This window comes from Micromonospora sicca (genome assembly GCF_003172935.1).
GTDB lineage: Bacteria > Actinomycetota > Actinomycetes > Mycobacteriales > Micromonosporaceae > Micromonospora > Micromonospora sicca.
The window spans coordinates 1-54744 of the sequence record NZ_QGKS01000176.1 but is presented as its reverse complement, the minus strand read 5'-3'; the positions used below and the strand labels follow the sequence as shown (position 1 = coordinate 54744).

Here is a 54744-nt window from a genome sequence, read left to right as displayed (position 1 = left end):
GGCCCTCGTCGCGGATCTTCTTGCTGATCGACTTGGCCTTGTCCGTGTCGATGCCCTGGATGACCTTGGCGTCGATCTTGAAGACCTTGCCCGAGGCGCGGGGGTCGCCGGCGTCCAGCGACTTGAGCGAGATGTTCCGCTTGACCAGTTTCTCCTTGAAGACGTCGAGCGCCGCCCGGACCCGCTCCTCGGTCTCCGCCTGGAGGCTGATCGCCTCCTCGCCCGACCAGGAGATCTCGGCGCCGGTGCCGCGGAAGTCGAACCGCTGCGCGAGCTCCTTCTCCGCCTGACGGAGGGCGTTGTCGACCTCCTGGCGGTCGACCTTGCTCACGATGTCGAACGACGGGTTCGCTGCCATGCTCATGCTCCTGCTGGTTCGGCGGTCTGAAGGTCTTCCGTCGCCCGCTGACCAGCGGTACGACCCCCTGACGGTACCCGGTTGCGGCGGCCCCGGGGGCAACCGCTATCCTTGCTTCCGCTGCCGCGCACGGCGTGGTGGCGACGCCCTGGCGGGTTGCCCGAGCGGCCAATGGGAGCGGACTGTAAATCCGTCGCGAAAGCTACAGAGGTTCGAATCCTCTACCCGCCACCAGGTGCGAGAACGGCCCCTGACCAGCAGTAACGCGGTCGGGGGCCAATCTTGTCTGGTCTCGTTGAGTCCAACCACTACCCGCCATCGCTCACCGTCCGGGGGCGTATTGGGGGGAAGGGTCCGAACGCCTGGTTCCGGCGAGGAATCGGACAACACGATCGACCCGCTCAGCTTCGGGTACGCGTCGGGCACGTCGGCGGACTCGGTTCCTGGATCATTGAGGCATGGCTGCTGCGCTGCTTCGCGTCACCATGGGGTCCGGCGAGATCTGGGACGACCCCTCAGAGGATCTGCTGTTCGAGTTGCTGTCGGACATGGAGCGCGGCGAGGAACAGTTCCTCATCGTGGAACGTGTCGCCGACGTCACCGGTCAGACGTTCGCGCAGGTTGCCCGTACCGATGCCGGCGGATACCTGGTCGAGTACCGCGAGGGCGACGAAGACAAGCACTTTCAGGCACTCACCGAGGACAAGCGGCTCGTCCACTCCGTGATCACGTCCTGGGCCTTCGAACTGCCCGGTTGGCGGGAAGCACTGCCTTGGGCGCCCCTGCGGTTCACCAACTACAGGTAAGGCCCGCCCTTCATCGCTGGTCGGCTCGTAGTCACCCTCAGCAACCTGGGCAAAGGCCGCCGCCAGTGGTCGTCATTGGTGGGCATTGTTCGCCCGCTGACGGCCTGGCGACGGCCTGGCCCCCCTCTTCGTTAGCGAGGCTGCGCGGCGCGGCGGCACGACGGCAGACCGGCGACGAGGCCGGCCAGGCCGAGCAGGATGCCGACGATGCCGTAGACGGTCGCGCCTGGACCTTGGGCGCTGGTCGTCGACGTCGTTCCTAGTCCGAAGGCTTGTACTGCGCAACGGTGGCATCGTCATGCCGCTTCGTCCTCGGGTAGCGCGCCCCTTCAGGGTCGTCCACCTCAATCGACCGGACGTGAGCGATCAAGGCACGCGGGCCGAGCTTGTCCAGGAGATCAAGGTAGTCCAGCCAGCGGCAAATCCGCATCTGATCGACGGGACGCGTTGCGCCGTCGGACATCACGCTCGCCCGTCGCACAGCTGGACGTGCATATGTCGCGACACGCGCATGTGCAGCGGCCTCCGAGTCGGCAGCGGCAACCCACCAGCCATCGGCACGGTTCCGGGTGATGGTCTGGTGCTCGACGTAGGCCGCTAGCGCCTGCGCATGCTCGGGAGTACCGAACAACAGACCGGCGACGACCTCGGGCTCTGGCCCACAGATGTCCTCCACCGCGAGGTCACACGTCACCGCGGGTCCCGTCTCCAGGTCCACCACCACCGTTGCATCCGACAGCGCGAGCGTGTCCACCTCCCGCTTTCCGCGCGGAGAATGCCGACAGCAGCACAGGGAGTACCGGGGTCATCGAGGTCGCAGGTGTCGGCATGCGCCGCGGCTACCGCAGCGATACCGGCTGCCAAGCCGTCGGCAAGCGCGATGTCTGGAGACGCGACGAGTGCGGCGAGCGTGCGGATGCCGAGCTGCCGGGCGTACCACCTGACGCCGTGGCGGCAGCCGCCGGACGGGATGCCTGCCCCATCGACGACCACTGCCAGATCACTGGTGGCGACGACAAAGTCTTCATTCGGCCGGCCGGGGGCGGCATCCGTAGCGAGCACGAAAGACAAGGAGTTGCCTCTCCGAGCAGCGGGCAAGGCATTGATCAACTCTCCATCAGATTAGAACCAACCTGCCGGGCCAGACAACAGCATCCGGCGTACAGGTCGACTCGTCCGTCGCCCACCAGGCCAGCCGCTGTCACATGGCGGCTGGCCTGCTGTTTCTTCGGGCGCTGCTGGTCGTCGCCGGTCGTTGTTGGTCGACGTTTGACGGCCCTGTGACGGCCCAGACGGCCCAGCGACGGCCCAGAATGGCTACAGCACTCCTGCGCGCCTTCGGCCGGGCCGTTAGCCTTCCCAGGTGTCCTACCCGGTGTGGAACTACTACCCACGCAACGTTCGGCCGCCGGAGTGGGTCGAGGGCTTCCTCTCCGTCATCCATGACGCCGCCCCGCACATCTCAACGGCGGAGCCGCGTGTCGGCGTCACGAGCGACATGGTGCTACGCCACCTTGCTGCTGGACTCCAAGGTCTTGGCTTCGCGGTCGAAACGGGCAAGACGGCTGCCGGGAAGATCCGCCGGCCCGTCTTGTTTGGTGACAACGGGCGAGCCGAGGTGTCGTACGAGATCGACGCCTTCCACGACGGCCATGGCATCGTGGTGGAAGCCGAAGCAGGGCGCGGTGCTCGGGGCAACCCTGGCAACGGCGCTACTCACCCTCGCCCACTCAGGCTGGTGAGAAGACGACCTGCCAGGCTCCGGTGATGTGCTCGGGCACGATCTCGATGGTCACTGGGTCGCCGGGTTTCAGGTCGAGGCCGAACTCACGCTTCCACGCGCCTCTCCTGTCGCCGAACCTGCCGGAGCTGCTCATCGCGTAGTCCCACCACTCGCCGGTTATGATCTCCACGCCGTTGACGCGGACGTGGAGGAGCCCCGGCGTCTGGGAGAGCATGTCGACCGAGTCGATCGTCTTCCAGGTCAGGGTCCGCTGGACCGGACGCGTCGGGTCGGCCGGATCCGATCGGACGATGACGGCGTCCGGGCAGAGCCTCTCGGTGCAGCCAGCCATGAGCGTCTGGTGCAACGGGTCGAGTGGTCCTGATGGCCGGGGCGGCAGCGGGTACTGGTCGAACGGGATCCGCACACCGATCGCGAGCCCGAACGTGCCGCTGTCCGGGATCGCCACCGGGACCAAGTCCGTCCCGTCGAACCGCTTGGCTCCGGCGATCGTCATGACGAACGTGGCGGGCTTGCCGACCGCCACGTCGAGCCCGTCCCAGCTCATCTGCCGGCTGGAACCGCCGCAGCCGCCACCGAAGAGAAAGTGGCCGTTGACGCTCACCTTCTCATCGGGCTCGACGTTGTCTCCGGTGCCGGCGCAGCGGGTGAAGATGACGAGATCGAGCGTGGTGGGCACGATGGTCAGCTCGATCCGGCGCTCCGGCAGCGCGGCGGACTCCGCAGCCACGACACGCGCGCCCCAGGCGTACTCCGGGAACCCTTCGATGGTGCGTACCGGCGACGGGCTGTCCGCCGGGGTGGGGGTGACGTCCGCGCGGAGCCCGGGCACGACGGCGGCCGCGGCGATGCCGGCCAGGGCGACCACCGCGCAGGTGGCCCAGGTCGCGATCCGGCGCCGCCGCCGCGCGACCACCTTGGCGCGTACCCCATGCAGCCGCACGTGGTGCATGACGTGCTCCGCCGAGCCGCCGGAACGCTCGTCGAGCACCTGCTTGAGATCGGTCAGATTCATCCCAGCATCCCTTCCGGCGTCAGCGTCTCGTCGAGGCGGAGCTTGGCCATTGCCCGGCTGGCCTGGCTCTTGACCGTGCCGACCGAGCAGCCCAGGACCTCGGAGATCTCGACCTCCGAGAGGTCCTCGAAGTAGCGCAGCACGAGCACGGCGCGCTGCCGGCCGGGCAGGCGGCCCAACGCCCGCCAGAGGCGGTCCCGGTCATCGAGGCCGGCGTGCGGGTCAGCCTCGGCAGCCGCCTCGGGCAAGTCGGCCGTGGGTAGCTCACCCCACCACCTGCGCCGCCACGACGAGGCGTACGCGTTGACGATGATCCGACGCACGTACGGCTCCGGGTCACCGTCAATGCGCCGCCACGCCTCCCACGCCCGCGCCAGCGCGGTCTGCAGCAGGTCCTCGGCCAACGCCCAATCGCGGGTGAGCAGGAACGCGGTGCGCAACAACCGCGGTGACCGGGTCACGACGAAGTCGTCGAAGCCCTCCGGTGTGATCACGTGCTCGCCCTTCCGCCCAGTCGGTCACGAGGTAGTACCGGCTGTGACCCGAAAAGGTTGCATGACCAACCGCCGCTCGACTCAGCGGGGTGGAGCTGGGCGCCCACGAGGAGTACCAACGGCTCTCGCCGAGTTGCCCGGTCGAGACGGCGGGAAGTAGCCGGACGACAACCACTAGGCGAGGCGTCAAGCATCACCTGGGACGGACTCGACAAGCATGTGGTGGGACTAGGCAGGCCGGCAGCCGGCCGTCGAACGTGTGTTCGACGAGGGTTCTGGTGGTGGAGGTACGTGGTCGCTACTGGAACGGGGCATGGGGCCGCATGGGCCCGGCGCGACATCTGGCTGGTCTCCGACGGCCGGCTCTGGCGAGTCCGTGGCCGCCTCGGAGGTGACGGAGGACAAGAGGTCTCGTACGACTTCCCGGACGAAGCCTCCGCCCGCTCGATGGTCGATCGGATGATGAAGACCTCCGCCGGCACCTGGCGGGACACGGAGGCCGTCCGGCAGGAGTCCAACCGACGACAGACTCACTAGCTAGCTAGGGCGACGGGGCCTGCCAGACCATTGCGTGACGGCGGCGACCCTCTGGCGAGGCACTTCGTCACGGCGTCGGCACCTCGCCGACGCCGTGACGGAATGCCGACCTGGCGGATTCACCGCCGACGACACGGACCCACCTGGCGCGGGGCGGCTTCAGTCGTCGCGTCCGGCACCGCGATCGGGTGCGCTCATGTCCCCCGTCCCGGGCGTGCCATCGGCGAGCCCGTAGCGCAGGTACACGGTGCCCTTCGGATTGGCTACCGGCGGTTCGAGGAGTGTGACGTTCGTGGGCACCGCGCCACCGTCGAACACCTTCTTCCCGACGCCGAGCACGATCGGGTGCACCCAGAGGTCGAGACGGTCGAAGAGCTTCTCGCGCAGGAGGGTCTGCACCAGGTTCAGGCTCCCGACGACCTTCACGTGCTCGTGCCGGTCACGGATCTCGCGCACCGCGCCGACCAGATCCGGGCCGAGCTGCGTGGACCCGGCCCACGAGAGGTCGGGCCTGCCGCGGGAGGCCACGTACTTCGGGACGCTGTTGAAGAGCGTGGCGATCTCGTTGTCCTCGCCGCCCTCCTGGTACGGCCAGTAGGCGGCGAAGATGTCATACGTCCGCCGGCCGAGCAGGAGGGCGTCCGTGCCCTCGTACGCGGCACCGACCTGCGCCCCGGCGACCTCGTCCAGCAGGGGCGCCTGCCAGCCGCCGAACGCGAACCCCACCGGGTCCTCGTCGGGGCCGCCGGGCGACTGCCCGACGAGGTCGAGGGTTGCGAACAGCTCGATGTGGATGAGGCCCATGCCTTACTCCCGGTGATTTGGTTGTCTCGGTCGGGGGTAGACCTGTGGGCGCCGGCAGACTCATCGCTGCGACGGCACCCAGCTTCGTACTTGTCCACCGCCTCGCCCGGTGCATCGGTCACCACCCCGTCCCGCGGTCAGCGTCCTTGCGACGCCCGGCAGCAGGGCCCGGCAGGTGTGCCGTGTGTCTTGATCCAGGCCCGTATGTCCGATTCCTCGAACAGCACATGCCGACCGATCTTGAAGCGCGCAGCACGGTGCCCTGCTTACGCCACCAGGCCGGGACGCCGCACCGGCACTCCCCGCTCACGATAGATCACCGGGCGCGTGCAAACTGGCTGGCTGCCCTGCGTCCAGCGTCACGCAGGTCACCGGCGAGATCTAGGGCTGTGGTACTAGCCGCTCTCGGATCTGTCGAGCCGCTTCCGCGGGTGCGATCTCTGGGGTGTTGATGGACAGGTCTGCGCCGGGTAGCGGTGGCGTCTCGTCCCATGCCCGGAGTCGGTCGCTGGTGTCGCCGGTTGCGCGGGCTTCGTTGGCGAACATCGCTTCGGTTCGGCTGATTGAGGCTGGCCTCTACAACAGGCCGCGTCAACGTGTCCTTGTCGAGCATCGGCCAGCCCGTCTGCCGGGCTTGGACGGCGGGTACTCGTCCGACGAGCCGGTGTTCCGGGGGGACCCACGCTCGCCGATGTCGATGTAGTGTGCGAGAGGTCCGATGGGCGACGGGGGCCTACGAATCCCACGACACCCAGGCCCTGGGCTGATCCATCCCTTTCCGGCGTGAGGTCGGGTTGTGCTCCTTCTGTAGCGCGCGCCGGACGCCCGGTGAGCCTGAGGAGGGCCGCAGGGTCGGCGGCCGCCGTCGAACGGACGATTTCGCCCGCTACCCTGCTCGACCGAGGGTCTCTCCGCTTTTACGCGTGCTGCGGGTGTGGCACCATCGTGGAACCTCCATCATTTCTGACCCGCACGTGACAGGAGCGCACAATGTCTGCTCGAAGGTTGGGCCGGCTGCTCGGCACGCTACTCACGCTTGCCGCACTGGTCGCGCTCCCTGCTTCACTGATCACCACCGGGGCCCAGACAGCCGACTTCGACTGGCAGATGCCCGTCGTGCGGGTGCTCCTGCCGTAGGTGTGCCATCCGGCCGGATCGTCCATCCGGCCGTGATCTGACGCTGAGTCCGGAGGGGGCGAAGTGCCCGATCGCCAACCTCGCCCGCGTCGGTCGACCGAGAATGCCTGGCTGGTCGCGGGGCCGCTCGCCCTGTACGCCACGTGCTGCGCCACCCTGCTCGGGCTGCTCGTGCAGCCGGCGGTCGGGGACTGGTTGGCCACGTCGGCGATGTTCCTGGTCATGGTCGCCGCGGCCATGCCGACGATCAACATTGTGGTCCGGCGCCAGGCGCTGGGCGTGATGTTGACCGAAATTCCGCTCGTGGTGGCGCTGTATCTGCTGCCTCCGTTGTCCGTGGTTCTGGCGTACACGCTGGCCACGCTGGTGGTGCAGATCCGGCGGAATCTCGCTCCCGTCAAGTTCTGGTTCAACCTCATCCGTGCCGCGGCGGCCACGTCGACCGCCTGCCTCGTCCTCATGGCCCTGCCCGGTATGCGGGGGGTCGGGCCGGGTACCTGGGGGATCCTCTTCGTCGCGACGAGTGCCCACACCCTCGTCACGCTCGCGGCGGTGGTGGCGGTCATCGGGGTCGTGCAGGGTTGGCAGGCCGGCTGGGAACTGGCCCGTACCTCACCGCCGGCTCTCTTGGCGGCGGTGATCAACGTGGCGATCGGACTGCTGATCCTCATCACGCTGGTCACCACCACCTGGGGCTTCCTGCTCTTCATGGCGTTCGCCGCAGGACTCGTCCTGGTCTACCGCTCCTACACGCAGTTCCTCCGGCAGCACCGCACCCTCACGGACATGTACCAGCTCACGCGGGCGATGTCGGAGAGCGGGCAGGACGGCACGCTCATCGATGCCCTGCTCGGCCGGGTCAGGGCCCTGATGCAGGCGGAGTACGCCACGCTCTGGCTGCCCGGCCAGGGCCGCTATCCCGAGGTGCTGCTCACCGCCCGGGAGGACAACCGGGGTCTCCTCGACTTCGCCGTGACCCCCGCGCGGCTGCGGGAACGCGTGCTTGGGGAGTCCCGGATGGTTGCCTCCGGGGTCCGCCTGCCCGGCGACCCGGCGACCCGCGAACTGCTGCCGGGCGAGCGGATCAAGGACTTCATCATCCTTCCGCTCCGATCCGGCCAGGTGGTGATCGGCACGCTGGAGGTGGTGAACCGGTTGGGCGACACCAACCACTTCACACCGGTGGACATCCCCATCTTCGAAACGGTCGCCGCGCACGCGGCGGTCGCCTTGGAGAATTCCCGGCTGGTCGACCGGCTGCGCCACGACGCGTACCACGACGCGCTGACCAAGCTGCCCAACCGGCGGCGGATCACCGGCGCGCTGGACGAGGCGGTGAAGATCCGGGCGCCCGGCGAGGTGGTCGCGGTGCTGCTCTTCGACGTGGACGGGTTGCGCCAGGTCAACGAGTCGCTGGGGCACGCCGCGGGCGACAAGGTCCTTGTCGAGGTGGCCGATCGCCTCCGCGCCTGCGCCCCGTCGTCCGCCCTGGTGGGCCGGGCGGGCGGCGACGAGTTCCTGGTGACCCTGCGGCTGGAGAACGCCGAGGCGGCCCTGGAGCTGGCGGCCGAGCTGCGCGAGCAGATCCGCGACGAGATGGTCTTCGACTCGCTCACCCTCGACGTGGACACCGCCGTCGGGGTGGCCCTACACCCGGATCACGGCAGCGACGCCGCCACCCTGCTGCAACGGGTCGACCTGGCCGCGACGGCGGCCAAGGCGGTGCCCGGCAGCGTGCAGCTGTTCAACCTGGCGCTGGAGTCCCGGTCGCTGCGCCGCCTCGGCCTCGCCGGCGACCTGCGGCGCGCCCTCGACGAGGGTGAGCTGGAGGTCTACTTCCAGCCCAAGGTGACGTTGCGGGACCGGCGGCTGATCGGGGTCGAGTGCCTGGCCCGCTGGGAGCATCCGACGCACGGCACGGTCGCCCCGGAGGACTTCGTCGCGGTGGCCGAGCACACCGGCCAGCTCGGCCGGCTCACCGAGTTGGTGCTCCGGGAGGGGCTGCGGCGCAGCCGGGACTGGACCCACGCCGAGCAGCCGCTCGCCGTCGCGGTCAACCTCTCCGCGCGTACGCTCACCGACCCGCACTTCCCGGACCAGGTCCGCGAGCTGCTCGACGAGTACGGCGTGCCCCCGCAGCGGCTCACCTTCGAGATCCGCGAGGCCGGGGTGCTGGACGGCACCGACCGGCCGATACCGACCCTGCGCCGGCTGCGGGACCTCGGCGTGCGGCTGTCGGTGGACGACTTCGGGACGGGCTCCTCGTCCCTGGCCTACCTGCGCCGGCTGCCGGTGCACGAGGTGAAGGTGGACCGCTCGTTCGTGCAGGGCATGGCGACCGACCCGGGCGACCTGGCGATTGTCAACGCGGTGGTGACGCTGTCCCAGCAGTTCGGCCTGGCCGTGGTCGCCGAGGGCGTGGAGAGCGAACTCACCCTCGAACTGCTCCAGGACATCGGCTGCGAGATCGGCCAGGGCTTCCTGTTCAGCCGGCCGCTGCCGTACGAGCGGTTGGAGGCGTGGTTCGGCGCGCAGGTGGAGCCGGAGGCCGCCGCCGAGGCACCCCGGCTGCGGGTGGTCCCGGACCGCTCGGCGACCCTGCTCTGAGCTGGGACGACGGAGATCACCCCCGGTATGGGGGGATCCGATTTCACCTCGGGCGGCGGGGTCGTGTACTGTTTCTCCTGCGCGACGCCCTCCGGGGTGATCGGGTAGGCCCCCTTAGCTCAGTCGGCAGAGCGTCTCCATGGTAAGGAGAAGGTCTACGGTTCGATTCCGTAAGGGGGCTCACAGGGTCCGGCTGGACCCGCCACGGCGGTGTAGCTCAGATGGCAGAGCAAGCGGCTCATAATCGCTGTGTCGCCGGTTCAAGTCCGGCCACCGCTACTCTCCGTCCTCCGGGCTCCCCGGCGGTCGATGGGATGGGCGCCACAGGCGCCCACTTTGCATGTCCGCGCCATCAGTGCGTAGGCTGATGCGCCGTAGTTGTTATCCGTTAGCGAGGAAGGCACTCCGCCGTGGCGAAGGCGACCGATGTCCGGCCGAAGATCACTTTGGCGTGTGTGGAGTGCAAGGAGCGCAACTACATCACGCGCAAGAACCGCCGTAACGACCCGGACCGCATCGAGCTGAAGAAGTTCTGCCCCCGGGACGGCAGGCACACCATCCACCGCGAGACCCGCTGACCCGCGGCCGGCTCGGCCGGCCCGGTCCCACAGCAGTCCCGAACGCCGATCCGCAGGGACGACGGCCCCGAGCCGCCGCCCCGTACGGATCGGCGTTCGTGTTTTCCGTGTAGGTTCGCGGCATGTCCCTGGACCCGTCGTTCGTCGGCCGGACCTATCCGCCGACCGCCCCCTATCAGGTGGGCCGAGAAAAGATCCGCGAGTTCGCCGCGGCCATCGGTGCCACCGACCCGGCCCACCACGACCCGGAGGCGGCCCGCGCGCTCGGGCACCCCGACGTGGTCGCGCCGCCGACCTTCCCCGTGGTGGTCACGATGGCCGCCAGCCGGCAGATCATCGAGGATCCGGCCCTCGGCGTGGACTACAGCCGGGTGGTCCACGGCGACCAGCGGTTCGCGTACACCCGTCCGGTGGTGGCCGGTGACGAGCTGGTCTGCGTGAACACCATCGAGGAGATCAGCAACCGGGGCGGGCACGGCTTCCTGACCACCCGCACGGACGTGCGCAACGCCGCCGGCGAGCCGGTGGTCGCCGTCTGGTCCAAGATCGTCGTACGCGGGGAGGCCTGAGATGGAGCTGCCCACCCAGACCTTCCGGGTGACCCGCGCGGACCTGGTCCGCTACGCGGGCGCCTCCGGCGACTTCAACCCCATCCACTGGAGCGACCGGTTCGCCACCAAGGTCGGCCTGCCGGGCGTGATCGCCCACGGCATGTTCACCATGGCGCTGGTCGGCCGGGCGGTCACCGCGTGGGCCGGCGTACCGGACGCGGTGGTCGACTTCGGCGCCCGGTTCACCCGCCCGGTGGTGGTCCCGGACGACGACCAGGGCACCGAGATCGAGGTCGCCGCGGTGGTCAAGGAGGTCACCGAGGACGGCCTGACCAGGCTCGACGTGACCGCGACCTGCCTGGGGGAGAAGGTGCTCTCGCAGGCCCGGGCGACCATCCGGACGCCCCGCTGAGGGCGCTCCGACGCGCAGGTGGCAGACCGGTTGGGAAAGTCGTACGACTACCCGTACACTGGTCCGCCGTGGGGCAAGTGACCCCTGCCCGGCCGTGCATGGCTTGGTGGGGTGAGAGTTGCCGCACAGGGGTGTAGCTCAATTGGCAGAGCAGCGGTCTCCAAAACCGCAGGCTGCAGGTTCAAGTCCTGTCACCCCTGCGCCTCAGGCCTGACCGTTCCCGTGGGTCGCGCCGCCGAACGGCGGCGTCCGGCCCGTGGTGGTGGCACTGGCGGGGTGGTTCCGAGGCAATCGGGCCCTCCCGGTCGGTCCGCCGGCCGCGGCCCGTCGCGGGACGGTTTGGTCCGGCCGGCGTGACCAAACGCCGCGCACGCCCATCGGCGTGCGACCCGATACCCCGCACGGAGGGCGAAGTGGCCGAGAGCAAGCGGCGCGGCGAGGACGCCGGCGACGAGCGTCTGCGCGAAGATGCGGTCGTCGACGACGTGGCCGACGACGACGCCACCGACGCGGACGAGCCGGTATCCCGGGGTGGCACCGCGACCCGCGCGCGGGCCCGGGCCGAGTCGGCCGACGGTCGGAAGACCCGCAAGGACACCGACCGGGTGGGCCTCTTCGCCCGCATCGCGCGGTTCTTCCGCGAGGTCGTGGCCGAGCTGCGTAAGGTCATCTGGCCGACGCGCAAGGAGCTGCTGACCTACACCGCCGTGGTGGTCACCTTCGTCGCGGTGATGCTGACGATCGTGGGCCTGCTCGACTTCGGGTTTGCGAAGGGCGTGCTGTGGGTCTTCGGCAACCCCAGCTGACCGGCTGACTGTGCCGATAGTGACGGAAGTGAGCGAGCGTGCCTGAGTACGACGAGACCGCCGAGACCACGGACGAGCAGTCCACGGTGGCGACGGCGGCCAACGATGAGTCGGTCGAGGCCGCCAGCGAGCCGGAATTCCCGACCACCGAGCCCGCGGACGAGGAGTACGACCCGGTCGCCGAGCTGCGCCAGAAGCTGCGCTACGCGCCCGGCGACTGGTACGTGGTGCACTCCTACGCCGGCTACGAGAACAAGGTCAAGACCAACCTCGAGACCCGGATCACCTCCCTCGACATGGAGGACTTCATCTACCAGGTCGAGGTGCCGACCCGGGAAGAGGTCGAGGTCAAGAACGGCAAGCGGTCCCAGGTCCAGGCGAAGGTCTTCCCGGGCTACATCCTGGTCCGCATGGAGCTGACCGCCGAGTCGTACTCCTGCGTCCGGAACACCCCGGGGGTCACCGGCTTCGTGGGGGCCACCGACCGGGCCGACCGGCCGGCGCCGCTGAGCCTCGACGAGGTGCTGAAGTGGCTGGCCCCGGCGATCGAGACCGAGCAGAAGAAGGCCAAGCCCGAGGTCCGGGTCCTCGACTTCGAGGTCGGCGACTCGGTCACCGTCACCGACGGCGCCTTCGCCTCGCTGCCGGCCACGATCAGTGAGATCAACGCCGACCAGCAGAAGCTCAAGGTGCTGGTGTCGATCTTCGGCCGGGAGACGCCGGTCGAGCTGAACTTCAACCAGGTCGCCAAGATCTGACGTACGGTCGCACCGGCGGTGGGCTTCCGTCCCGCCGCCGGTGCGTCGTTTCGCCCGTCCGCCGGACCTCGGCGACGGGGGCGGCGCAGGTCTGCGCTACCCTAGAACGTCGGCTGTCGCATCGCGCTGACCGTGCGCGCCCGCTGCCGGCATCTTTCCCAGTTCCAAGCCCCAGGAAGAGACATGCCTCCGAAGAAGAAGCTCGTCAAGACGTTCACGCTTCAGCTGCCGGCGGGCCAGGCCACGCCGGCGCCGCCGGTCGGCCCCGCGCTCGGCCAGCACGGCGTGAACATCATGGAGTTCTGCAAGTCCTACAACGCGCAGACCGAGTCCCAGCGGGGCGACATCGTCCCCGCCGAGATCAGCGTGTACGAGGACCGGACCTTCACCTTCGTCCTGAAGACCCCGCCCGCGGCCCGGCTGCTGATCAAGGCCGCCGGTGTGCAGAAGGGCTCGGGCGTCCCGCACACGCAGAAGGTCGGCTCCGTGACCCGCGCCCAGCTGCGTGAGATCGCTGAGAAGAAGATGGCCGACCTCAACGCCAACGACATCGACCAGGCTGAGAAGATCATCGCCGGCACCGCCCGGTCGATGGGTCTGACCGTCGCCGACTGACGTCGGACACCACTCACCGGATCAGTTCGTGGGAGGGCGCGCGTCGACCGCGGGCCCGCCATAGACCACAGGAGTAACCAGAAATGCAGCGCAGCAAGAGCTACCGCAAGGCCGCCGACGTCATCGACCGGTCGAAGCTCTACACCCCCGCCGAGGCCGTCAAGCTGGCCAAGGACACCACCAACGTCAAGTTCGACGCCACGGTCGAGGTCGCGATGCGCCTCGGCGTCGACCCCCGCAAGGCGGACCAGATGGTCCGCGGCACGGTCAACCTGCCGCACGGCACCGGTAAGACCGCCCGCGTGATCGTCTTCGCCGCCGGCGCGAAGGCCGAGGAGGCTGCCGCGGCGGGTGCGGACGAGGTGGGCACGGACGAGCTGGTCGCCCGTATCCAGGGCGGTTGGCTGGACTTCGACGCGGCGATCGCCACCCCGGACCAGATGGCCAAGATCGGCCGGATCGCGCGGATCCTGGGCCCGCGCGGCCTGATGCCGAACCCGAAGACGGGCACGGTGACCATGGACGTCACCAAGGCCGTCCAGGACATCAAGGGCGGTAAGATCACCTTCCGGGTGGACAAGCACTCCAACCTGCACCTGATCATCGGCAAGGCGTCGTTCTCCGAGAACCAGCTGGTCGACAACTACGCCGCCGTCCTCGACGAGGTGCTCCGGGCCAAGCCGTCCGCGGCCAAGGGCACGTACCTCAAGAAGGTCACCCTCACCACCACCATGGGCCCGGGCGTTCCGGTCGACCCGAAGCTGGTGAAGAACCTGCAGGAGGGCTCGGCCGAGGCCTGAGCACGCCTGGAGTGAGGGGCCCCGCCACGACTCGTGGCGGGGCCCCCTTCGTCTGTCCGCTGTGGGAGGCTCGCGGCATGCGGCTGGAGGACGTCTGGGTGCGGTACCAGCGGCGCGGCCCGTGGGTGCTCCGGGAAATGGACGTGCGGATCGGCCCGGGTGAGGTCGCGGTCGTCCTCGGCCGCAACGGGGTGGGCAAGTCCACGCTGCTCCAGCTCGCCGCCGGGGTGCTCCGGCCGACCCGCGGCCGGGTGGTCGACCGGCCCGCCGCCGTCGGCTGGGTCCCGGAGCGGTTCCCGGCCGACCAGCCGTTCACCGTGGCGCACTACCTCGCCGCGATGGGCCGGGTGGCCGGGCTCGCGGGCTCGGTCGCCGACCGGGCGGTGGCGGATTGGGTGGAGCGGCTCGGCTTGGCGCCGTTCCGCGGGGCCCGGCTGCCCCAGCTGTCGAAGGGCACCGCCCAGAAGGTCGGCCTGGCCCAGGCGATGCTCCGTCCGCCCGGCCTGCTGGTCCTGGACGAGCCCTGGGAGGGGCTGGACGCCGCGGCCCGGGAACTGGTCCCCGAGCTGATCGACGAGGTACTGGCGGACGGGGGAGCGGTGCTGGTCAGCGACCACCGCGGCGAGACGGTCCGGCTGCCCGGCGCGCGGCACTGGACGGTCGCCGACGGCGCGGTCACCGAGGACGCCCCGTCCAGGGCGGAGGCGACGGCGGTGGTCGAGTTGGCGGTCCCGGCCGCGCGGGTCGCCGGCATCGTGGCGCGGCTGCGCGCCGACGGTCACCGGGTCCTCCGGGTACGTGCCGCCGACCCGCCGGCCGCGCCGGGCCGGGCCGAGGCCGGGTCGCCGCCGGTTCCGTCGATCACGGGTCCCGTCGGTGACGGCGCCGCGCCGGGCGAGCCGGGGGCGGCCGGTCCGGCCCGGGAGGCCGCCCGGTGACCGCGCTGGTCCGGCTGCGGCTGGCCGGCTTCCTGCGTACCGGACGGGCGCCGGTGCTGGCCGGCCTGCTCGCCCTCGGCGTCCTCTACGGCGGCGGCCGGGCCCAGCCGGCGGAGGCCTACGGCGCTGGTCGGCTACGCCTGGCGGCGCCGCTCCCGGGCCTGAGGTGACCGGGCGCACTCCCGGGGCGATTTGGCGGTACGCGGACCCGTCGCGTAGCCTGATCCGGTAGTTCCACCCAGAGACCGCTGGTCACCGTGCCCCGGCACGGTCGAAGGTCCCGCGATGACGGGCGACCCGCGCAGGGCGGCAAGCGAAAATCGGTTCTCCCCGTGGTCCGCCGACCATGGTGATCGGGCCGGCCCTCGCCCCGCGCGCCCTGCGCCGGGGCTTTTCTCGTTGTCGTGATGCCTCCGGCGCCGTCGCAGAGCTTCCGCTCGTCGACGGCGACCAGCCTCGAGCAACGAGAGAGGAGGGACATGGCGGACAAGCCGATCCGGGCCGACAAGGCCACGGCCGTCGCTGAGCTGACCGAGAGCTTCCGCAACGCGGGCGCCGCGGTGCTCACCGAGTACCGTGGTCTGACGGTTTCCCAGCTCACCCAGCTGCGGCGCTCGCTCGGCACGGAGACCACCTACACGGTCGCGAAGAACACGCTGGCCAAGCGTGCGGCGACCGAGGCGGGCATCTCCGGCCTCGACGAGCTGTTCACCGGTCCTACCGCGCTGACTTTCGTTTCGGGCGACGTCGTCGAGGCGGCGAAGGGGCTTCGCGACTTCGCGAAGGCCAACCCGAAGCTGGTCATCAAGGGCGGTGTCTTCGAGGGCAAGGCCATTTCCGCGGCCGAGGTCACGAAGCTCGCCGACCTGGAGTCCCGCGAGGTGCTGCTGGCCAAGCTGGCTGGCGCGATGAAGGGCAACCTGAGCAAGGCCGCGGCCCTGTTCCAGGCTCCGCTCTCCAAGACCGCCCGTCTGGCGGCCGCCCTGCAGGACAAGCGCGAGAAGGAGGGCGCCGAGGCGGCCTGAGGCCTCCCGGCGCACCCACGTTCTTAGTTTTCACCTTTAGAAAGGACGCCAGACATGGCGAAGCTCAGCACCGACGAGCTGCTCGACGCGTTCAAGGAGATGACGCTGATCGAGCTCTCCGAGTTCGTGAAGCAGTTCGAGGAGACCTTCGAGGTCACCGCCGCGGCCCCGGTCGCCATGGGCGTTGCCGCCCCGGGTGCCGCGCCGGCCGAGGCCGAGCCGGAGAAGGACGAGTTCGACGTCATCCTCGACGCCGACGGTGGCAAGAAGATCCAGGTCATCAAGGTCGTGCGTGAGCTGACCGGCCTGGGCCTCAAGGAGGCCAAGGACCTGGTCGAGGCCGCTCCGAAGGCCGTCCTGGAGAAGGCCAACAAGGAGACCGCCGAGAAGGCCAAGGCCAAGCTCGAGGGCGAGGGTGCCAAGGTCACCCTCAAGTGACCTTGCGTACGACCTGACGCGCGTCCGGCTCACGTGAGCCGGGGCACAACCGCGTCGCGGCGGGCGGTGATCCGGGAACGGATCGCCGCCCGCTGTGGTTGGTGGTTCCGGTGGCAGCGGCGTGAGCAGCGCGTCCGGCGTCCGGCGTACCCCCGCACAGCGGGTCCTGTCGGTAGTCCGTCGGTGGGAAAGACACCCCGACCGGTAACCGGCCCTTGACGCGACACCGGGCTGACAGGCACGCTGACACCAGCAAGAACTTCCGCGCTTGCAACGGCCACCTCTCGGGTAATGGCAACGGCAGCACCACCGCCCGCGGCACCCGAGCGGACCGGCAGGAACATCGCGTTCCGAGCGGCCCGGTAGACCCGGTTTTCCGAGGTCCCGAGGCGTGTTCCGCGATGACCTGCGGGGTGGGCTGGACAGCGGTTAGCCTCTCGGCTACACTGCTAGTTTGCGCTGCCTTCCGACTAGTCCCCTGCTCGGAAATGTCCGTTTGCGGATATTTCTGGTGGGGTCATTGGAGTGCACGCGTACCAGCCGTTCTGCAGCACCGGTCCTCGGAAGGACGCATCTTGGCAGCTTCCCGCCCTGCGAAGACCAGTCGTACGTCGAGCGCTTTCGCTCCCCGCCGAGTTTCATTCGGCAGGATCACCGAACACCTCGAGGTCCCCAACCTCCTCGCCATTCAGAACGAGTCCTTCGACTGGCTCGTCGGCAACGAGGCTTGGCAGGGCCGGTCGGCGGACGACCCGCACGCACGCTCGGGTCTCGCGGAGATCCTCGAAGAGATCAGTCCCATTGAGGACTTCTCCGGCACCATGTCGCTCTCCTTCTCGGCTCCGCGCTTCGACGAGGTCAAGGCCTCGATCGAGGAGTGCAAGGAGAAGGACCTGACCTACTGCGCGCCGCTGTTCGTGACCGCGGAGTTCACCAACAACACCACTGGCGAGATCAAGAGCCAGACGGTGTTCATGGGTGACTTCCCGATGATGACGCCGAAGGGCACCTTCATCATCAACGGCACCGAGCGCGTCGTGGTCAGCCAGCTCGTCCGGTCCCCGGGCGTGTACTTCGACAAGCAGCCGGACAAGACCTCCGACCGCGACCTCTCCAGCGTCAAGGTCATCCCGAGCCGGGGTGCCTGGCTGGAGTTCGACATCGACAAGCGCGACACGGTCGGCGTTCGCATCGACCGCAAGCGCCGGCAGGCCGTCACCGTCCTGCTCAAGGCCATCGGGTGGTCCGCGGAGCAGATCCGTGAGAAGTTCGGCTGGTCCGAGCTGATGATGACCACGCTCGAGAAGGACCACATCGCCGGCCAGGACGAGGCGCTGCTCGACATCTACCGGAAGCTCCGCCCTGGCGAGCCGCCGACCCGTGAGAACGCCCAGACCCTGCTCGACAACCTCTTCTTCAACCCGAAGCGGTACGACGTCGCCAAGGTCGGGCGCTACAAGTTCAACAAGAAGCTCGAAGTCGACGTGCCGATCACCACCGGCACGCTCACCGAGGACGACATCGTCGCCACCGTGGAGTACCTCTGCCGGCTGCACGCCGGCGAGGACGGCTACGAGGCCGACGACATCGACCACTTCGGCAACCGTCGCCTGCGTACCGTGGGCGAGCTGATCCAGAACCAGGTCCGGGTCGGTCTTTCCCGGATGGAGCGGGTCGTCCGCGAGCGGATGACCACCCAGGACGTCGAGGCGATCACGCCGCAGACCCTGATCAACATCCGCCCGGTGGTGGCGGCGATCAAGGAGTTCTTCGGCACGTCGCAGCTGTCCCAGTTCATGGACCAGACCAACCCGCTGGCGGGTCTGACCCACCGGCGCCGGCTGAGCGCGCTCGGCCCGGGTGGTCTGTCCCGGGAGCGGGCCGGCTTCGAGGTCCGTGACGTGCACCCGTCCCACTACGGCCGGATGTGCCCGATCGAGACGCCGGAAGGCCCGAACATCGGTCTGATCGGCGCCCTGTCCACCTTCGCCCGGGTCAACCCGTTCGGCTTCATCGAGACGCCGTACCGGAAGGTCGTCGAGGGTCGGGTCACCGACCAGATCGACTACCTGACCGCGGACGAGGAGGACCGGTTCGTCAAGGCGCAGGCCAACGCGCCGCTGAAGGCGGACGGCACGTTCGCCGAGGACCGCGTCCTGGTCCGCCGTAAGGGCGGCGAGACCGAGGACGTCGCGCCGGGCGCCGTGGACTACATGGACGTCTCGCCGCGGCAGATGGTCTCGGTCGCGACCGCGATGATCCCGTTCCTCGAGCACGACGACGCGAACCGCGCGCTGATGGGCGCGAACATGCAGCGCCAGGCGGTGCCGCTGGTCAAGGCCGAGGCTCCGCTGGTCGGCACCGGCATGGAGTACCGCGCCGCCGTCGACGCCGGTGACGTCGTCGTCGCCGAGGTCGGCGGTGTCATCGAGGACCTCTGCGCCGACTACATCACCGTCCACCAGGACGACGGCCACCGCCGGACGTACCTGCTGCACAAGTTCCGCCGCTCCAACGCCGGCTCCTGCGTCAACCAGAAGCCGGTCGTCTTCGAGGGCGACCGCGTCGAGGCCGGTCAGGTCATCGCCGACGGTCCGTGCACCGACGAGGGCGAGATGGCGCTCGGGCGCAACCTGCTCGTGGCGTTCATGTGCTGGGAGGGCCACAACTACGAGGACGCGATCATCCTGTCGCAGCGCCTCGTGCAGCAGGACGTGCTCACCTCGATCCACATCGAGGAGCACGAGGTCGACGCCCGGGACACCAAGCTCGGCCCGGAGGAGATCACCCGCGACATCCCGAACGTCAGCGAGGAGATGCTCGCCGACCTCGACGAGCGCGGGATCATCCGGATCGGCGCCGAGGTCGTCCCCGGCGACATCCTGGTCGGCAAGGTCACGCCGAAGGGCGAGACCGAGCTGACCCCGGAGGAGCGGCTGCTCCGCGCGATCTTCGGTGAGAAGGCGCGCGAGGTCCGGGACACCTCGCTGAAGGTGCCGCACGGCGAGACCGGCACGGTCATCGGGGTGCGTACCTTCTCCCGCGAGGACGGCGACGAGCTGCCGCCGGGCGTCAACGAGCTGGTCCGGGTGTACGTCGCCCAGAAGCGCAAGATCCAGGACGGTGACAAGCTCGCGGGCCGGCACGGCAACAAGGGCGTCATCTCCAAGATCCTGCCGATCGAGGACATGCCGTTCCTGGAGGACGGCACCCCGGTCGACATCGTGCTCAACCCGCTGGGTGTGCCCTCCCGGATGAACATCGGCCAGGTCCTGGAGACCCACCTCGGCTGGGTCGCCAAGACCGGCTGGAGCGTGGAGGGCGACGACGCGGCGTGGAAGAAGCAGCTGCGCTCGATCGACGCCCACGAGTCCGAGCCGGACACCAACGTGGCCACTCCGGTCTTCGACGGTGCCCGCGAGGAGGAGATCTCCGGTCTGCTCTCGTCGACCCTGCCCAACCGGGACGGCAAGCAGCTGATCGGCTCCTCCGGCAAGGCGCAGCTGTTCGACGGTCGCTCCGGCGAGCCGCTGCCGGACCCGATCGCGGTCGGCTACATCTACATCCTGAAGCTCAACCACCTGGTCGACGACAAGATCCACGCCCGGTCGACCGGCCCGTACTCGATGATCACGCAGCAGCCGCTGGGTGGTAAGGCGCAGTTCGGTGGCCAGCGCTTCGGTGAGATGGAGTGCTGGGCGATGCAGGCGTACGGCGCCGCCTACGCCCTGCAGGAACTGCTGACCATCAAGTCCGACGACGTCCTCGGCCGGGTCAAGGTCTACGAGGCGATCGTCAAGGGCGAGAACATCCCCGAGCCGGGCATCCCGGAGTCGTTCAAGGTGCTGCTCAAGGAGCTGCAGTCGCTGTGCCTCAACGTCGAGGTGCTCTCCAGCGACGGTGTGGCCCTGGAGATGCGCGAGACCGACGACGAGGTGTTCCGGGCCGCGGAGGAGCTGGGCATCGACCTGTCCCGGCGCGAGCCGAGCTCGGTCGAAGAGGTCTGAGGTGAGCGGTCGGGAGCCGGCTCGCCGGCTCCCGATCCGCCCACCCACTAGCTAAGCAGTACAGACGACGACATAGGGGACATAGTGCTCGACGTCAACTTCTTCGACGAGCTGCGCATCGGCCTCGCCACCGCCGACGACATCCGTCAGTGGTCGCACGGTGAGGTCAAGAAGCCTGAGACGATCAACTACCGCACGCTCAAGCCGGAAAAGGACGGGCTCTTCTGCGAGAAGATCTTCGGTCCGCAGCGGGACTGGGAGTGCTACTGCGGTAAGTACAAGCGGGTCCGCTTCAAGGGCATCATCTGCGAGCGCTGCGGCGTCGAGGTGACCCGTTCCAAGGTCCGTCGTGAGCGGATGGGGCACATCGAGCTGGCCGCTCCGGTGACCCACATCTGGTACTTCAAGGGCGTGCCGAGCCGGCTGGGCTACCTGCTGGACCTGGCCCCCAAGGACCTCGAGAAGATCATCTACTTCGCCTCGTACGTCGTGACGAGCGTGGACGCCGAGTCGCGTCACCGTGACCTCTCGACCATCGAGAACGAGATCCTGGCCGAGAAGCGGCAGGCCGAGAACAGCCGCGACTCGGAGATCGAGAAGCGGGCCGCCAAGCTCGAGGCCGACCTGGCCGAGCTGGAGGCCGAGGGTGCCAAGGCGGACGTCCGGCGCAAGGTCAAGGAGGGCGGAGAGCGCGAGATGCGCCAGATCCGCGACCGGGCCCAGCGCGAGATCGACCGCCTCGACGAGGTCCTCGACACCTTCCGCAAGCTCGAGCCGAAGCAGCTGGTCACCGACGAGCTGCTCTACCGCGAGCTGCGCGACCGCTTCGGCGAGTACTTCACCGGCGGCATGGGCGCCGAGGCCATCAAGGCCCTGGTCCAGAACATGGACCTGGATGCCGAGGCCGATAGCCTGCGCGAGACCATCCGCTCCGGCAAGGGCCAGCGGAAGATCCGGGCGCTCAAGCGGCTGAAGGTCGTCGCGGCGTTCCAGAACACCCGCAACTCGCCGCTCGGCATGGTGCTGGACTGCGTCCCGGTCATCCCGCCGGACCTGCGTCCGATGGTGCAGCTGGACGGTGGCCGCTTCGCGACCTCCGACCTGAACGACCTGTACCGCCGGGTGATCAACCGGAACAACCGCCTCAAGCGGCTGATCGACCTCGGCGCGCCCGAGATCATCGTCAACAACGAGAAGCGGATGCTCCAGGAGGCCGTCGACGCGCTGTTCGACAACGGCCGCCGTGGCCGGCCGGTCACCGGCCCGGGTAACCGCCCGCTGAAGTCGCTCTCCGACATGCTCAAGGGCAAGCAGGGCCGGTTCCGCCAGAACCTGCTGGGCAAGCGCGTCGACTACTCCGGCCGTTCGGTCATCGTGGTCGGCCCGAAGCTCAAGCTGCACCAGTGCGGCCTGCCCAAGCAGATGGCGCTGGAGCTGTTCAAGCCGTTCGTGATGAAGCGGCTGGTCGACCTCAACCACGCGCAGAACATCAAGTCCGCCAAGCGGATGGTCGAGCGGCAGCGGCCGGTCGTGTGGGACGTGCTGGAAGAGGTCATCGGCGAGCACCCGGTGCTGCTGAACCGCGCGCCGACCCTGCACCGGCTGGGCATCCAGGCCTTCGAGCCGCAGCTGGTCGAGGGCAAGGCCATCCAGATCCACCCGCTGGTCTGCACCGCGTTCAACGCCGACTTCGACGGTGACCAGATGGCGGTGCACGTGCCGCTGTCCGCCGAGGCCCAGGCCGAGGCGCGGATCCTGATGCTCTCGTCGAACAACATCCTGAAGCCGGCCGACGGCAAGCCGGTCACCATGCCCACCCAGGACATGGTCATCGGCCTGTACCACCTCACCCACCTCACCCCCGGTGAGAAGGGCGAGGGCCGGGCGTTCAGCTCGGACGCCGAGGCCCGGATGGCGTTCGACAACGGCGAGCTGCACCTGCAGGCTCCGGTCAAGATCCGGCTGCGCGGCGTCATCGGTGTCGACAACGGCGCCGGCGCCGAGCCGTGGACCGCGCCGGAGGGTTGGGTCGAGGGCGAGCCGCTGACGGTGGACACCACCCTCGGTCGGGTGCTGTTCAACGAGACGCTGCCGCAGGGCTACCGCTTCGTGAACTACGAGATCCGCAAGGGTCAGCTCTCCGCGATCGTCAACGACCTCGCCGAGCGCTTCCCGAAGGTTGCCCTCGCGGCCACCCTCGACGGGCTCAAGGAGGCCGGTTTCCACTGGGCCACCTGGTCCGGCGTGACGATCGGCATGGAGGACGTCATCGCTCCGCCGCGCAAGCGGGAGATCCTGGAGCGGTACGAGGCGGAGGCCGACCGGATCGACAAGCAGTACCAGCGTGGTCTGATGACCGCCGAGGAGCGTCGCGGCGAGCTCATCGAGATCTGGACCAAGGCGACCAACGAGGTCGCCAAGGAGATGGACACCGCGCTGCCGCAGGAGAACCCGCTGTGGAAGATGATCAACTCGGGTGCCCGCGGTAACCTGCTCCAGCTCCGGCAGATCGCGGCGATCCGTGGTCTGGTGGCCAACCCCAAGGGTGAGATCATCCCGCGGCCGATCAAGGCCTCGTACCGGGAGGGTCTGTCCGTGCTGGAGTACTTCATCTCCACGCACGGTGCCCGTAAGGGTCTCGCGGACACCGCCCTGCGTACCGCCGACTCGGGTTACCTGACCCGTCGTCTGGTGGACGTCTCGCAGGACGTCATCATCCGTGAGGAGGACTGCGGCACCGACCGCGCCATCCCGATGCAGATCGGCGAGCGGCTCGACGGCAAGCTGGTGGTCCACACCCACGCCGAGACCAGCGTGCACGCCCGGACCCTGGCCGACGACATCAAGGGGCCGGACGGCACCGTCGTCGCCGAGCGGGGTCAGGACCTCAACTCGATCCTGGTCGACAGGATCGTCGCGGCCGGGGTGGAGACGGTGCGGGTGCGCAGCGTGCTCACCTGCGAGTCGAAGCTGGGCGTCTGCGCGGCCTGCTACGGCCGTTCGCTGCCGACCGGCAAGTCGGTCGACATCGGCGAGGCGGTCGGCATCATCGCCGCCCAGTCCATCGGTGAGCCGGGTACCCAGCTGACGATGCGTACCTTCCACACCGGTGGTGTCGCGGGTGAGGACATCACCCAGGGTCTGCCGCGTGTCCAGGAGATCTTCGAGGCCCGGGTTCCGAAGGGTAAGGCGCCCATCGCCGACACCCCCGGCCGGATCCGGATCGAGGACGGCGAGCGGTCCCGGAAGATCATCGTGGTGCCGGACGACGGCAGCGACGAGATCGTCTACGACAAGATCTCCAAGCGGGTCAAGCTGCGGACCCACGACGGCGGTCACGTCGAGGTCGGCGAGAAGCTCACCGAGGGCACCATCGACCCGCACGAGCTGCTGCGCATCCTCGGCCCGCGCGCGGTCCAGGTCCACCTGACCCAGGAGGTCCAGGAGGTCTACCGCTCGCAGGGTGTGCTCATCCACGACAAGCACATCGAGATCATCATCCGCCAGATGCTCAAGCGGGTGACGGTCATCGACTCCGGCTCGACCGAGTTCCTGCCGGGCGTGCTGGTCGACCGGGCGCTCTTCGAGTCGGAGAACCGCCGGCTCGTCGGCGAGGGCGGCGAGCCCGCCGCCGGTCGCCCGGTGCTGATGGGTATCACCAAGGCCTCGCTGGCCACCGACTCCTGGCTCTCGGCGGCCTCCTTCCAGGAGACCACCCGGGTGCTGACCGACGCGGCGATCAACTCGCGCAGCGACTCGCTCGTCGGCCTCAAGGAGAACGTGATCATCGGTAAGCTCATCCCGGCCGGTACGGGCATCAGCAAGTACCGCAACGTCCGGGTCGAGCCGACCGAGGAGGCGAAGGCCAAGGTCTACTCGATGACCGGCTACCCGGAGACCGACTACGGGTTCGGGCCGGCCAGCGGCCAGGCGGTGCCGCTGGACGACTTCGACTTCGGGTCGTACCGCTAACCAGCAGTACACGACGAGGCCCCCGGCACCCGCCGGGGGCCTCGTCGTGTCCGTGGAGTTCATGCGACGCGTGGGGGAGCGGGCGGGCGGTCCGGGCCGCCGGCCGGGCCGGCGGGGCATGATGGGGACATGACGACGGCACCCGGGCCGGCACCGGTCGCCCAGCACGGTCCGCGCCACCCGCTCGACCCCGAGCCGACCCGGTCGACGAAGGCCCGCGCGGTCTTCGCCCTGGGCCTGATCGGGGCGTTGACCGGGCTCTTCGTCGGTGGCGTGGTGCCGTCGACGATCGCCCTCCAGCTCGCCCGGCAGGCGCGTCGGGAGGCGTACGCCTCCGGCGGCTTCCTGACTGGCGGGGAGCGGCTGCGGCGGGGGGAACGGCTGGCCTGGACGGGCCTGGTGCTGGCGGCCGTGGCGGTGGTGGCGGCGGTGGTGATCGGGGTCGTCCGGCTCGCCGACGCGCCTTTCGGGCACGACTACGCCCCGAACGTCGACTGACCGCCCGGGCGGAGGAGCCGTCCGTGCCCGGACCCGCCCGCAGGACCGGCGGTAGCCTGACCCGTGTCCGCCGCGCGGCGGGTGAGCCACTTCCACAGGAGGACCCCGTGACGGAACCGGCCCCATCGCCGGCAGGCGACCCCACCCGGTCCGTCGCCGGGTCGGACGCCGCCGGGTCGGACGCCGCCGGGCCGGATGCCGCCGGGTCGACGCCGGGCGGGGAGCCCACCAGCCCGTGGGCCGCGCCGGGGGCCGGGCTCGACGAGGGGCCGAGCGTGCCGCCGGAGGTCGCCACCGTGGGGTACGCGCCGCCGCCGGTCGCCCCGCCGTCCGCGCCGGCGGGCCCGTATCCGCCGGTCGGGCCGTCGGGTGCCGTGCCGGCCGGGCCACCGCCTCCCCCCGGCGCTCCGCCGCATTACGTCGGATACGCCCCACCCACCGGCCTCGGCACGTACCCCGGATCGCCGTCCGCCGCCGGCGGATGGGCGCCCCACGGGGCGTACTCCGGCAACCCGTCGGCCCCCGGCGGCTGGACGGCTCCGGGTGCCGGCTGGGGTCCGATGCCGCCGGCGGTGGGTCCCCGGCCCGGGCCGGTGCCGCCGCCCCCGCGCGAGCCGGCCCGCCCACCGAAGCGGGTCGATCCGGTCCCCGGCACGCCCTTCGGCGTGGTCCACCTGGACGTGCCGCCGGTGACCTCGGGGCTGGCCGTGGGGTCGCTGGTGACCGGGATCGCCGCCATCCTGGTCTCGTTCCTGGTGCTCTGCTTCGGGGTTGCCGGCCCCGACTACGGCGGCGCCTGGGCCGCCGGGGCGTTCACCGTGCTCGGTGGCCTGGCCGGGACGGCGGCGATCGTCGCCGGTCTGTTGGCGCGGCGGCAGATCCGGCGGCCGGCGCCGCCGCCCGCGGTCCGCTTCACCGGCAACGGGCTTGCCGTGGCCGGCCTGAGCTGTGGCGGGGTGGGGTTGCTGCTCAGCCTGCTCGGGCTCGGCCTGGCGCTGGTGGTCCAGCTGGTGTGACCGGATTCACCTTCGGTCCGGCGCGTCGATGACCTCATCGGGCGGGCGGGCCCGGCGGTCCGGCCCCCGGGCGGAACCGGGGCCGCCGGGCCGTCCCGCGGGGAAGCCGGTACACTTGTCACCGTAGGTGCCCATTGCGGGTGGGCGGGCATGACGGGTTCGGCCGGCGGGCTACGACGCAGTTCTTCCGGACCGCTCCGTTTTGACCTGCGCGGCTGTGGTAGGTACTCTTTCCCCTTGTGCCCGGGCCAGCCCGGGCAATGCGTGCGTGCGCTGGAACCGGTCCACCGGTGATCGCGCGGAGCACGATCAAAGCCAAAGATCCGGCGCTCGGTGATCTGTGTGCCGGTGACACACCCGGTACGACGCGCGAGCGCCGCGATCGGAACCGTGATCCGGGCGACACGCCCGACCGCGGGTGCTGGGGCCTCCGTCAGGTGGCCCTGGTTGGAATGTAAGAGAGCCGTCCATCAGGCCGGCTACGAGCAGACGGTGCGGCCGCGACAGCGGCCGAAGGGAGCGGAGAAACCCGGTGCCCACGATCCAGCAGTTGGTCCGAAAGGGCCGCCAGGCCAAGACGACCAAGACCAAGACCCCGGCGCTGAAGGGCAGTCCTCAGCGGCGCGGTGTGTGCACCCGCGTGTACACCACCACCCCCAAGAAGCCGAACTCGGCGCTCCGCAAGGTCGCTCGTGTCAAGCTCAGCAGCCAGATCGAGGTGACCGCCTACATCCCGGGCGTGGGTCACAACCTGCAGGAGCACTCGATCGTGCTCGTCCGCGGCGGCCGGGTGAAGGACCTCCCCGGCGTGCGTTACAAGATCGTCCGCGGTTCGCTGGACACCCAGGGTGTCCGCAACCGCAAGCAGGCGCGCAGCCGTTACGGCGCGAAGAAGGAGAAGAGCTGACATGCCGCGTAAGGGACCCGCTCCGCGGAAGCCGCTGGTCGCTGACCCGGTGTACAACTCGCCGCTGGTCACCCAGCTGGTCAACAAGATCCTGATGCGCGGCAAGCGTCAGCTCGCCGAGCGCATCGTGTACGCCGCCCTGGAGGGCTGCCGCGAGAAGAGCGGCACCGACCCGGTCGTCACCCTGAAGCGGGCGATGGACAACGTCAAGCCGACCCTCGAGGTGCGCAGCCGCCGTGTCGGTGGCGCCACCTACCAGGTTCCGGTCGAGGTCCGCCCGTCCCGGGCGACCACCCTCGGGCTGCGCTGGCTGGTGACGTACTCCAAGGCGCGTCGCGAGAAGACCATGGTCGAGCGGCTGATGAACGAGCTGCTGGACGCGAGCAACGGCCTCGGTGCCGCCGTCAAGCGGCGCGAGGACACGCACAAGATGGCCGAGTCCAACAAGGCCTTCGCGCACTACCGCTGGTAACACCTTGGTTCCGGTGCCCACGCGGCGCCGGAACCGCCACCAGTTGTGTCGAGACGACGATAAGTAGGGATTGAAGTGGCCGCCGCAGACGCGCTCGCCAACGTACGCAACATCGGCATCATGGCGCACATCGATGCCGGTAAGACCACGACCACCGAGCGGATCCTGTTCTACACCGGTATCACGTACAAGATCGGTGAGGTCCACGAGGGCGCTGCCGTCATGGACTGGATGGAGCAGGAGCAGGAGCGTGGTATCACCATCACCTCCGCTGCTACCAAGTGTGAGTGGAAGGGCCACACGATCCAGATCATCGACACGCCCGGTCACGTCGACTTCACGGTCGAGGTCGAGCGGTCGCTGCGGGTGCTGGACGGTGCGGTCGCGGTCTACGACGGTGTCGCCGGCGTGGAGCCGCAGACGGAGAACGTCTGGCGTCAGGCCGACAAGTACCACGTCCCGCGGATGTGCTTCGTCAACAAGCTCGACCGGACCGGTGCCGACTTCTTCCGCTGCGTCCAGATGATGATCGACCGGCTCAACGCCACCCCGCTGGTGCTCCAGATCCCGATCGGGCTCGAGGGTGACCACATCGGCGTCGTCGACCTGATCAACATGCGCGCCCTCACCTGGCGTGGGGAGACCCAGAAGGGTGAGGACTACGCCATCGAGGAGATCCCGGCCGAGCTGGCCGACTCCGCGGCGGAGTGGCGCGAGAAGCTGATGGAGACCCTGGCCGACGTCGACGACTCGGTGATGGAGAAGTACCTGGAGGGCGAGGAGATCTCCGTCGCGGAGATCAAGGCCGCCATCCGGCGGGCCACCATCGCCAGCAAGGCCAACCCGGTGCTCTGCGGCTCGGCGTTCAAGAACAAGGGCGTGCAGCCCATGCTCGACGCCGTGGTCGACTTCCTGCCGTCGCCGCTGGACGTCCCGGCCATCGAGGGCACCGCGACCGACGGCGAGACCCCGCTGCAGCGGAAGCCGTCGAAGTCCGAGCCGTTCTCCGGCCTGGCCTTCAAGATCCAGACCGACAAGCACCTCGGCAAGCTCACCTACGTCCGGGTCTACTCGGGTGTGGTCGAGACCGGTACCCAGGTGGTCAACTCCACCAAGGACCGCAAGGAGCGGATCGGCAAGATCTACCAGATGCACGCCAACAAGCGGGAAGAGCGCGGCTCGGCCCAGGCTGGCGACATCATCGCGGTGCAGGGTCTCAAGCAGACCACCACCGGTGACACCCTGTCCGATCCGGCGAACCCGGTCATCCTGGAGTCGATGACCTTCCCGGAGCCGGTCATCGAGGTCGCCATCGAGCCGAAGACCAAGGCCGACCAGGAGAAGCTCAGCACCGCCATCCAGCGGCTGGCCGAGGAGGACCCGACCTTCCGCGTCAAGCTGGACGAGGAGACGGGTCAGACCGTCATCTCCGGCATGGGCGAGCTGCACCTGGACATCCTGGTCGACCGGATGCGCCGCGAGTTCAACGTCGAGGCGAACATCGGTAAGCCGCAGGTGGCGTACCGCGAGACCATCCGCCGCAAGGTGGACAAGGTCGAGTACACCCACAAGAAGCAGACCGGTGGTTCCGGCCAGTACGCCCGCGTGATCGTGAGCATCGAGCCGCTGCCGCTGGACAACGACTCGCCGACCTACGAGTTCGCGAACGCCGTCACCGGTGGCCGCATCCCCCGGGAGTTCATCCCTTCGGTGGACGCGGGCGCCCAGGACGCCATGCAGTACGGCATCCTCGCCGGCTTCCCGCTGGTGGGTGTCAAGCTGACCCTGCTGGACGGCCAGTACCACGAGGTCGACTCGTCGGAAATGGCATTCAAGATCGCCGGCTCGATGGTGATGAAGGACGCGGCCCGCAAGGCCGACCCGGCGTTGCTCGAGCCGATGATGGCCGTTGAGGTCACCACTCCTGAGGAGAACATGGGTGACGTCATCGGCGACCTCAACTCCCGCCGCGGCATCATCCAGGCGATGGAGGAGCGCAGTGGCGCCCGCATCGTGAAGGCTCTGGTGCCGTTGTCGGAGATGTTCGGCTACGTCGGCGACCTGCGGTCGAAGACCCAGGGCCGGGCTAGCTACAGCATGCAGTTCGACTCCTACGCCGAGGTTCCGCAGAGCGTCGCGAAGGAGATCATCGCCAAGGCGACGGGTGAGTGACGCTCACCTGAGTTCGATCCGATGATCCGGGGCTGGTCGCGGGAGGGGTTCCCGCCCGTGACCACCTCGTCGGGTTGTGTGAGACCGGGCCTGTAGGCTTCATCGCCGCAGAACCCACAAAAGCTCTCCGGCCGTCAGGCCGGAAAGGCTGTCGACAGAGTCCTAAGCGCCGACCGGCGCGCCGGGGCGAACGAACCAAGAAGTCCACAGGAGGACACCAGTGGCGAAGGCGAAGTTCGAGCGGACTAAGCCGCACGTCAACATCGGCACCATTGGTCACATCGACCACGGTAAGACGACGCTGACGGCGGCCATCACCAAGGTCCTGCACGACAGGTATCCGGATGTCAACCCCTACACGCCTTTCGACGAGATCGACAAGGCGCCGGAGGAGAAGGCCCGCGGTATCACGATCTCGATCGCACACGTCGAGTACCAGACCGAGGCGCGGCACTACGCACACGTCGACTGCCCCGGTCACGCTGACTACATCAAGAACATGATCACCGGTGCCGCGCAGATGGACGGCGCGATCCTAGTGGTGGCGGCGACCGACGGCCCGATGCCGCAGACCCGCGAGCACGTGCTGCTGGCCCGCCAGGTCGGCGTGCCCTACATCGTCGTGGCGCTGAACAAGAGCGACATGGTCGACGACGAGGAGCTCCTGGAGCTCGTCGAGCTCGAGGTCCGCGAGCTGCTGTCGGCGCAGGAGTACCCGGGCGACGACCTGCCGGTTGTGCGCGTCTCGGCGCTGAAGGCGCTCGAGGGCGAGCCGGAGTGGACCGAGCGGCTCATGGAGCTGATGAACGCGGTTGACACTGCGATTCCGCAGCCCGAGCGGGAGACCGAGAAGCCGTTCCTCATGCCGATCGAGGACGTCTTCACGATCACCGGTCGTGGCACGGTCGTCACCGGTCGCGCGGAGCGTGGCATCCTCAAGCCGAACGAGGAGGTGGAGATCGTCGGCATCCGCGAGAAGTCGCAGAAGACGGTCTGCACCGGCATCGAGATGTTCCGCAAGCTGCTCGACGAGGCCCGCGCGGGCGAGAACGTCGGTCTGCTGCTGCGTGGCATCAAGCGCGAGGACGTCGAGCGCGGCATGGTGGTCGTCAAGCCCGGCACCAGCACCCCGCACACCGAGTTCGAGGCGACGGTCTACATCCTCTCCAAGGAGGAGGGCGGCCGGCACACCCCGTTCTTCCAGAACTACCGTCCGCAGTTCTACTTCCGGACCACGGACGTCACCGGCGTCGTCACGCTGCCCGAGGGCACCGAGATGGTCATGCCGGGCGACAACACCACGATGACCGTGAAGCTGATCCAGCCCATCGCGATGGAGGAAAACCTCAAGTTCGCGATCCGGGAGGGTGGCCGTACGGTCGGCGCGGGTCGCGTCACCAACATCATCAAGTGAGCTGGGTAACCCCGATTAGCGTCGCCGCCGGTCGTGCGGCATACTAGTCAGGTTGCGTAACGACGGTTAGTCGCCCGCGTCCGGTGGAAGCTGGACCTCCGGGAGACGAACAGTCGCGCGTAGGGTGGTTGATCGCCCCAGGCGGTCAACCACCCTCGCACGGCGTCCAGGTCGCGGGTTCGCGATCGGCGCCTTGACCCACCGCGTGGTCAGAGAATCGCTCCGGAGTCCCGGGGCGGAGCCTGGTCCGAGGGCGCGACACGCCCGACCGCGGGGGTCGGCGAAGTGGGCCTGTACCAGCCGGTACAGGTGCCCGCAACACAGCGGCATCGAGAGAAGGAACAGAAGCCACCATGGCGGGACAGAAGATCCGCATCCGGCTCAAGGCCTATGACCACGAGGTCGTCGACTCCTCGGCTCGGAAGATCGTCGAGACGGTGACGCGTACCGGGGCGCAGGTCGCTGGCCCGGTGCCGCTGCCCACGGAGATCAACCGTTTCTGCGTCATCCGCTCGCCGCACAAGTACAAGGACTCGCGCGAGCACTTCGAGATGCGCACGCACAAGCGTCTGATCGACATCATCGACCCGACCCCGAAGACGGTCGACTCGCTCATGCGCCTCGACCTGCCGGCTGGCGTCGACATCGAGATCAAGCTGTAGGGACCGGACAAATGGACAGGCAAGTCAAGGGGATCCTGGGCGCAAAGCTCGGCATGACCCAGGTCTGGGACAACAACCGAGTTGTCCCCGTGACCGTGGTTCAGGCTGGCCCGTGCGTCATCAGCCAGGTTCGTAGCGCCGAGAAGGACGGTTACTCCGCGGTCCAGCTGGCGTACGGCACGATCGACCCGCGCAAGGTCAAGAAGCCGATCAGCGGGCACTACGCGAAGGCGGACGTGGCGCCGCGCCGGCACATCGTCGAGCTGCGCACCGCGGACGCCGCGGACTACTCGCTGGGCCAGGAGGTCACGGTCGAGGAGTTCCCGGCGGGCGTCACCATCGACGTCACCGGCAAGACCAAGGGCAAGGGCTACGCCGGCCCGATGAAGCGGCATGGCTTCCACGGCCTGCGCGCCAGCCACGGTGTCGAGCGCAAGCACCGCTCGCCGGGCTCCATCGGCGCCTGCGCCACCCCGGGTCGCGTCTTCAAGGGCACCCGGATGGCGGGCCGGATGGGTGGCGTGCGCTACACCGTCCAGAACCTGACCGTCCAGGCGGTCGACACCGAGAACAACCTCCTGCTCGTCCGCGGTGCCATCCCCGGCCCCAAGGGCGCGCTGGTCCTGGTCCGTACCGCGGCCAAGACCAAGGTGAAGAAGGGCGGTGCGGCCAAGTGACCACCGTTGACGTCCGCAACGTCGAGGGCGCCAAGAGCGGCTCCGTCGAGCTGCCGGCCGACATCTTCGACGTCCAGGCCAACCTCGCGCTGATGCACCAGGTCGTGGTGGCCCAGCTCGCGGCGGCCCGGCAGGGCACGCACAAGGTCAAGACCCGCGGCGAGGTCGCCGGCGGCGGCAAGAAGCCGTACAAGCAGAAGGGCACCGGTCGTGCCCGCCAGGGCTCGATCCGCGCGCCGCAGTTCGCCGGCGGTGGCGTGGTCCACGGCCCGGTGCCGCGCGACTACAGCCAGCGGACCCCGAAGAAGATGAAGGCCGCCGCCCTGCGTGGCGCCCTCTCCGACCGGGCCCGCGCCGGGCAGGTGCACGTCGTCGAGGCGTTCGTCTCGGGCGAGAAGCCGTCGACCAAGGCCGCTCTGGCCACGCTGACCAAGCTGACCGAGGCCCGTCGGGTCCTGGTCGTGCTGAGCAGCACCGACGAGCTGAACTGGGTGTCGCTGCGCAACGAGCCGCGGGTGCACCTGATCGAGGCCGGCCAGCTCAACACGTACGACGTGCTGGTGGCCGACGACGTGGTCTTCACCAAGGACGCCCTGGACGAGTTCCTGGGTGTTCCCGCCGAGACCACCGAGGAGGGTGGCAAGTGAGCACGATCGCCGATCCGCGCGACATCATCGTCGCGCCGGTCGTCTCGGAGAAGAGCTACAGCGAGCTGAACCGCAACTGGTACACCTTCCTGGTGCACCCGGACGCCAACAAGACCGAGATCAAGATTGCTATCCAGCAGATCTTCAACGTCCGCGTCCTGACGGTCAACACGCTCAACCGCGAGGGCAAGCGCAAGCGCACCAAGACCGGCTTCGGTCAGCGCAAGTCCACCAAGCGGGCGATCGTGAAGCTGGCTGACGGTGACCGTATCGAGGCCTTCGGCGGCCCGGTCAGCTGAGGGGTGTAGACAATGGCTATCCGTAAGTACAAGCCGACGACGCCGGGCCGGCGTGGCTCGAGCGTCGCCGACTTCGCCGAGATCACCCGGTCGACGCCCGAGAAGTCGCTGCTGGCTCCGCTGCCGAAGAAGGGCGGACGCAACGCCCACGGCCGGATCACCACGCGGCACCACGGTGGCGGTCACAAGCGCCAGTACCGCCTGATCGACTTCAAGCGGGTCGACAAGGACGGCGTGCCGGCGAAGGTCGCCCACATCGAGTACGACCCGAACCGCACCGCGCGCATCGCGCTGCTGCACTACGCCGACGGCGAGAAGCGCTACATCATCGCGCCGAAGGACCTGAAGCAGGGCGACGCCGTCGAGTCCGGTCCGGGCGCCGACATCAAGCCGGGCAACAACCTGCCGCTGCGCAACATCCCGGTCGGTACCACCATCCACAACGTGGAGCTGCGTCCGGGCGGCGGCGCCAAGCTGGCCCGTTCGGCCGGCGTCGGCATCCAGCTGCTCGGCCGTGAGGGCGTCTACGCGACCCTCCGCATGCCGTCCGGTGAGATCCGGCGGGTGGACGTGCGCTGCCGCGCCAGCATCGGCGAGATCGGCAACGCCGACCAGTCGAACATCAACTGGGGCAAGGCCGGCCGGATGCGGTGGAAGGGCAAGCGCCCGACCGTCCGTGGTGTCGCGATGAACCCGGTCGACCACCCGCACGGTGGTGGTGAGGGTAAGACCTCCGGTGGTCGCCACCCGGTCAACCCGCAGGGTAAGCCCGAGGGCCGCACCCGTCGTAAGGGCCAGCCGAGTGACCGGCTGATCGTCCGCCGCCGCTACGCCACGCGTAAGCGCGGCTGAGGGAGATAAGACATGCCTCGCAGCCTGAAGAAGGGCCCGTTCGTCGACGACCACCTGCTCAAGAAGGTGGAGACGCAGAACGACAAGGGCTCGAAGAACGTCATCAAGACCTGGTCGCGGCGCTCGACGATCATCCCGGAGATGCTGGGTCACACGATCGCCGTGCACGACGGACGCAAGCACGTCCCGGTGTTCGTGACCGAGGCGATGGTCGGGCACAAGCTCGGCGAGTTCGCGCTGACCCGCACGTTCAAGGGTCACGAGAAGGACGACCGGAAGAGCCGTCGGCGCTGACGCCGCGGGCATACGGATAGAGGAACAAGGGGTTACAGCGATGCCAGGAAAGGGCGACGCTCCGGTGCTTCCGGGCGCGCGGGCGGTTGCGCGGCACGTGCGCATCTCGCCGATGAAGGCGCGCCGGGTGGTCAACCTCGTCCGCGGCCTGCCCGCGAAGGAGGCGCTCACGGTGCTGCAGTTCGCGCCGCAGGCTGCGAGCGAGCAGGTGTACAAGGTGCTCGCGAGTGCGATCGCCAACGCGGAGAACAACGAGCGGCTGGACCCCGACGCGCTGCTCGTCAGCGAGGCGTTCGTCGACGAGGGCCCGACCATGAAGCGGTTCCGGCCGCGGGCGCAGGGCCGGGCGTTCCGGATCCGCAAGCGCACCTGCCACATCACCGTGGCGGTCGAGGCGGTCGCGCCGGCCGCGCCGAAGAAGTCCGCGGCGAAGAAGGCCGCCCCGGCGCAGCAGGCCGAGGCCGCTGAGACGGAGAGCAAGACGGAGGGTGCCGAGTAATGGGTCAGAAGGTTCACCCCACTGGGTTCCGGCTCGGCATCTCGACCGACTGGAAGTCCCGCTGGTTCGCGGACAAGCTCTACAAGGACTACATCGGCGAGGATGTCAAGATCCGCCGGATGATGTCCAAGGGCCTCGAGCGTGCCGGCATCTCCAAGGTCGACATCGAGCGCACCCGGGACCGGGTCCGCGTCGACATCCACACCGCCCGGCCGGGCATCGTCATCGGCCGTAAGGGTGCGGAGGCCGATCGGATCCGCGGCGAGCTCGAGAAGCTCACCGGCAAGCAGGTGCAGCTGAACATCATCGAGGTGAAGAACCCCGAGTCGGACGCGCAGCTGGTCGCGCAGGGCGTGGCCGAGCAGCTGTCCAGCCGGGTCAGCTTCCGTCGGGCGATGCGCAAGGCGATGCAGTCGGCCATGAAGAACCCGGTCTGCAAGGGCATCCGGGTGCAGGTCTCGGGCCGTCTCGGCGGCGCCGAGATGAGCCGGACCGAGTTCTACCGCGAGGGTCGGGTTCCGCTGCACACGCTGCGGGCCAACATCGAGTACGGCTTCTTCGAGGCTCGTACCACCTTCGGCCGGATCGGCGTGAAGGTCTGGATCTACAAGGGCGACGCCGTCCCGGGCCGGGAGGCTCCGGCCGAGGCCGGTCCGTCCCGCCCGCGCCGCGACCGCGGCGACCGCCCCGAGCGGCCGCGCCGTGGCCGGTCGGGTTCGTCCGGCACGACCGCCGGTGGCACCGAGGCCGGCCGGGCTGCCGCGACCACCATCGCGCAGCAGGCCGAGACGCCGAGCGGCGAGCCGGTTGACGCCGGCGCTGTCGCCGCCGCGGCAGAAACTCAGCAGGAGGGCTGACAGATGCTGATGCCGCGCAAGCCCCCGAAGGGCTTCCGCAAGCCGCACCACCCGGACCGCCACGGCGCGTCCAAGGGTGGTAACCGGGTGGTGTTCGGCGAGTTCGGGATCCAGGCTCTCGAGCCGGCGTACGTGACCAACCGGCAGATCGAGTCGGCGCGTATCGCGATGACCCGTCACATCAAGCGTGGCGGCAAGGTCTGGATCACGATCTTCCCGGACCAGGCGCTGACCAAGAAGCCGGCCGAAACCCGGATGGGTTCCGGTAAGGGTTCGCCCGAGTGGTGGGTCGCCAACGTCAAGCCGGGGCGGGTTCTCTTCGAGATGTCCTTCCCCAACGAGCAGATCGCGCGAGAAGCGATGCGTCGCGCGATCCACAAGCTCCCGATGAAGTGCCGCATTGTTACGCGCGAAGTGGGTGAATCCTGATGGCAGCGGGCGTCAAGCCTTCCGAGCTGCGTGAGCTCTCCGAGGAGGAGCTGGTCACGAAGCTGCGTGAGGCCAAGGCGGAGCTGTTCAACCTCCGCGTGCAGGCCGCAACCGGGCAGCTGGACAACAACCGGCGGCTGCAGGTCATCCGTCGGGAGATCGCCCGGATCTACACGATCATGCGTGAGCGCGAGCTGGGTCTCTCGGCCGCGCCGACTGAGGTGACTTCGTGAGCGAGCGGAGCGAGGGTAAGGGGGCTCGAGCATGAGCGAGAACACCACGGCGAGCGCCCAGCGCTCGCGTCGCAAGGTTCGTGAGGGCCTCGTGGTCAGCGACAAGATGGAAAAGACCGTCGTGGTCGAGGTCGAGGACCGGGTCAAGCACGCGCTGTACGGCAAGATCATGCGCCGGACCAGCAAGCTGAAGGTGCACGACGAGCAGAACTCCGCCGGGATCGGCGACCGGGTCCTGATCATGGAGACCCGGCCGCTCTCCGCCACCAAGCGTTGGCGGCTCGTGGAGATCCTCGAGAAGGCCAAGTAGCGAAGGCTCGAGCTCGGCCGGCATGGTCGGGCGCAGGTTCCGCCAGGCTCCGGCCGCCTCCGGGCGGCCGGAGAACCGGCAGACATAGGAGATAGACGTGATTCAGCAGGAGTCGCGACTGCGCGTCGCCGACAACACGGGTGCCCGGGAGATCCTGTGCATCCGGGTTCTCGGTGGCTCCGGTCGGCGCTACGCGAGCATCGGCGACGTCATCGTGGCCACCGTCAAGGACGCGATCCCCGGTGCCGGTGTGAAGAAGGGCGACGTCGTCAAGGCCGTCGTCGTTCGCACCGCCAAGGAGAGGCGGCGGCCGGACGGGTCGTACATCCGCTTCGACGAGAACGCCGCCGTCATCATCAAGGACGGTGGGGACCCGCGCGGTACCCGTATCTTCGGCCCGGTGGGTCGCGAGCTGCGGGACAAGCGGTTCATGAAGATCATCTCTCTCGCGCCGGAGGTGTTGTGACCGTGAAGGTCAAGAAGGGCGACACGGTCGTCGTCATCGCCGGCAAGGACAAGGGTGCCAAGGGTAAGGTCATCGCGGCCTACCCGCGGCAGGACAAGGTCCTGGTCGAGGGCGTGAACCGGGTCAAGAAGCACACCCGCATCAGCACCACCCAGCGTGGCGCCAAGACCGGTGGCATCGTCACCCAGGAGGCCCCGATCCACGTCTCGAACGTGCAGGTCCTGGACTCCGACGGGAAGCCGACCCGGGTCGGTTACCGGATCGACGACAACGGCCAGAAGGTCCGCATCGCGCGTAGCACCGGTAAGGACCTGTGATGACCACGGCTACCGAAACCAAGACCATGCCGCGCCTCAAGGAGCGGTACCGCAACGAGATCGTGGCCGAGCTGCAGAAGCAGCACAACTACGGCAACCCCATGCAGGTGCCGCGGCTGGTCAAGATCGTCGTCAACATGGGTGTCGGCGAGGCCGCTCGGGACGCCAAGCTGATCGACGGCGCGGTCCGCGACCTCGCCACGATCACCGGCCAGAAGCCGCAGGTGCGGCGGGCGACCAAGTCCATCGCGCAGTTCAAGCTGCGTGAGGGCATGCCGATCGGCGCGAAGGTGACCCTGCGCGGCGACCGGATGTGGGAGTTCCTGGACCGGCTGCTGTCCATCGCGCTGCCGCGTATCCGCGACTTCCGCGGCCTGGACGGGCGCAAGCTCGACGGGCACGGCAACTACACGTTCGGTCTGACCGAGCAGTCGGTGTTCCACGAGATCGACCAGGACAAGATCGATCGCCAGCGGGGCATGGACATCACGGTGGTCACGACCGCCACGACCGACGACGAGGGCCGGGCGCTGCTCAAGCTCCTGGGCTTCCCGTTCAAGGAGAACTGAGATGGCCAAGAAGGCGCTGATCATCAAGGCGGCCGCGAAGCCGAAGTTCTCGGTTCGCGCGTACACCCGCTGCCAGCGGTGCGGGCGTCCGAAGGCGGTCTACCGCAAGTTCGGTCTCTGCCGGGTGTGCATCCGGGAGATGGCCCACCGCGGTGAGCTGCCCGGCGTGTCCAAGGCTTCCTGGTAATAGCTCGGCGCGCTCTGCGCGTTGGCTGAACTGTCTCTTCGCCGTAGGCCCCGGGCAATGCCCGGGGAACCCCGGCGAGAAAGGTTGACGAATTCATGACGATGACCGACCCGATCGCAGACATGCTCACGCGTCTGCGTAACGCCAACCAGGCGTACCACGACCAGGTGAAGATGCCCTACTCGAAGATCAAGGCGAACATCGCCGAGGTCCTCAAGGCCGAGGGTTACATCGCCACCTGGTCGGTCGAGGAGCCCGAAGAGGGCGCCGTCGGCAAGCGACTGGTCGTCGAGCTGAAGTACGGCCAGAACCGCGAGCGGAGCCTGGCCGGCATCAAGCGCGTGTCCAAGCCCGGTCTCCGGGTGTACGCCAAGTCGGACGGGCTCCCGCGGGTGCTCGGCGGGCTGGGCGTGGCGATCATTTCGACGTCCCAGGGGCTGCTCACCGACCGGCAGGCCCGCAAGCGGAGCGTTGGCGGGGAAGTCCTCGCCTTCGTCTGGTAACGGGAGACAGGTAGAAATGTCGCGTATTGGACGTAAGTCGATCCCGGTGCCAGCCGGCGTCGAGATCACGATCGAGGGCCAGACCGTCAAGGTCAAGGGCCCGAAGGGCGAGCTGAGCCACGTCCTGGCCGAGCCGATCACGGCGGAGCGGGGCGAGGACGGCGAGCTGCACGTCAACCGGCCGAACGACGAGCGCAAGGCGAAGGAGCTGCACGGCCTGAGCCGTACGCTGGTCGCCAACATGATCGTCGGGGTCACCGAGGGCTACCGCAAGAGCCTCGAGATCGCCGGCACCGGTTACCGCGTCACCGCCAAGGGCAAGGACCTGGAGTTCGCGCTCGGGTTCTCGCACCCGGTGCTGGTGCCCGCCCCGGACGGCATCACCTTCACGGTGGAGCGGCCGACCCTGTTCCACGTGGCCGGCATCGACAAGCAGCAGGTCGGCGAGGTCGCCGCCAACATCCGGAAGATCCGCCCGCCGGAGCCCTACAAGGGCAAGGGCGTCAAGTACCAGGGCGAGATCATCCGCCGCAAGGCTGGAAAGGCAGGTAAGAAGTGAGCGCCACGCTGCTCAAGCGCCGCCGCGGCGTCGCCGCCAAGCGCGCCGTCGGGCGTGCGCGCCGGCACTTCCGGGTCCGCAAGAACATCAGCGGCACCACCGAGCGTCCCCGCCTGGTCGTCACCCGCTCCCTGCGGCACATCGTCGCCCAGATCGTGGACGACACCAAGGGTCACACCCTGGCGTCGGCCTCGACCCTGGACGCCTCGCTGCGCGGCGCCGAGGGCGACAAGAGCGCCCTGGCCGGCAAGGTCGGCGCGCTGCTCGCCGAGCGGGCCAAGGCCGCCGGCATCTCGAAGGTCGTCTTCGACCGCGGTGGCAACCGGTACGCGGGGCGGGTCGCCGCGCTTGCCGACGCCGCCCGCGAAGCCGGGCTCGAGTTCTAGAAACCCCGTCACGAGAGAGAAGGAAGGCTGCTGATGCCAGGTCAACAGCGCCGTGGCGGCGGGTCCGGTGGCAACGAGGGTGGTCGCCGCGACAACCGCCGTGAGGGCGGCCGCGGAAACGCGCCCGTCGAGAAGACCCCGCACCTCGAGCGGGTCGTCGCGATCAACCGCGTCGCCAAGGTCGTGAAGGGTGGTCGTCGCTTCAGCTTCACCGCCCTGGTGATCGTGGGCGACGGCGACGGCACCGTCGGTGTGGGCTATGGAAAGGCCAAGGAGGTGCCCGCGGCGATCGCCAAGGGTGTCGAGGAGGCCAAGAAGCACTTCTTCAAGGTGCCGCGGATCGGCCAGTCGATCCCGCACCCGGTGCAGGGCGAGGCCGCGGCCGGTGTGGTGCTGCTCAAGCCGGCCTCGGCCGGTACGGGCGTCATCGCCGGTGGTCCGGTGCGTGCCGTGCTGGAGTGCGCGGGCATCCACGACGTGCTCTCCAAGAGCCTCGGCTCGTCGAACCCGATCAACATCGTGCACGCCACGGTGGCGGCCCTGAAGGGGCTCGAGTCCCCGGAGCAGGTCGCGGCCCGTCGTGGTCTGCCGGTCGAGGACGTCGCGCCGGCCGCCATGCTGGCGTCGCGGGCGGGGGTGGCTTCCTGATGGCTCGCCTGAAGGTCACCCAGGTCCGGTCCGAGATCGGGACCAAGCAGAACCAGCGTGACTCGCTGCGTTCGCTCGGTCTCAAGCGGATCAACGACGTGGTGGTCAAGGAGGATCGTCCGGAGATCCGCGGCATGATCTTCACGGTCAACCACCTCGTGAAGGTCGAGGAGGTCGAGTAATGACGATCAAGGTCCACCACCTGCGCCCGGCGCCCGGTGCCAAGACCGCGAAGACCCGCGTGGGTCGCGGTGAGGGCTCCAAGGGCAAGACCGCCGGTCGCGGCACCAAGGGCACCAAGGCCCGCAAGAACGTCTCGGCAGCGTTCGAGGGTGGGCAGATGCCCATCCACATGCGCCTGCCGAAGCTGAAGGGCTTCAAGAACAAGTTCAAGGTCGTCTTCCAGGTGGTCAACCTGGACCGGCTCGCCGAGCTCTTCCCGAACGGCGGCCAGGTCGGCCCGATCGAGCTGGTCGAGGCCGGCGCGGTCCGCAAGGGCCAGCCGGTCAAGGTCCTCGGCACCGGCGACCTCGGCGGGGTGGCCCTCCAGGTGTCGGCGCACGCGTTCAGCGCGTCGGCCAAGGAGAAGATCACCGCCGCCGGTGGCTCCGTCACCGAGCTGTAAGGCAGGACCCGTGGCGCCCGCTCAGTTGTGACCGACTGGGCGGGCGCCATGGTCTACCTGGTGCGTGTGCGCCGGGTAACATCGGATTCGGTTTATGTAGCCGGGCACATCTGCCCGGACCGGGGGCGGACTGTTAGAGTCCCATCCCAGCTATGGATATCGGGCACTCGCCCGGCACCCACCCCGCTCCGCCAGGGATCATGACCGGCGGCCCGCGTCGCGCAGGAGGAAGAAGTTGCTGTCCGCCTTTCTCAGTGCGTTCCGTACGCCTGACCTGCGCAAGAAGCTGCTGTTCACAGTAGGCATCATCGCGGTCTACCGGCTCGGCGCAACGCTGCCGAGCCCGGGTGTCTCGTACGGCAACGTGCAGAAGTGTCTCGACACCATCCAGGGCAGCGGCACTGGCGTGCTGAACCTGCTGGACCTCTTCTCCGGCGGCGCGCTGCTGCAGCTCTCGGTCTTCGCGCTGGGCATCATGCCCTACATCACCGCGTCGATCATCCTGCAGCTGCTGACGGTGGTCATCCCGCGGCTGGAGCAGCTCCGCAAGGAGGGCCAGGCCGGTCAGGCGAAGATCACCCAGTACACCCGCTACCTGACGCTGGGCCTGGGCATCCTCCAGTCCTCGGCGTTCGTGGCGCTGGCCCGCTCCGGGCAGCTGTTCCAGAACCGCTGTGACCAGTTCCCGATCGTCCCCCGGGACACCGGCATCCCGGACTGGCTGACCCTGACCATCCTGGTCATGACGATGACCGCCGGCACCGGCGTGGTGATGTGGCTCGGTGAGCTGATCACCGACCGGGGTGTCGGCAACGGCATGTCCGTGCTGATCTTCACCTCGATCGCGGCCCGGCTGCCCAGCGAGGGCTGGAAGATCAAGACCACCAAGGGCTGGGGGATGTTCGCCCTGGTCATCGTCCTGGTCCTGCTGGTCATCACCGCGGTCACCTTCATCGAGCAGGCCCAGCGCCGGATCCCGGTGCAGTACGCCAAGCGCATGATCGGCCGGCGGATGTACGGCGGCACCTCCACCTACATCCCGCTCAAGGTGAACCAGGCCGGTGTGATCCCGGTCATCTTCGCCTCGTCGCTGCTCTACCTGCCGCAGCTCGCGCTCCAGTTCTTCAACCAGACCGACCCGGGCAAGACCCAGGCCTGGATCCAGAACCACATCGTCAAGGCGAGCGCGCCGGAACACATCGCGATCTACTTCCTGCTGATCATCTTCTTCACGTACTTCTACGTGTCCATCACGTTCAACCCGACTGAGGTCGCGGACAACATGAAGAAGTACGGCGGTTTCGTGCCGGGCATCCGCCCCGGCAAGCCGACCGCCGAGTACCTCGACTTCATCCTCAGCCGGATCACCCTGCCGGGCGCGCTCTACCTGGGCATCATCGCGATCCTGCCGAACTTCTTCTTCATCTGGCTGGACAACCAGCAGTTCCAGAACTTCCCGTTCGGCGGCACCGCTGTGCTCATCATGGTCGGCGTCGGTCTGGAGACCGTGAAGCAGATCGAGAGCCAACTCATGCAGCGGAACTACGAAGGGTTCCTGCGGTAGATGCGACTCGTTCTGGTTGGCCCGCCGGGCGCGGGCAAGGGCACACAGGCGGAGTTCATCGCCGCCCACCTCTCGGTGCCGAAGATCTCGACCGGTGACATCTTCCGGGCCAACGTCTCCCAGGGCACGCCCCTGGGAGTCGAGGCCAAGCGCTACATGGACGCCGGCAAGCTGGTCCCGGACGAGGTCACCATCAACATGGTGCGGGACCGGCTCGCCGAGCCGGACGCCGCCGAGGGTTTCCTGCTCGACGGCTTCCCGCGCACCACGCCGCAGGCCGCCGCGCTGGACAAGCTCCTCGCCGACCTCGGCACGGCGCTCGACCTGGTGCTGGAACTGGTCGTCGACGACGACGAGGTGATCCGACGGCTCTCCGGCCGGCGTACCTGCCGGGGCTGCGGCAAGATCTGGCACGTCGAGTTCGACGCGACCACCCGCGAGGGCGTCTGCGACCGCTGCGGCGCCGAGCTGTTCCAGCGCGACGACGACAAGCCGGAGACCATCGCCGCCCGCCTCCGGGAGTACGCGGAGAAGACCGCGCCGCTGGTCGACTACTACGGCGCCCAGGGCAAGCTCGTCGGCATCGACGCGACCGGGCCGGTGGAGGACGTCACCGTCCGCGCCATCGACGCCCTGCGCTCGTACGGCGGCTGACGTCCCGCCGGATCTCCGGCGGATAGAGTGCGAACAGCGGGGTACGTCCGACGTGCCCCGCTGTTCCGCGCGACGAAAGGTTACGGCTCCGATGCGTCGTCCCCAGCTGGACATCCAGCTGAAGACCCCAGACCAGATCGAGAAGATGCGGGCCGCCGGTCTGGTGGTCGCCCGTGCGCTGCGTCTGATGCGGGAGGCGGTCGCTCCCGGGGTCAGCACCGCCGACCTCGACGCGATTGCCGAGTCGACCATCCGCGGGGCCGGCGCGATCCCGTCGTTCAAGGGCTACCACGGCTTTCCGGCGTCCATCTGCTCCTCGGTCAACGAGCAGGTCGTGCACGCGATCCCGTCATCGCAGCAGGTGCTCCGCGAGGGGGACCTGATCTCGATCGACTGTGGCGCCGTGCTGAACGGCTGGCACGGCGACGCCGCCATCACCGTCGGCGTCGGCGAGGTCGACCCGGCCCTGCTGAAGATGGCCGCGGTCGCCGAGGACGCCATGTGGGCCGGGATCGCCGCCGCCGCCCGGGGCGCGGCGAGCGGCAAGGGCCGACTCACCGACATCTCGCACGCCGTGGAGAGCGCGGTCCGCAAGGGCGGCCGGTACGGCATCGTCGACGGGTACGGCGGCCACGGCATCGGCACCGAGATGCACCAGGACCCGCACGTGCTCAACCACGGGCGGCCGGGCAAGGGCCCCCGCCTCGTCCCCGGGCTGGCGCTGGCGATCGAGCCGATGATCACCATGGGTTCGCCGCGCACGGTGGAGCTGGGCGACGGCTGGACGGTGGTGACCCGGGACCGGTCGATGGCGGCGCACGTCGAGCACTCGATGGCGCTGCTGGACGACGGCGTCTGGGTGCTGACCGCGGAGGACGGCGGCCGCGCCCGCCTCGGCGACCTGGTGACCGCTCGCCAGTCCGCCGACTCCCCGGCGCGCTGACGGCCGACCGTCGGGCCCGGGCTGCCGTCGGACGCCTGCCGTGGATCAGGGCCCGGGCTGCCGCCGGCGCCTGATCCGGTGAGCTTCACCCGTCGGCACTAGCGGCGGAGAGGGATGGCCGCCGTCCCGGGACGCTCCTGTCGCGGGCGCTGTGGAGCTGATGTCGCGAACGCATCGGCCGCGCCGCGGCGATGGGGTCTCCGGGCCCCTTGGTCCCCGTTGTCCGGATCCGGCTGCGGCCGCGGCCGCCGGTTGCCCGCCGGTGGCGGAACGGTGGCATGCTTGCCGGCATGGACGGGCGGGACGGGATGCGGGCGGCCGACGCGGACCGGCAGGAGACGGCGGACCGGCTCCGGGTCGCGCTCGAAGAGGGCCGGATCGACCTGTTCGAGTACGACGAGCGGCTGCAACGGGCCTACGGTGCGAAGACGTACGGGGAACTGGGCCAGGTCCTGGCCGACCTCCCCGGACCGGCGCCGGTGGACCGGTCGGCGCTGGCTCCGCGCCAGCCGGGCCCGGCCGACGTGGCCGCGCCCGCGCCGCCGCCGGCCGCCCCGACCTCCGGTCCGGTGCCGTCCGGCGCACCGAGCGGCTGGCTGCTCGAGGTGTGGATGCCGTGGCTGCGGGTCGCCGCGATCCTGACCGCGATCTGGGGGCTGTCCGCCGTCGGCGCCCGGGAGTTGGTCTTCTACTGGCCGCTGTGGGTGCTCGGGCCGTGGGGCGCGCTGCTGCTGATGCGGACGGCGGGCGGCCTGGCGGCCGGTGAGCCTCGCCACCGGGACGACCGGCGGGAGCGCCGCCTGGCCCGCCGGCAGGCCCGACGGGCGGGGGAGCGGTAGCGTCTTCGCTCGTCACGGAACGGATCCGCCCCGGCTGTCCGTTTTCCCGCGCGGGTGACGTGCGGGGTGGTCGGTTTGGCGACGGACCGCAGGCGGGCGTACACTTTCAGATCGGCGCACAGCGTCCACTCCGGCATGCCCACCCTGCGCTTCGGTGGGAGTCGGAGCCGCGGCTGGCTCGGGCCCGACGATTTCCGTCGGAGCCCGTGTAAGACGTTGTGGGCCGTCCGGAGTAACCGACGTCAGGACAGCGGAGGACATGCCGAAAAAAGACGGAGCCATTGAGATCGAGGGTCGGGTCATCGAGCCCCTGCCGAACGCCATGTTCCGGGTGGAGCTCGCGAACGGTCACAAGGTGCTGGCTCACATCAGCGGCAAGATGCGGCAGCATTACATCCGCATCCTGCCGGAGGACCGGGTCGTCGTCGAACTCTCGCCGTACGACCTGACCCGCGGGCGCATCGTCTACCGCTACAAGTAAGCCTGACGGCGGCCGGGACGTCCCCGTGTCCGTCTTCGACGTCCGGCGTCGCGCGTGGTCGCGCCTCCGGGCCAGATGGGAAGTAAGGCAACCGTGAAGGTCAAGCCGAGCGTCAAGAGGATCTGCAACAACTGCCGGATTATCCGCCGGCACGGCCGGGTCATGGTCATCTGCAGCAGCGACCCGCGCCACAAGCAGCGCCAGGGCTGAACCAGTCCCACCGGTCGTGACACGGCCGGTCGGATCGGCCCGGGCGTCGTAGATCCCGACAGCACATCACCAGCTCGTCCCAGCCGCGAGCGGTACGCAGCGCGTACTCCCTCGTGGTTGACCCCCGGTCGGAGGCCGGGGCCCGCTCGGGCAGCGACCGATCCCGGTCGCCGGCGCTGACAGCGTCGGAAAGACGGGACGGCCGGTAGCGGGGTGGGACGGGTCCACACCTCCGCAACAACATCACGAGGAGTACGCCCGCACATGGCACGTCTAGCCGGCGTGGATCTCCCCCGCGACAAGCGGATGGAGATCGCGCTCACCTACATCTTCGGGGTCGGCCGTACCCGCGCCCTGGAGACGCTCGCCGCCACCGGCATCTCGCCGGACAAGCGCGCTCGGGACCTCACGGATGAGGAGCTGGTCCAGCTCCGCAGCCACATCGAGGGCAACTACAAGGTTGAAGGCGACCTGCGCCGCGAGGTCGCCGCTGACATCCGCCGCAAGGTCGAGATCGGCTGCTACGCGGGTATCCGGCACCGCCGGGGCCTGCCCGTCCGTGGCCAGCGGACCAAGACCAACGCGCGGACCCGGAAGGGTCCGAAGCGGACCGTCGCCGGCAAGAAGAAGCCCGGCAAGAAGTAACTAGGAGCGCACAGACTTATGCCACCGAAGGCTCGTGCCGGAGCCGCCGTCAAGAAGGTCCGGCGCAAGGAACGCAAGAACGTCGCCCACGGGCAGGCGCACATCAAGAGCACCTTCAACAACACCATCGTGTCCATCACGGACCCGACCGGTGCGGTCATTTCCTGGGCCTCCTCCGGCCAGGTGGGCTTCAAGGGCTCCCGCAAGTCGACCCCGTTCGCCGCTCAGCTGGCCGCCGAGGCCGCCGCGCGTCGGGCGATGGAGCACGGCATGCGCAAGGTCGACGTGTTCGTCAAGGGCCCCGGCTCCGGCCGGGAGACCGCCATCCGTTCGCTGCAGGCCGCCGGGCTGGAGGTCGGGCAGATCTCCGACGTCACCCCGCAGCCGCACAACGGATGCCGTCCGCCGAAGCGTCGCCGGGTCTGAGAGGTAGAGAGAGATGGCTCGTTACACCGGTGCTGACTGCCGCCGTTGCCGGCGGGAGAAGATGAAGCTGTTCCTCAAGGGCAGCAAGTGCGATGGCCCGAAGTGCCCGTTCGAGTCCCGGCCGTTCCCGCCCGGGCAGCACGGCCGCGGCCGCACCAAGGAGACGGAGTACCTGCTCCAGCTCCGTGAGAAGCAGAAGGCCCGCCGTGTCTACGGCGTGCTGGAGAAGCAGTTCCGCGGTTACTACGAGGAGGCCGTGGGCAAGCAGGCCAAGACCGGTGAGGTCCTCCTGCAGATCCTCGAGTCGCGGCTGGACAACGTCGTTTACCGGGCTGGCTACGCCTCGTCCCGGGACATGGCCCGCCAGCTGGTCAAGCACGGCCACTTCACGGTGAACGGCAAGAAGGTCGACATCCCGTCGTACCGCGTCAAGGAGCACGACATCATCGAGGTGCGGGGGAAGAGCAAGGAGCTGACCCCGTTCATCGTCGCGCAGGCCCAGGCCGGTTCCCGGTCGGTGCCGGCCTGGCTGGAGGCCATCCCCAGCCAGATGAAGATCCTCGTGCACTCGCTCCCGGCCCGCCAGGTGATCGACACCCAGGTCCAGGAGCAGCTGATCGTCGAGCTCTACTCCAAGTAAGGGCTCGTTGCGGTGGCCCGCCCTCCGGGGCGGGCCACCGGAACAGTTTGTGTCGTGGGCGTCATATAGCGGGCGCCCCGGAAGAGAAGAGAAGAAATGCTCATCAGCCAGCGACCGTCTCTCTCCGAAGAGTCGATCAACGAGACCCGCTCCCGGTTCACCATCGAGCCGCTGGAGCCGGGCTTCGGCTACACCCTGGGCAACTCGCTGCGGCGTACGCTGCTGTCGTCCATCCCGGGTGCGGCGGTCACCTCGATCAAGATCGACGGTGTCCTGCACGAGTTCACCACCATCCCCGGTGTCAAGGAGGACGTGGTCGAGCTCGTCATGAACATCAAGGAGCTCTGCGTCAGCTCCGAGCACGACGAGCCGGTCAGCATGTACCTGCGCAAGCAGGGCCCGGGCGACGTGACCGCCGGTGACATCCAGCCCCCGGCCGGTGTCTCGGTGCACAACCCGGACCTGAAGCTCGCCACCCTGAACGGCAAGGGCCGGCTCGACATGGAGCTGACCGTCGAGCGGGGCCGGGGCTACGTCACGGCCGCGCAGAACAAGCAGGCCGGCGCCGAGATCGGCCGGATCCCGGTCGACTCGATCTACTCGCCGGTGCTCAAGGTGACGTACCGCGTCGAGGCGACCCGCGTCGAGCAGCGGACCGACTTCGACCGGCTGATCATCGACGTCGAGACCAAGCCGTCGATGGGCCCGCGCACCGCGCTGGCCTCGGCCGGCTCGACGCTGGTGGAGCTCTTCGGGCTGGCCCGGGAGCTGGACGAGACCGCCGAGGGCATCGACATCGGGCCGTCCCCGCAGGACGCCCAGCTGGCGGCGGACCTGGCCCTGCCGATCGAGGAGCTGGACCTCACCGTCCGCTCCTACAACTGCCTCAAGCGCGAGGGCATCAACTCCGTTGGTGAGCTCATCGGGCGTACCGAGGCCGACCTCCTCGACATCCGGAATTTCGGTCAGAAGTCGATCGACGAGGTCAAGATGAAGCTCGCCGGGATGGGTCTCGGGCTGAAGGACTCGGCCCCGAACTTCGACCCGGCGCACGTCGTGGACGCCTTCGGCGAGGCCGACTACGACACCGACGACTACCGCGAGACCGAGCAGCTCTAGTCCGCGCTGCCGCCACACCTGAGGAGCACCAAGCATGCCCACGCCCACCAAGGGCCCCCGCCTCGGCGGCAGCCCCGCGCACGAGCGGCTGATGCTGGCCAACCTGGCCACCGCGCTGTTCCAGCACGGCAAGATCCAGACCACCGAGACGAAGGCCCGGCGGCTGCGTCCGCTGGCCGAGCAGCTCATCACCAAGGCGAAGCGGGGCGACCTCGCCGCGCGGCGGCGGGTGCTGGGCGTCGTCAAGGACAAGGACGTGGTCTACGCCCTGTTCGACCAGATCGCGCCCCGGTACGCCAACCGCAACGGTGGCTACACCCGGATCGTGAAGACCGGTCCGCGCAAGGGTGACGCCGCTCCGATGGCGATCATCGAGCTGGTGGAGGAGCTTCAGGTCGCCGAGCCGAAGGCGAACAAGAAGACCGCCGCCCGCAAGGCCGCCCAGCAGGACAAGGTCGAGGCGCTCGCCCCGGCCGAGGAGACCCCGGAGTCGACCCCGGTCGACCAGGACTCCGAGGCGCCGGTGTCGGCGTCCGGTGACACCGACGCCGCCCGCGAGGACAGCGACGAGGCCACCGAGAACAAGGCCTGAGCACAGGCAGCATCGTCGGGCCCGGCATCCCTCCCTGGGGTGCCGGGCCCGACGCCGTGAACGGGAGGTACGAGGTGGACGAGCGGATCCGGTTGCGGCTGGACGTCTCCTACGACGGCACCGACTTTTCCGGTTGGGCCGCCCAGCCGACCCGGCGCACCGTCGCCGGGGTGCTCGTCGAGACGCTGGACCTGGTGCTCGGCGCGGGGACCGCGACCGGGCTGACCGTGGCCGGCCGCACCGACGCCGGCGTGCACGCCACCGGCCAGGTCTGCCACCTCGACCTGCCCACCGCCGTGTGGCGGGAGCACGAGGACCGGCTGCTGCGCCGGCTGGCCCGGCTGCTCCCCACCGACGTGCGGGTCCGGGCGATGACCGAGGTCCCCGCCGACTTCGACGCCCGCTTCTCGGCGACCTTCCGCCGCTACGAGTACCGCGTCACCGACGCCCCCTGGGGTGCCGAGCCGCTGCGCCGGCGCGACACCCTGGCCTGGCCCAAGCCGCTCGACCTGACCGCGCTGAACGCCGCCGCATCGGGCCTCGTCGGGGAGCACGACTTCGCCGCGTACTGCCGGCGCAAGGAGAACGCCACCACGCTGCGCGAGGTGACCCGGCTGGACTGGCGGCGGGACCCGGACGGCATCCTGGTCGCCACCGTACAGGCCGACGCGTTCTGCCAGGCGATGGTGCGCAGCCTGGTCGGCGCGATGCTGGTGGCCGGGGACGGCCGCCGGCCGGTCGAGTGGCCAGCGAGCCTGCTCACCCGCCGGGAACGCTCCAGCGAGGTCACCGTGGCGGCCGCGCACGGGCTGACCCTGGTCGCGGTCGGCTATCCGGAGGATCCGGCCGAGTATGCCCGCCGCGCCGACCTGACCCGCCGACTCCGGGTGCCGGTGGTCGAGGGCTGACCCCGCCACCCCGCGGAGCGGGGGAGCGACCGCCGTCCGGAGCCGGGCGGCGAACGGCCCGCCGTCCCGGTGCCGGACATCGCCGGCGGGGACGGCGGGCCGCCTGGTCGCTGCTCAGGTGCCGGGCGACTCCCGGACGTCGCGGCCGCCCTCCTGGCCGGCGGTGCCGTCCGTCGGGGCGTCGGTGGGCTGGCTGGCCACGCCGGCGTTCGCCCGCCGCTCCAACACGCCGCGGTTGAGGTGCACCTCGATCATGTCGTACAGGATCTCGCGGACCTTGGCGTCGTCGGCGCTGATCCGCTGCCCGTCGGCCCGGGTCACCACGCAGTACGCGAGGTAGTGGCCGCGTACCTGCCAGCCGACCCGGGCGGCGGCGTTCGCCACGGCCTCGGTGTCGGCCCCGGCGGACATGCCCTGGAGGCGGCCCTGCCGCTCGTCGAGCATCTGCCGGATCCGGTCCCGGGCCCGCTGGGCGCTGGCCAGGTCGGTCAGGTTGAACAGCCCGGCGGTGAGCAGGTGGCCGCCGTCCGGGGAGCGGAGGGTGGCCCGGACCACCTGGTTGCAGCCGAGCCGGACCAGCAGGTCGGCGACCTCGCCGGTCGCCGCGACCGCGCAACTGCCGCTGGAGTGGGTCTTGAGCACCTGGTAGCCCGGCTGGCCGTCGGCGACCACCAGCGCCTTGCCGGGGAACACCTCCTTGGCGGTCAGCCCCAGCGGGTCGGTGTCCCGGGAGTTGAGGTCGGGACCGTCGTCCGGCGCGGCCGACTGCTCGGCCATGGGCTGGCTGGTCGGCGCGGCGCCCTGCGGGGTGGCGGTCCGGCTCTGGAGCAGGGCGGCGGCGGCCAGCCCGCAGAGGGCGAGCAGCATCAGGACGGCCGCGCCGCCGATCAGCACCTGCCAGGTCCGGCCGCCCCCGCGCTTGCGGTCGGCGTGGCGGGACCGGGGCAGGTCGAGCGGCTGGCTCGGGTCGGGAACCTGGGTCGGCGGCGTCTCCGTGGCGATGTCCGACGTAGCGGCCGGGGCGATGCCGGGCGCGCTCGCCGGGGGCTGCGGCGCCTGGGTGGGCGCGGATTGCGGCACTGGCACAGCGGCCCGGGCCGGGGCCGGGTCGACCGCGGGTCGGGCCGGGCTCGGGCTCGCTTCGGCCGCCGGCGGCCGGGTCGGCCGCACGGTCCGGGCCGGTGGCGGCAGCGACGGGGTCGGGAAGCGGGACGGCGAGGGCCGGACGGGCGGAGGCGCACCGGCGCCGAGCACCGACAGGTCGGACCCGGGCTCCGGGTACTCCAGGAAGGCGTCCTCATCGGACTCGTACCGATACACCATGTGGCCCACAGTAAGGCCGATTTCCCCTTTAGAGGGTAATATTGGGAAATTCTGGCGAAGGTGGCGTGGCGTGCTGTCCGCCACGCCGTCGACGGGCCCACATCGGGCCGGTGCGACAATGCCGGACGTGACCGGCGACCACTACTTCACCGCTGAACCCACGACCGCCGCCCAGCCGCGCGAGGTCGAGTTCTCCGTCGCCGGGCGCGACTTCACCCTCACCTCGGCCGGCGGCGTCTTCTCCGCCGACCGCCTCGACCCCGGGACCGCCGTGCTGCTGCGCAAAGCGGAGCTGCCGGCGCCCGGCGCCGCCGGGCCGCTGCTCGACCTGGGCTGCGGATTCGGCCCGATCACCTGCGTGCTCGCCACCTGCGCCCCGGACGCCACTGTCTGGGCGGTCGACGTCAACGAGCGGGCCCGCGCGCTCACCGCCGCCAACGCCGCCCGGGTCGGCGTGGCCGACCGGGTGCGGGTGGCCGCCCCGGACGACGTACCCGCGGACCTGACCTTCGCCGAGCTCTGGTCCAACCCGCCGATCCGGATCGGCAAGGCCGAGCTGCACGAGCTGCTGCGCCGCTGGCTGCCCCGGCTCGCCCCGGACGGCGTCGCCTGGCTGGTCGTCGCCCGCCACCTCGGCGGCGACTCGCTGCACCGCTGGCTCGTCGAGCAGGGCTGGCAGGTGGAACGGCACGCCAGCCAGAAGGGCTACCGGGTGCTGCGGGTCACCCGGTAATCGAGTGTCGCCCACCCCGGGCACTCCGGCAGGATGCCGGCGTGGGATACGTGGACGTGGCAGCGGTCGGGCACATCCTGCCCGACGGTCGGGAACTCTTCTCCGACGTGTCGTTCCGGGTCGGCGAGGGCGCCAAGGTGGCCCTGGTCGGGCCGAACGGCGCCGGCAAGACGACCCTGCTGCGGATGGTCGCCGGTGACCTGCCGGTGAAGACCGGCGCGGTCGCCCGCTCCGGCGGCCTCGGCGTGATGCGGCAGTTCGTCGGCATGATCGGGGACGACACCACGCTCGCCGACCTGGCGCTCACGCTCGCCCCGCCGGCACTGCGCGACGCCGGCCGCCGGCTCGTCGCCACCGAGGCGGCCATGTGCGACGCCGAGGTCCGCGGCAAGTACAGCACCGCCGCCGGCAAGGCCCAGCTCGCGTACGCGGACGCGCTCGCGGCCTGGGGCGAGGCCGGCGGGTACGACGCCGAGGTGCTCTTCGACACCGTCGCCACCATCGTGCTCGACCTGCCGTGGGACGCCGCCCGCGACCGTCCGGTGCGGACCCTCTCCGGCGGCCAGCAGAAGCGCTTCGCCCTGGAACTGCTGCTCCGCGGCACCGACGAGGTGCTGCTCCTCGACGAGCCGGACAACTTCCTCGATGTGCCCGGCAAGCGGTGGCTGGAGGCGCGGCTGCGCGAATCCGGTAAGTCGGTGCTGTACGTCTCGCACGACCGGGAGCTGCTGGCGCAGACCGCCGACCGGGTGGTCGCGGTCGAGGGCGGCAGCGCCTGGGTGCACCCGGGCGGCTTTGCGAGCTGGCACGAGGCGCGGGTGGCCCGGCACGCCCGCCTCGACGAGCTGCGCCGCCGCTGGGACGAGGAACACCAGAAACTGCGCGAGCTGATGCTGATGTACAAGCAGAAGGCGGCGTACAACGACGGGATGGCCTCGCGGTACCAGGCCGCGCAGACCCGGTTGCGCAAGTTCGAGGAGGCAGGGCCGCCGCCCGTGCCGCCGAAGGACCAGGACATCCGGATGCGCCTCACCGGCGGGCGGACCGGCAAGCGCGCGGTGGTCGCCGAGCAGCTCGAGCTCGACGGCCTGACCTACCCCTTCGACCTGGAGATCTGGTACGGCGACCGGGTCGCCGTGCTCGGCGCGAACGGGACGGGGAAGTCCCACTTCCTCCGGCTGCTCGCCCGGGGCGGCACCGACCCGGAACCGGCCAACACCCCGGTGGACGGGGCGGGCGCGCTCGCGCCCGTCGCCCACGACGGGCTGGTGCGGCTCGGCGCCCGGGTCCGGCCCGGGCACTTCTCGCAGACCCACGACCGGCCCGAGCTGATGGCGAAGACGCTGGTCGACATCCTCTGGCGGGGCGACGAGCACCGCGCCGGGATGGACCGGCACGCGGCCATGGCCGCGCTCAGCCGGTACGAGTTGGCCGGCCAGGGTGACCAGCGGTTCGGCACCCTCTCCGGTGGGCAGCAGGCGCGGTTCCTGGTGCTGCTGCTGGAGCTTTCCGGGGCGACCCTGCTGCTGCTCGACGAGCCGACGGACAACCTCGACCTGGCCTCCGCCGAGGCGCTGGAGGCGGGGCTGGCCGCGTTCGAGGGGACCGTGATCGCGGTGACCCACGACCGCTGGTTCACCCGCTCGTTCGACCGGTTCGTGCTGTTCCGGGGCGACGGCGAGGTGGTGGAGACGGTCGAGCCGGTCTGGGACGTGAAGTGATCGGCGCGGTGCGGGCCGTCCGGCCGAGGGCGGGCCGGCGGTTGGCGACTGCGCGGGTGGGCCCGGACGGGCGGGCATAGGGTGGATCTCGTGACTGAGATGAACTACCGCCGGCTGGGCGACTCCGGGCTCGTGGTGTCCGTGGTCGGCATCGGCTGCAACAACTTCGGCCGGAAGCTCGACCTCGACGACACCCGAGCGGTGGTCGACGCCGCCCTCGACGCCGGGATCAACTTCTTCGACACCGCGGACATCTACGGCGAGCCGCAGGGCAGCTCGGAGGAGCTGCTCGGCCAGGCGCTCAAGGGCCGCCGGGACGACGTGGTGGTCGCCACCAAGTTCGGCATGGACATGCACGGCCGCAACGGCCCGGACTTCGGCGCCCGCGGCGCCCGCCGCTACATCGCCCGCGCCGTCGAGGCGTCGCTGCGCCGGCTCGACACCGACCACATCGACCTGTACCAGATGCACGAGCCCGACCCGGGCACCCCGATCGACGAGACCCTCGCCGCCCTGGACGACCTGGTCCGGGCCGGCAAGGTGCGCTACCTCGGCAACTCCAACTTCGCCGGCTGGCAGATCGCCGACGCCGACTGGACCGCCTCGTCCCAGGGGCGGACCCGCTTCATCTCCGCGCAGAACCACTACTCGCTGCTGGAGCGGTCCGTCGAGGCCGAGGTGATCCCCGCGTGCGAGCGGTTCGGCCTGGGCATGCTGCCGTTCTTCCCGCTCGCCAACGGCCTGCTCACCGGCAAGTACAAGCGCAACGAGGCCCCGCCCGCCGGCAGCCGGCTCTCCGGCGGCGGCCGGTACGCCGAGCGCCTGGCCGCCGCCGACTGGGACACCATCGAGGCGCTCGAGGCGTACGCCGCGGAGCGCAGGGTCAACATGCTCCAGGTGGCCATCGGCGGGCTGGCCGCCCGGCCGGCGGTGACCTCGGTGATCGCCGGCGCCACCACGCCCGAGCAGGTGCGCGCCAACGCCGAGGCGGGCGCCTGGCAGCCGACCGACGAGGACCTCGACGCCCTGGACGCCATCCTCTGACC

The 54744-nt window shown here is 69.6% G+C and carries 65 protein-coding genes and 4 tRNA genes (1 of these 69 only partly in view); 63 read left to right on the top strand and 6 right to left on the bottom strand.

The window, feature by feature from the left end:
• On the bottom strand, positions 1 to 358 hold the 5' portion of the coding sequence (locus DKT69_RS10180; protein WP_109801316.1) for a YajQ family cyclic di-GMP-binding protein. 137 nt of this gene lie to the left of the window's left edge; the window shows 358 of its 495 coding nt (coding positions 1-358); the start codon lies at positions 356 to 358; its stop codon lies beyond the left edge, outside the window.
• A 150-nt stretch (positions 359 to 508) separates the two neighbouring features.
• Between DKT69_RS10180 and DKT69_RS10175 the strand changes: the two genes are divergently transcribed.
• Positions 509 to 592: transfer RNA gene (locus DKT69_RS10175), tRNA-Tyr, on the top strand.
• Between the two features lie 224 nt (positions 593 to 816).
• Positions 817 to 1164, top strand: a complete 348-nt coding sequence (locus DKT69_RS10170; RefSeq protein ID WP_109801315.1) for a hypothetical protein — start codon at positions 817 to 819, stop codon at positions 1162 to 1164.
• A 259-nt stretch (positions 1165 to 1423) separates the two neighbouring features.
• On the opposite strand, the gene DKT69_RS10165 is transcribed toward DKT69_RS10170, so the two are convergent.
• The gene (locus DKT69_RS10165; protein WP_109801314.1) at positions 1424 to 1918 is read right to left on the bottom strand and encodes a hypothetical protein; all 495 of its coding nucleotides are present in this window, start codon (positions 1916 to 1918) and stop codon (positions 1424 to 1426) included.
• Between the two features lie 609 nt (positions 1919 to 2527).
• Here DKT69_RS10165 and DKT69_RS37685 point away from each other — a divergent pair.
• On the top strand, positions 2528 to 2932 hold the full coding sequence (locus DKT69_RS37685) for a hypothetical protein (protein ID WP_146231021.1): 405 nt from the start codon (positions 2528 to 2530) through the stop codon (positions 2930 to 2932).
• Here the strand turns inward: DKT69_RS37685 and DKT69_RS10160 are convergent.
• The 3 genes from DKT69_RS10160 to DKT69_RS10150 form a co-directional block, all read right to left on the bottom strand.
• Positions 2895 to 3923, bottom strand: a complete 1029-nt coding sequence (locus DKT69_RS10160; protein ID WP_109801313.1) for a hypothetical protein — start codon at positions 3921 to 3923, stop codon at positions 2895 to 2897. The genes DKT69_RS37685 and DKT69_RS10160 overlap by 38 nt on opposite strands.
• Complete coding sequence (locus DKT69_RS10155) at positions 3920 to 4417, bottom strand: SigE family RNA polymerase sigma factor (RefSeq protein WP_109801312.1); 498 nt, start codon at positions 4415 to 4417, stop codon at positions 3920 to 3922. The genes DKT69_RS10160 and DKT69_RS10155 overlap by 4 nt, the downstream gene beginning before the upstream one ends.
• Before the next feature lie 696 nt (positions 4418 to 5113).
• On the bottom strand, positions 5114 to 5758 hold the full coding sequence (locus DKT69_RS10150; RefSeq protein WP_109801311.1) for a dihydrofolate reductase family protein: 645 nt from the start codon (positions 5756 to 5758) through the stop codon (positions 5114 to 5116).
• A gap of 990 nt (positions 5759 to 6748) precedes the next feature.
• Here DKT69_RS10150 and DKT69_RS38235 point away from each other — a divergent pair.
• The 57 genes from DKT69_RS38235 (at position 6749) to truA (ending at position 49921) form a co-directional block, all read left to right on the top strand.
• Complete coding sequence (locus tag DKT69_RS38235) at positions 6749 to 6895, top strand: hypothetical protein (protein ID WP_161557794.1); 147 nt, start codon at positions 6749 to 6751, stop codon at positions 6893 to 6895.
• Positions 6896 to 6958: 63 nt separating this feature from the next.
• A complete protein-coding gene (locus tag DKT69_RS10140) occupies positions 6959 to 9502 on the top strand; it encodes a putative bifunctional diguanylate cyclase/phosphodiesterase (protein ID WP_109801310.1) in 2544 nt (847 codons plus the stop codon).
• A 108-nt stretch (positions 9503 to 9610) separates the two neighbouring features.
• Positions 9611 to 9683: transfer RNA gene (locus DKT69_RS10135), tRNA-Thr, on the top strand.
• 25 nt (positions 9684 to 9708) lie between these two features.
• Positions 9709 to 9781 (top strand) — tRNA-Met (locus DKT69_RS10130).
• A 131-nt stretch (positions 9782 to 9912) separates the two neighbouring features.
• Entirely contained in the window at positions 9913 to 10080 is a 168-nt protein-coding gene (rpmG, locus tag DKT69_RS10125; RefSeq protein WP_012184342.1) for a 50S ribosomal protein L33, read from the top strand.
• A gap of 122 nt (positions 10081 to 10202) precedes the next feature.
• Positions 10203 to 10649: a MaoC family dehydratase N-terminal domain-containing protein gene (locus DKT69_RS10120; RefSeq protein WP_109801309.1), complete on the top strand. Its 447-nt coding sequence runs from the start codon at positions 10203 to 10205 to the stop codon at positions 10647 to 10649.
• A 1-nt stretch (position 10650) separates the two neighbouring features.
• Positions 10651 to 11043: a MaoC family dehydratase gene (locus tag DKT69_RS10115; protein ID WP_109801308.1), complete on the top strand. Its 393-nt coding sequence runs from the start codon at positions 10651 to 10653 to the stop codon at positions 11041 to 11043.
• A 127-nt stretch (positions 11044 to 11170) separates the two neighbouring features.
• A tRNA-Trp gene (locus tag DKT69_RS10110) sits at positions 11171 to 11243 on the top strand.
• Positions 11244 to 11456: 213 nt separating this feature from the next.
• Positions 11457 to 11849 carry a preprotein translocase subunit SecE gene (gene secE, locus DKT69_RS10105; protein WP_109801307.1) on the top strand — a complete coding sequence of 131 codons (393 nt, stop codon included), beginning with the start codon at positions 11457 to 11459 and terminating at the stop codon, positions 11847 to 11849.
• Between the two features lie 38 nt (positions 11850 to 11887).
• Entirely contained in the window at positions 11888 to 12607 is a 720-nt protein-coding gene (gene nusG, locus DKT69_RS10100; RefSeq protein WP_109801306.1) for a transcription termination/antitermination protein NusG, read from the top strand.
• Positions 12608 to 12790: 183 nt separating this feature from the next.
• On the top strand, positions 12791 to 13222 hold the full coding sequence (gene rplK / locus DKT69_RS10095) for a 50S ribosomal protein L11 (protein WP_091570017.1): 432 nt from the start codon (positions 12791 to 12793) through the stop codon (positions 13220 to 13222).
• A gap of 83 nt (positions 13223 to 13305) precedes the next feature.
• Positions 13306 to 14022, top strand: a complete 717-nt coding sequence (rplA, locus tag DKT69_RS10090; RefSeq protein ID WP_109801305.1) for a 50S ribosomal protein L1 — start codon at positions 13306 to 13308, stop codon at positions 14020 to 14022.
• 77 nt (positions 14023 to 14099) lie between these two features.
• On the top strand, positions 14100 to 14960 hold the full coding sequence (locus tag DKT69_RS10085; protein WP_109801304.1) for an ABC transporter ATP-binding protein: 861 nt from the start codon (positions 14100 to 14102) through the stop codon (positions 14958 to 14960).
• Positions 14957 to 15130 (top strand): hypothetical protein, encoded by a 174-nt coding sequence (locus DKT69_RS38230; RefSeq protein WP_161557793.1) that lies wholly within the window; start codon positions 14957 to 14959, stop codon positions 15128 to 15130. The genes DKT69_RS10085 and DKT69_RS38230 overlap by 4 nt, the downstream gene beginning before the upstream one ends.
• A 309-nt stretch (positions 15131 to 15439) precedes the next feature.
• Complete coding sequence (gene rplJ / locus DKT69_RS10080) at positions 15440 to 15985, top strand: 50S ribosomal protein L10 (protein WP_088960245.1); 546 nt, start codon at positions 15440 to 15442, stop codon at positions 15983 to 15985.
• A 54-nt stretch (positions 15986 to 16039) separates the two neighbouring features.
• Positions 16040 to 16423, top strand: a complete 384-nt coding sequence (gene rplL / locus DKT69_RS10075; protein WP_089012491.1) for a 50S ribosomal protein L7/L12 — start codon at positions 16040 to 16042, stop codon at positions 16421 to 16423.
• Between the two features lie 575 nt (positions 16424 to 16998).
• The gene (gene rpoB, locus DKT69_RS10070) at positions 16999 to 20430 is read left to right on the top strand and encodes a DNA-directed RNA polymerase subunit beta (protein ID WP_109801303.1); all 3432 of its coding nucleotides are present in this window, start codon (positions 16999 to 17001) and stop codon (positions 20428 to 20430) included.
• A gap of 84 nt (positions 20431 to 20514) precedes the next feature.
• Entirely contained in the window at positions 20515 to 24402 is a 3888-nt protein-coding gene (locus DKT69_RS10065) for a DNA-directed RNA polymerase subunit beta' (RefSeq protein ID WP_109801302.1), read from the top strand.
• A gap of 129 nt (positions 24403 to 24531) precedes the next feature.
• A complete protein-coding gene (locus tag DKT69_RS10060; RefSeq protein ID WP_109801301.1) occupies positions 24532 to 24900 on the top strand; it encodes a hypothetical protein in 369 nt (122 codons plus the stop codon).
• A gap of 560 nt (positions 24901 to 25460) precedes the next feature.
• Positions 25461 to 25916 carry a hypothetical protein gene (locus DKT69_RS10055; protein WP_236647512.1) on the top strand — a complete coding sequence of 152 codons (456 nt, stop codon included), beginning with the start codon at positions 25461 to 25463 and terminating at the stop codon, positions 25914 to 25916.
• 532 nt (positions 25917 to 26448) lie between these two features.
• Complete coding sequence (gene rpsL / locus DKT69_RS10050) at positions 26449 to 26823, top strand: 30S ribosomal protein S12 (protein ID WP_007465318.1); 375 nt, start codon at positions 26449 to 26451, stop codon at positions 26821 to 26823.
• Position 26824: 1 nt separating this feature from the next.
• On the top strand, positions 26825 to 27295 hold the full coding sequence (rpsG, locus tag DKT69_RS10045; protein ID WP_109801300.1) for a 30S ribosomal protein S7: 471 nt from the start codon (positions 26825 to 26827) through the stop codon (positions 27293 to 27295).
• A 75-nt stretch (positions 27296 to 27370) separates the two neighbouring features.
• The gene (gene fusA, locus DKT69_RS10040) at positions 27371 to 29467 is read left to right on the top strand and encodes an elongation factor G (protein ID WP_109801299.1); all 2097 of its coding nucleotides are present in this window, start codon (positions 27371 to 27373) and stop codon (positions 29465 to 29467) included.
• A 220-nt stretch (positions 29468 to 29687) separates the two neighbouring features.
• On the top strand, positions 29688 to 30881 hold the full coding sequence (gene tuf, locus DKT69_RS10035) for an elongation factor Tu (protein WP_109801298.1): 1194 nt from the start codon (positions 29688 to 29690) through the stop codon (positions 30879 to 30881).
• Between the two features lie 353 nt (positions 30882 to 31234).
• Positions 31235 to 31543 (top strand): 30S ribosomal protein S10, encoded by a 309-nt coding sequence (gene rpsJ / locus DKT69_RS10030; protein WP_007073037.1) that lies wholly within the window; start codon positions 31235 to 31237, stop codon positions 31541 to 31543.
• 11 nt (positions 31544 to 31554) lie between these two features.
• Positions 31555 to 32220: a 50S ribosomal protein L3 gene (gene rplC, locus DKT69_RS10025; protein ID WP_109801297.1), complete on the top strand. Its 666-nt coding sequence runs from the start codon at positions 31555 to 31557 to the stop codon at positions 32218 to 32220.
• The gene (gene rplD / locus DKT69_RS10020; protein ID WP_109801296.1) at positions 32217 to 32867 is read left to right on the top strand and encodes a 50S ribosomal protein L4; all 651 of its coding nucleotides are present in this window, start codon (positions 32217 to 32219) and stop codon (positions 32865 to 32867) included. Before rplC ends, rplD begins: the two co-directional genes overlap by 4 nt.
• Positions 32864 to 33166, top strand: a complete 303-nt coding sequence (gene rplW / locus DKT69_RS10015; RefSeq protein WP_091317975.1) for a 50S ribosomal protein L23 — start codon at positions 32864 to 32866, stop codon at positions 33164 to 33166. Before rplD ends, rplW begins: the two co-directional genes overlap by 4 nt.
• A gap of 12 nt (positions 33167 to 33178) precedes the next feature.
• Entirely contained in the window at positions 33179 to 34018 is an 840-nt protein-coding gene (rplB, locus tag DKT69_RS10010) for a 50S ribosomal protein L2 (protein ID WP_109801295.1), read from the top strand.
• A 12-nt stretch (positions 34019 to 34030) separates the two neighbouring features.
• Positions 34031 to 34312, top strand: coding sequence for a 30S ribosomal protein S19 (gene rpsS, locus DKT69_RS10005; RefSeq protein ID WP_007073032.1), 282 nt, complete (start codon positions 34031 to 34033; stop codon positions 34310 to 34312).
• 40 nt (positions 34313 to 34352) lie between these two features.
• Positions 34353 to 34811: a 50S ribosomal protein L22 gene (gene rplV / locus DKT69_RS10000; RefSeq protein ID WP_109801294.1), complete on the top strand. Its 459-nt coding sequence runs from the start codon at positions 34353 to 34355 to the stop codon at positions 34809 to 34811.
• Positions 34811 to 35668, top strand: a complete 858-nt coding sequence (gene rpsC / locus DKT69_RS09995; protein WP_088976121.1) for a 30S ribosomal protein S3 — start codon at positions 34811 to 34813, stop codon at positions 35666 to 35668. The genes rplV and rpsC overlap by 1 nt, the downstream gene beginning before the upstream one ends.
• Positions 35669 to 35671: 3 nt before the next feature.
• Positions 35672 to 36097 carry a 50S ribosomal protein L16 gene (gene rplP / locus DKT69_RS09990; protein WP_073834927.1) on the top strand — a complete coding sequence of 142 codons (426 nt, stop codon included), beginning with the start codon at positions 35672 to 35674 and terminating at the stop codon, positions 36095 to 36097.
• Positions 36097 to 36330 carry a 50S ribosomal protein L29 gene (gene rpmC / locus DKT69_RS09985; protein ID WP_018784554.1) on the top strand — a complete coding sequence of 78 codons (234 nt, stop codon included), beginning with the start codon at positions 36097 to 36099 and terminating at the stop codon, positions 36328 to 36330. The genes rplP and rpmC overlap by 1 nt, the downstream gene beginning before the upstream one ends.
• 31 nt (positions 36331 to 36361) lie before the next feature.
• The gene (rpsQ, locus tag DKT69_RS09980; RefSeq protein WP_109801293.1) at positions 36362 to 36640 is read left to right on the top strand and encodes a 30S ribosomal protein S17; all 279 of its coding nucleotides are present in this window, start codon (positions 36362 to 36364) and stop codon (positions 36638 to 36640) included.
• A gap of 97 nt (positions 36641 to 36737) precedes the next feature.
• Entirely contained in the window at positions 36738 to 37106 is a 369-nt protein-coding gene (gene rplN, locus DKT69_RS09975) for a 50S ribosomal protein L14 (protein ID WP_007465279.1), read from the top strand.
• Positions 37103 to 37423, top strand: coding sequence for a 50S ribosomal protein L24 (gene rplX, locus DKT69_RS09970; RefSeq protein WP_007465276.1), 321 nt, complete (start codon positions 37103 to 37105; stop codon positions 37421 to 37423). The genes rplN and rplX overlap by 4 nt, the downstream gene beginning before the upstream one ends.
• Positions 37423 to 37992, top strand: a complete 570-nt coding sequence (rplE, locus tag DKT69_RS09965; RefSeq protein WP_073834925.1) for a 50S ribosomal protein L5 — start codon at positions 37423 to 37425, stop codon at positions 37990 to 37992. Before rplX ends, rplE begins: the two co-directional genes overlap by 1 nt.
• Position 37993: 1 nt before the next feature.
• Complete coding sequence (locus DKT69_RS09960) at positions 37994 to 38179, top strand: type Z 30S ribosomal protein S14 (protein WP_007465272.1); 186 nt, start codon at positions 37994 to 37996, stop codon at positions 38177 to 38179.
• 95 nt (positions 38180 to 38274) lie between these two features.
• Complete coding sequence (gene rpsH, locus DKT69_RS09955; RefSeq protein WP_007465270.1) at positions 38275 to 38682, top strand: 30S ribosomal protein S8; 408 nt, start codon at positions 38275 to 38277, stop codon at positions 38680 to 38682.
• Between the two features lie 16 nt (positions 38683 to 38698).
• Positions 38699 to 39241, top strand: coding sequence for a 50S ribosomal protein L6 (gene rplF, locus DKT69_RS09950; protein ID WP_109801292.1), 543 nt, complete (start codon positions 38699 to 38701; stop codon positions 39239 to 39241).
• On the top strand, positions 39238 to 39627 hold the full coding sequence (gene rplR / locus DKT69_RS09945; RefSeq protein WP_109801291.1) for a 50S ribosomal protein L18: 390 nt from the start codon (positions 39238 to 39240) through the stop codon (positions 39625 to 39627). Before rplF ends, rplR begins: the two co-directional genes overlap by 4 nt.
• Before the next feature lie 33 nt (positions 39628 to 39660).
• A complete protein-coding gene (rpsE, locus tag DKT69_RS09940) occupies positions 39661 to 40275 on the top strand; it encodes a 30S ribosomal protein S5 (RefSeq protein WP_109801290.1) in 615 nt (204 codons plus the stop codon).
• Positions 40275 to 40457: a 50S ribosomal protein L30 gene (gene rpmD, locus DKT69_RS09935; protein ID WP_012015110.1), complete on the top strand. Its 183-nt coding sequence runs from the start codon at positions 40275 to 40277 to the stop codon at positions 40455 to 40457. Before rpsE ends, rpmD begins: the two co-directional genes overlap by 1 nt.
• The gene (gene rplO, locus DKT69_RS09930; protein ID WP_109801289.1) at positions 40457 to 40900 is read left to right on the top strand and encodes a 50S ribosomal protein L15; all 444 of its coding nucleotides are present in this window, start codon (positions 40457 to 40459) and stop codon (positions 40898 to 40900) included. Before rpmD ends, rplO begins: the two co-directional genes overlap by 1 nt.
• A gap of 235 nt (positions 40901 to 41135) precedes the next feature.
• Positions 41136 to 42464 (top strand): preprotein translocase subunit SecY, encoded by a 1329-nt coding sequence (gene secY, locus DKT69_RS09925; protein ID WP_109801288.1) that lies wholly within the window; start codon positions 41136 to 41138, stop codon positions 42462 to 42464.
• Positions 42465 to 43118, top strand: coding sequence for an adenylate kinase (locus tag DKT69_RS09920; protein WP_089012511.1), 654 nt, complete (start codon positions 42465 to 42467; stop codon positions 43116 to 43118).
• Between the two features lie 91 nt (positions 43119 to 43209).
• Positions 43210 to 44061, top strand: a complete 852-nt coding sequence (gene map, locus DKT69_RS09915) for a type I methionyl aminopeptidase (protein ID WP_109801287.1) — start codon at positions 43210 to 43212, stop codon at positions 44059 to 44061.
• Positions 44062 to 44351: 290 nt separating this feature from the next.
• Complete coding sequence (locus DKT69_RS09910; RefSeq protein WP_236647494.1) at positions 44352 to 44900, top strand: DUF1707 SHOCT-like domain-containing protein; 549 nt, start codon at positions 44352 to 44354, stop codon at positions 44898 to 44900.
• A 259-nt stretch (positions 44901 to 45159) separates the two neighbouring features.
• The gene (infA, locus tag DKT69_RS09905; RefSeq protein ID WP_007073013.1) at positions 45160 to 45381 is read left to right on the top strand and encodes a translation initiation factor IF-1; all 222 of its coding nucleotides are present in this window, start codon (positions 45160 to 45162) and stop codon (positions 45379 to 45381) included.
• A gap of 93 nt (positions 45382 to 45474) precedes the next feature.
• A complete protein-coding gene (gene rpmJ / locus DKT69_RS09900; RefSeq protein WP_109801286.1) occupies positions 45475 to 45591 on the top strand; it encodes a 50S ribosomal protein L36 in 117 nt (38 codons plus the stop codon).
• 264 nt (positions 45592 to 45855) lie between these two features.
• Positions 45856 to 46236: a 30S ribosomal protein S13 gene (gene rpsM / locus DKT69_RS09895; RefSeq protein ID WP_109801285.1), complete on the top strand. Its 381-nt coding sequence runs from the start codon at positions 45856 to 45858 to the stop codon at positions 46234 to 46236.
• Positions 46237 to 46254: 18 nt separating this feature from the next.
• Positions 46255 to 46662 carry a 30S ribosomal protein S11 gene (gene rpsK, locus DKT69_RS09890; protein ID WP_014440747.1) on the top strand — a complete coding sequence of 136 codons (408 nt, stop codon included), beginning with the start codon at positions 46255 to 46257 and terminating at the stop codon, positions 46660 to 46662.
• 13 nt (positions 46663 to 46675) lie between these two features.
• Positions 46676 to 47302, top strand: a complete 627-nt coding sequence (gene rpsD, locus DKT69_RS09885; RefSeq protein ID WP_109801284.1) for a 30S ribosomal protein S4 — start codon at positions 46676 to 46678, stop codon at positions 47300 to 47302.
• Positions 47303 to 47398: 96 nt separating this feature from the next.
• The gene (locus tag DKT69_RS09880; RefSeq protein ID WP_007073009.1) at positions 47399 to 48421 is read left to right on the top strand and encodes a DNA-directed RNA polymerase subunit alpha; all 1023 of its coding nucleotides are present in this window, start codon (positions 47399 to 47401) and stop codon (positions 48419 to 48421) included.
• 34 nt (positions 48422 to 48455) lie between these two features.
• Positions 48456 to 49013 carry a 50S ribosomal protein L17 gene (rplQ, locus tag DKT69_RS09875; RefSeq protein WP_109801283.1) on the top strand — a complete coding sequence of 186 codons (558 nt, stop codon included), beginning with the start codon at positions 48456 to 48458 and terminating at the stop codon, positions 49011 to 49013.
• Positions 49014 to 49087: 74 nt separating this feature from the next.
• Positions 49088 to 49921, top strand: coding sequence for a tRNA pseudouridine(38-40) synthase TruA (truA, locus tag DKT69_RS09870; RefSeq protein WP_109801319.1), 834 nt, complete (start codon positions 49088 to 49090; stop codon positions 49919 to 49921).
• 114 nt (positions 49922 to 50035) lie between these two features.
• Here the strand turns inward: truA and DKT69_RS09865 are convergent, their stop codons facing one another.
• A complete protein-coding gene (locus DKT69_RS09865) occupies positions 50036 to 51244 on the bottom strand; it encodes a hypothetical protein (RefSeq protein WP_109801282.1) in 1209 nt (402 codons plus the stop codon).
• Positions 51245 to 51371: 127 nt separating this feature from the next.
• On the opposite strand from DKT69_RS09865, the gene DKT69_RS09860 reads away from it, so the two are divergent.
• The 3 genes from DKT69_RS09860 (at position 51372) to DKT69_RS09850 (ending at position 54742) form a co-directional block, all read left to right on the top strand.
• Positions 51372 to 51977, top strand: coding sequence for a class I SAM-dependent methyltransferase (locus DKT69_RS09860; protein WP_109801318.1), 606 nt, complete (start codon positions 51372 to 51374; stop codon positions 51975 to 51977).
• Positions 51978 to 52018: 41 nt separating this feature from the next.
• On the top strand, positions 52019 to 53698 hold the full coding sequence (locus DKT69_RS09855; protein WP_109801281.1) for an ABC-F family ATP-binding cassette domain-containing protein: 1680 nt from the start codon (positions 52019 to 52021) through the stop codon (positions 53696 to 53698).
• Between the two features lie 81 nt (positions 53699 to 53779).
• Positions 53780 to 54742, top strand: a complete 963-nt coding sequence (locus DKT69_RS09850; RefSeq protein WP_201749563.1) for an aldo/keto reductase — start codon at positions 53780 to 53782, stop codon at positions 54740 to 54742.
• Positions 54743 to 54744 lie beyond the last annotated feature (2 nt).

Excerpts from the sequence above, each read along its gene's own strand:
- DKT69_RS09865 (WP_109801282.1), bottom strand. The coding sequence starts at position 51,244 with ATGGTGTATCGGTACGAGTCCGATGAGGACGCCTTCCTGGAGTACCCG.
- rpsK (WP_014440747.1), top strand. The coding sequence starts at position 46,255 with ATGCCACCGAAGGCTCGTGCCGGAGCCGCCGTCAAGAAGGTCCGGCGC.
- infA (WP_007073013.1), top strand. The coding sequence starts at position 45,160 with ATGCCGAAAAAAGACGGAGCCATTGAGATCGAGGGTCGGGTCATCGAG.
- rplF (WP_109801292.1), top strand. The coding sequence starts at position 38,699 with ATGTCGCGTATTGGACGTAAGTCGATCCCGGTGCCAGCCGGCGTCGAG.
- rplE (WP_073834925.1), top strand. The coding sequence starts at position 37,423 with ATGACCACGGCTACCGAAACCAAGACCATGCCGCGCCTCAAGGAGCGG.
- DKT69_RS10170 (WP_109801315.1), top strand. The coding sequence starts at position 817 with ATGGCTGCTGCGCTGCTTCGCGTCACCATGGGGTCCGGCGAGATCTGG.
- rplA (WP_109801305.1), top strand. The coding sequence starts at position 13,306 with ATGCAGCGCAGCAAGAGCTACCGCAAGGCCGCCGACGTCATCGACCGG.
- rplK (WP_091570017.1), top strand. The coding sequence starts at position 12,791 with ATGCCTCCGAAGAAGAAGCTCGTCAAGACGTTCACGCTTCAGCTGCCG.
- rplQ (WP_109801283.1), top strand. The coding sequence starts at position 48,456 with ATGCCCACGCCCACCAAGGGCCCCCGCCTCGGCGGCAGCCCCGCGCAC.
- DKT69_RS10060 (WP_109801301.1), top strand. The coding sequence starts at position 24,532 with ATGACGACGGCACCCGGGCCGGCACCGGTCGCCCAGCACGGTCCGCGC.
- rplP (WP_073834927.1), top strand. The coding sequence starts at position 35,672 with ATGCTGATGCCGCGCAAGCCCCCGAAGGGCTTCCGCAAGCCGCACCAC.
- rpsD (WP_109801284.1), top strand. The coding sequence starts at position 46,676 with ATGGCTCGTTACACCGGTGCTGACTGCCGCCGTTGCCGGCGGGAGAAG.
- DKT69_RS10150 (WP_109801311.1), bottom strand. The coding sequence starts at position 5,758 with ATGGGCCTCATCCACATCGAGCTGTTCGCAACCCTCGACCTCGTCGGG.
- rplO (WP_109801289.1), top strand. The coding sequence starts at position 40,457 with ATGACGATCAAGGTCCACCACCTGCGCCCGGCGCCCGGTGCCAAGACC.
- DKT69_RS10115 (WP_109801308.1), top strand. The coding sequence starts at position 10,651 with ATGGAGCTGCCCACCCAGACCTTCCGGGTGACCCGCGCGGACCTGGTC.
- rpsH (WP_007465270.1), top strand. The coding sequence starts at position 38,275 with ATGACGATGACCGACCCGATCGCAGACATGCTCACGCGTCTGCGTAAC.
- rpmC (WP_018784554.1), top strand. The coding sequence starts at position 36,097 with ATGGCAGCGGGCGTCAAGCCTTCCGAGCTGCGTGAGCTCTCCGAGGAG.
- rpsG (WP_109801300.1), top strand. The coding sequence starts at position 26,825 with ATGCCGCGTAAGGGACCCGCTCCGCGGAAGCCGCTGGTCGCTGACCCG.
- DKT69_RS09910 (WP_236647494.1), top strand. The coding sequence starts at position 44,352 with ATGGACGGGCGGGACGGGATGCGGGCGGCCGACGCGGACCGGCAGGAG.
- map (WP_109801287.1), top strand. The coding sequence starts at position 43,210 with ATGCGTCGTCCCCAGCTGGACATCCAGCTGAAGACCCCAGACCAGATC.
- rpsC (WP_088976121.1), top strand. The coding sequence starts at position 34,811 with ATGGGTCAGAAGGTTCACCCCACTGGGTTCCGGCTCGGCATCTCGACC.
- rpsM (WP_109801285.1), top strand. The coding sequence starts at position 45,856 with ATGGCACGTCTAGCCGGCGTGGATCTCCCCCGCGACAAGCGGATGGAG.
- rpsS (WP_007073032.1), top strand. The coding sequence starts at position 34,031 with ATGCCTCGCAGCCTGAAGAAGGGCCCGTTCGTCGACGACCACCTGCTC.
- rpsJ (WP_007073037.1), top strand. The coding sequence starts at position 31,235 with ATGGCGGGACAGAAGATCCGCATCCGGCTCAAGGCCTATGACCACGAG.
- rplL (WP_089012491.1), top strand. The coding sequence starts at position 16,040 with ATGGCGAAGCTCAGCACCGACGAGCTGCTCGACGCGTTCAAGGAGATG.
- DKT69_RS38235 (WP_161557794.1), top strand. The coding sequence starts at position 6,749 with ATGTCTGCTCGAAGGTTGGGCCGGCTGCTCGGCACGCTACTCACGCTT.
- DKT69_RS10120 (WP_109801309.1), top strand. The coding sequence starts at position 10,203 with ATGTCCCTGGACCCGTCGTTCGTCGGCCGGACCTATCCGCCGACCGCC.
- DKT69_RS09920 (WP_089012511.1), top strand. The coding sequence starts at position 42,465 with ATGCGACTCGTTCTGGTTGGCCCGCCGGGCGCGGGCAAGGGCACACAG.
- rpsE (WP_109801290.1), top strand. The coding sequence starts at position 39,661 with ATGCCAGGTCAACAGCGCCGTGGCGGCGGGTCCGGTGGCAACGAGGGT.
- rplC (WP_109801297.1), top strand. The coding sequence starts at position 31,555 with ATGGACAGGCAAGTCAAGGGGATCCTGGGCGCAAAGCTCGGCATGACC.
- DKT69_RS10055 (WP_236647512.1), top strand. The coding sequence starts at position 25,461 with ATGCCGCCGGCGGTGGGTCCCCGGCCCGGGCCGGTGCCGCCGCCCCCG.
- DKT69_RS10085 (WP_109801304.1), top strand. The coding sequence starts at position 14,100 with ATGCGGCTGGAGGACGTCTGGGTGCGGTACCAGCGGCGCGGCCCGTGG.
- rplJ (WP_088960245.1), top strand. The coding sequence starts at position 15,440 with ATGGCGGACAAGCCGATCCGGGCCGACAAGGCCACGGCCGTCGCTGAG.
- DKT69_RS10160 (WP_109801313.1), bottom strand. The coding sequence starts at position 3,923 with ATGAATCTGACCGATCTCAAGCAGGTGCTCGACGAGCGTTCCGGCGGC.
- rplV (WP_109801294.1), top strand. The coding sequence starts at position 34,353 with ATGCCAGGAAAGGGCGACGCTCCGGTGCTTCCGGGCGCGCGGGCGGTT.
- DKT69_RS09960 (WP_007465272.1), top strand. The coding sequence starts at position 37,994 with ATGGCCAAGAAGGCGCTGATCATCAAGGCGGCCGCGAAGCCGAAGTTC.
- rplB (WP_109801295.1), top strand. The coding sequence starts at position 33,179 with ATGGCTATCCGTAAGTACAAGCCGACGACGCCGGGCCGGCGTGGCTCG.
- DKT69_RS09880 (WP_007073009.1), top strand. The coding sequence starts at position 47,399 with ATGCTCATCAGCCAGCGACCGTCTCTCTCCGAAGAGTCGATCAACGAG.
- rpmD (WP_012015110.1), top strand. The coding sequence starts at position 40,275 with ATGGCTCGCCTGAAGGTCACCCAGGTCCGGTCCGAGATCGGGACCAAG.
- rpsQ (WP_109801293.1), top strand. The coding sequence starts at position 36,362 with ATGAGCGAGAACACCACGGCGAGCGCCCAGCGCTCGCGTCGCAAGGTT.